The 55,653-nt window shown below is 63.7% G+C and carries 54 protein-coding genes, 1 pseudogene and 1 riboswitch (1 of these 56 only partly in view); of the genes and pseudogenes, 40 read left to right on the forward strand and 15 right to left on the reverse strand.

Annotated elements, in window-relative coordinates; translation table 11 throughout:
* Window positions 1-77: 77 nt before the first annotated feature.
* Window positions 78-362: pseudogene (locus AWB67_RS23700) on the reverse strand (H-NS histone family protein); the annotation flags it as partial.
* 275 nt (window positions 363-637) lie between these two features.
* On the opposite strand from AWB67_RS23700, the gene aqpZ reads away from it, so the two are divergent.
* Window positions 638-1,339, forward strand: coding sequence for an aquaporin Z (gene aqpZ / locus AWB67_RS23705; protein ID WP_087658663.1), 702 nt, complete (start codon window positions 638-640; stop codon window positions 1,337-1,339).
* 73 nt (window positions 1,340-1,412) lie between these two features.
* Here the strand turns inward: aqpZ and AWB67_RS23710 are convergent, their stop codons facing one another.
* Both AWB67_RS23710 and AWB67_RS23715 read right to left on the reverse strand, forming a co-directional pair.
* Entirely contained in the window at window positions 1,413-2,360 is a 948-nt protein-coding gene (locus AWB67_RS23710; RefSeq protein ID WP_087658664.1) for a glycosyltransferase family 2 protein, read from the reverse strand.
* A 25-nt stretch (window positions 2,361-2,385) separates the two neighbouring features.
* Entirely contained in the window at window positions 2,386-3,354 is a 969-nt protein-coding gene (locus tag AWB67_RS23715) for a glycosyltransferase family 2 protein (RefSeq protein ID WP_087658665.1), read from the reverse strand.
* Between the two features lie 384 nt (window positions 3,355-3,738).
* Here AWB67_RS23715 and AWB67_RS23720 point away from each other — a divergent pair, with 384 nt between their 5' ends.
* On the forward strand, window positions 3,739-4,062 hold the full coding sequence (locus AWB67_RS23720; RefSeq protein ID WP_087658666.1) for a PXPV repeat protein: 324 nt from the start codon (window positions 3,739-3,741) through the stop codon (window positions 4,060-4,062).
* Between the two features lie 58 nt (window positions 4,063-4,120).
* Here AWB67_RS23720 and AWB67_RS23725 read toward each other — a convergent pair whose 3' ends face one another.
* Window positions 4,121-4,960 (reverse strand): Cof-type HAD-IIB family hydrolase, encoded by an 840-nt coding sequence (locus tag AWB67_RS23725; protein ID WP_087658667.1) that lies wholly within the window; start codon window positions 4,958-4,960, stop codon window positions 4,121-4,123.
* Window positions 4,961-5,019: 59 nt separating this feature from the next.
* Window positions 5,020-5,904: a glucosamine kinase nucleotide-binding domain-containing protein gene (locus AWB67_RS23730; RefSeq protein ID WP_087658708.1), complete on the reverse strand. Its 885-nt coding sequence runs from the start codon at window positions 5,902-5,904 to the stop codon at window positions 5,020-5,022.
* A gap of 115 nt (window positions 5,905-6,019) precedes the next feature.
* On the opposite strand from AWB67_RS23730, the gene AWB67_RS23735 reads away from it, so the two are divergent.
* From AWB67_RS23735 to AWB67_RS23745, 3 genes are all read left to right on the forward strand, one after another.
* On the forward strand, window positions 6,020-6,655 hold the full coding sequence (locus tag AWB67_RS23735; RefSeq protein ID WP_235025280.1) for a DNA-3-methyladenine glycosylase I: 636 nt from the start codon (window positions 6,020-6,022) through the stop codon (window positions 6,653-6,655).
* Between the two features lie 468 nt (window positions 6,656-7,123).
* Window positions 7,124-7,549 carry a hypothetical protein gene (locus tag AWB67_RS23740; protein WP_087658668.1) on the forward strand — a complete coding sequence of 142 codons (426 nt, stop codon included), beginning with the start codon at window positions 7,124-7,126 and terminating at the stop codon, window positions 7,547-7,549.
* Between the two features lie 17 nt (window positions 7,550-7,566).
* Window positions 7,567-7,926 (forward strand): hypothetical protein, encoded by a 360-nt coding sequence (locus AWB67_RS23745; protein WP_087658669.1) that lies wholly within the window; start codon window positions 7,567-7,569, stop codon window positions 7,924-7,926.
* Window positions 7,927-8,034: 108 nt separating this feature from the next.
* Here the strand turns inward: AWB67_RS23745 and rpsU are convergent, their stop codons facing one another.
* The gene (rpsU, locus tag AWB67_RS23750; RefSeq protein WP_035942296.1) at window positions 8,035-8,247 is read right to left on the reverse strand and encodes a 30S ribosomal protein S21; all 213 of its coding nucleotides are present in this window, start codon (window positions 8,245-8,247) and stop codon (window positions 8,035-8,037) included.
* 315 nt (window positions 8,248-8,562) lie between these two features.
* Window positions 8,563-9,513, reverse strand: coding sequence for an aldo/keto reductase (locus AWB67_RS23755; RefSeq protein ID WP_087658670.1), 951 nt, complete (start codon window positions 9,511-9,513; stop codon window positions 8,563-8,565).
* 274 nt (window positions 9,514-9,787) lie between these two features.
* On the opposite strand from AWB67_RS23755, the gene AWB67_RS23760 reads away from it, so the two are divergent.
* The 4 genes from AWB67_RS23760 (at window position 9,788) to fliT (ending at window position 15,205) form a co-directional block, all read left to right on the forward strand.
* The gene (locus tag AWB67_RS23760; protein ID WP_087658671.1) at window positions 9,788-12,202 is read left to right on the forward strand and encodes an HAD family hydrolase; all 2,415 of its coding nucleotides are present in this window, start codon (window positions 9,788-9,790) and stop codon (window positions 12,200-12,202) included.
* A 221-nt stretch (window positions 12,203-12,423) separates the two neighbouring features.
* Complete coding sequence (locus AWB67_RS23765; RefSeq protein ID WP_087658672.1) at window positions 12,424-13,248, forward strand: flagellin domain-containing protein; 825 nt, start codon at window positions 12,424-12,426, stop codon at window positions 13,246-13,248.
* Between the two features lie 175 nt (window positions 13,249-13,423).
* The gene (gene fliD / locus AWB67_RS23770; protein WP_087658673.1) at window positions 13,424-14,872 is read left to right on the forward strand and encodes a flagellar filament capping protein FliD; all 1,449 of its coding nucleotides are present in this window, start codon (window positions 13,424-13,426) and stop codon (window positions 14,870-14,872) included.
* A gap of 30 nt (window positions 14,873-14,902) precedes the next feature.
* Window positions 14,903-15,205, forward strand: a complete 303-nt coding sequence (gene fliT, locus AWB67_RS23775) for a flagellar protein FliT (protein WP_087658674.1) — start codon at window positions 14,903-14,905, stop codon at window positions 15,203-15,205.
* Window positions 15,206-15,339: 134 nt separating this feature from the next.
* Here the strand turns inward: fliT and AWB67_RS23780 are convergent, their stop codons facing one another.
* Entirely contained in the window at window positions 15,340-16,350 is a 1,011-nt protein-coding gene (locus tag AWB67_RS23780) for a sodium:calcium antiporter (RefSeq protein WP_087658675.1), read from the reverse strand.
* An 89-nt stretch (window positions 16,351-16,439) separates the two neighbouring features.
* A riboswitch (yybP-ykoY riboswitch) is annotated at window positions 16,440-16,620 on the reverse strand.
* Window positions 16,621-16,836: 216 nt separating this feature from the next.
* Here AWB67_RS23780 and AWB67_RS23785 point away from each other — a divergent pair.
* A complete protein-coding gene (locus AWB67_RS23785) occupies window positions 16,837-18,423 on the forward strand; it encodes an ABC transporter substrate-binding protein (RefSeq protein ID WP_087658676.1) in 1,587 nt (528 codons plus the stop codon).
* A gap of 18 nt (window positions 18,424-18,441) precedes the next feature.
* On the opposite strand, the gene AWB67_RS23790 is transcribed toward AWB67_RS23785, so the two are convergent.
* On the reverse strand, window positions 18,442-19,515 hold the full coding sequence (locus tag AWB67_RS23790; RefSeq protein WP_087658677.1) for an MBL fold metallo-hydrolase: 1,074 nt from the start codon (window positions 19,513-19,515) through the stop codon (window positions 18,442-18,444).
* 114 nt (window positions 19,516-19,629) lie between these two features.
* Between AWB67_RS23790 and AWB67_RS23795 the strand changes: the two genes are divergently transcribed.
* The 13 genes from AWB67_RS23795 (at window position 19,630) to bioB (ending at window position 32,579) form a co-directional block, all read left to right on the forward strand.
* A complete protein-coding gene (locus AWB67_RS23795; RefSeq protein WP_087658710.1) occupies window positions 19,630-20,052 on the forward strand; it encodes a MerR family transcriptional regulator in 423 nt (140 codons plus the stop codon).
* A 25-nt stretch (window positions 20,053-20,077) separates the two neighbouring features.
* Window positions 20,078-21,886 carry a bifunctional isocitrate dehydrogenase kinase/phosphatase gene (gene aceK, locus AWB67_RS23800; protein WP_087658678.1) on the forward strand — a complete coding sequence of 603 codons (1,809 nt, stop codon included), beginning with the start codon at window positions 20,078-20,080 and terminating at the stop codon, window positions 21,884-21,886.
* A gap of 26 nt (window positions 21,887-21,912) precedes the next feature.
* Window positions 21,913-22,683 carry a carbonate dehydratase gene (gene can, locus AWB67_RS23805; protein ID WP_087658679.1) on the forward strand — a complete coding sequence of 257 codons (771 nt, stop codon included), beginning with the start codon at window positions 21,913-21,915 and terminating at the stop codon, window positions 22,681-22,683.
* Entirely contained in the window at window positions 22,676-23,869 is a 1,194-nt protein-coding gene (locus tag AWB67_RS23810) for an acetyl-CoA C-acetyltransferase (RefSeq protein ID WP_087658680.1), read from the forward strand. The genes can and AWB67_RS23810 overlap by 8 nt, the downstream gene beginning before the upstream one ends.
* Window positions 23,870-23,890: 21 nt before the next feature.
* Window positions 23,891-24,568: an SDR family oxidoreductase gene (locus AWB67_RS23815; protein ID WP_087658681.1), complete on the forward strand. Its 678-nt coding sequence runs from the start codon at window positions 23,891-23,893 to the stop codon at window positions 24,566-24,568.
* A gap of 14 nt (window positions 24,569-24,582) precedes the next feature.
* Window positions 24,583-25,191: a glutathione S-transferase family protein gene (locus AWB67_RS23820; protein ID WP_087658682.1), complete on the forward strand. Its 609-nt coding sequence runs from the start codon at window positions 24,583-24,585 to the stop codon at window positions 25,189-25,191.
* On the forward strand, window positions 25,188-25,607 hold the full coding sequence (locus AWB67_RS23825; protein ID WP_087658683.1) for a YchJ family protein: 420 nt from the start codon (window positions 25,188-25,190) through the stop codon (window positions 25,605-25,607). Before AWB67_RS23820 ends, AWB67_RS23825 begins: the two co-directional genes overlap by 4 nt.
* 335 nt (window positions 25,608-25,942) lie before the next feature.
* Window positions 25,943-27,181: a dienelactone hydrolase family protein gene (locus AWB67_RS23830; protein WP_087658684.1), complete on the forward strand. Its 1,239-nt coding sequence runs from the start codon at window positions 25,943-25,945 to the stop codon at window positions 27,179-27,181.
* Between the two features lie 229 nt (window positions 27,182-27,410).
* A complete protein-coding gene (locus tag AWB67_RS23835; RefSeq protein ID WP_087658711.1) occupies window positions 27,411-28,208 on the forward strand; it encodes an enoyl-CoA hydratase/isomerase family protein in 798 nt (265 codons plus the stop codon).
* 42 nt (window positions 28,209-28,250) lie between these two features.
* On the forward strand, window positions 28,251-29,579 hold the full coding sequence (gene bioA, locus AWB67_RS23840) for an adenosylmethionine--8-amino-7-oxononanoate transaminase (RefSeq protein WP_087658685.1): 1,329 nt from the start codon (window positions 28,251-28,253) through the stop codon (window positions 29,577-29,579).
* Complete coding sequence (gene bioF, locus AWB67_RS23845; protein WP_087658686.1) at window positions 29,576-30,778, forward strand: 8-amino-7-oxononanoate synthase; 1,203 nt, start codon at window positions 29,576-29,578, stop codon at window positions 30,776-30,778. Before bioA ends, bioF begins: the two co-directional genes overlap by 4 nt.
* Window positions 30,775-31,500: a dethiobiotin synthase gene (gene bioD / locus AWB67_RS23850; protein ID WP_087658687.1), complete on the forward strand. Its 726-nt coding sequence runs from the start codon at window positions 30,775-30,777 to the stop codon at window positions 31,498-31,500. The genes bioF and bioD overlap by 4 nt, the downstream gene beginning before the upstream one ends.
* A gap of 29 nt (window positions 31,501-31,529) precedes the next feature.
* On the forward strand, window positions 31,530-32,579 hold the full coding sequence (bioB, locus tag AWB67_RS23855) for a biotin synthase BioB (protein WP_087658688.1): 1,050 nt from the start codon (window positions 31,530-31,532) through the stop codon (window positions 32,577-32,579).
* A 60-nt stretch (window positions 32,580-32,639) separates the two neighbouring features.
* Here the strand turns inward: bioB and AWB67_RS23860 are convergent, their stop codons facing one another.
* A complete protein-coding gene (locus AWB67_RS23860) occupies window positions 32,640-33,662 on the reverse strand; it encodes a sulfate ABC transporter substrate-binding protein (RefSeq protein WP_374729847.1) in 1,023 nt (340 codons plus the stop codon).
* A gap of 55 nt (window positions 33,663-33,717) precedes the next feature.
* Entirely contained in the window at window positions 33,718-34,329 is a 612-nt protein-coding gene (locus AWB67_RS23865) for an RBBP9/YdeN family alpha/beta hydrolase (protein WP_087658690.1), read from the reverse strand.
* A 169-nt stretch (window positions 34,330-34,498) separates the two neighbouring features.
* On the opposite strand from AWB67_RS23865, the gene AWB67_RS23870 reads away from it, so the two are divergent.
* The 6 genes from AWB67_RS23870 to AWB67_RS23895 are packed head-to-tail and all read left to right on the forward strand — an operon-like array spanning window position 34,499 to window position 38,907.
* Window positions 34,499-34,981, forward strand: a complete 483-nt coding sequence (locus AWB67_RS23870) for a VOC family protein (RefSeq protein ID WP_200822294.1) — start codon at window positions 34,499-34,501, stop codon at window positions 34,979-34,981.
* Between the two features lies 1 nt (window position 34,982).
* Window positions 34,983-35,924 carry a 2-hydroxyacid dehydrogenase gene (locus tag AWB67_RS23875; RefSeq protein ID WP_087658691.1) on the forward strand — a complete coding sequence of 314 codons (942 nt, stop codon included), beginning with the start codon at window positions 34,983-34,985 and terminating at the stop codon, window positions 35,922-35,924.
* Window positions 35,925-35,956: 32 nt separating this feature from the next.
* The gene (locus tag AWB67_RS23880) at window positions 35,957-36,880 is read left to right on the forward strand and encodes a hydroxymethylglutaryl-CoA lyase (protein WP_087658692.1); all 924 of its coding nucleotides are present in this window, start codon (window positions 35,957-35,959) and stop codon (window positions 36,878-36,880) included.
* A 19-nt stretch (window positions 36,881-36,899) separates the two neighbouring features.
* Complete coding sequence (locus tag AWB67_RS23885; protein WP_087658693.1) at window positions 36,900-37,406, forward strand: YbaK/EbsC family protein; 507 nt, start codon at window positions 36,900-36,902, stop codon at window positions 37,404-37,406.
* A 35-nt stretch (window positions 37,407-37,441) separates the two neighbouring features.
* Complete coding sequence (locus AWB67_RS23890) at window positions 37,442-37,999, forward strand: DUF1289 domain-containing protein (RefSeq protein WP_235025282.1); 558 nt, start codon at window positions 37,442-37,444, stop codon at window positions 37,997-37,999.
* Window positions 37,996-38,907 carry an MBL fold metallo-hydrolase gene (locus tag AWB67_RS23895; RefSeq protein WP_087658695.1) on the forward strand — a complete coding sequence of 304 codons (912 nt, stop codon included), beginning with the start codon at window positions 37,996-37,998 and terminating at the stop codon, window positions 38,905-38,907. The genes AWB67_RS23890 and AWB67_RS23895 overlap by 4 nt, the downstream gene beginning before the upstream one ends.
* 162 nt (window positions 38,908-39,069) lie before the next feature.
* Here AWB67_RS23895 and AWB67_RS23900 read toward each other — a convergent pair whose 3' ends face one another.
* Complete coding sequence (locus AWB67_RS23900; RefSeq protein ID WP_087658713.1) at window positions 39,070-39,960, reverse strand: alpha/beta fold hydrolase; 891 nt, start codon at window positions 39,958-39,960, stop codon at window positions 39,070-39,072.
* 285 nt (window positions 39,961-40,245) lie between these two features.
* Here AWB67_RS23900 and AWB67_RS23905 point away from each other — a divergent pair, with 285 nt between their 5' ends.
* Window positions 40,246-41,208: an NAD(P)H-dependent flavin oxidoreductase gene (locus AWB67_RS23905; protein WP_087658696.1), complete on the forward strand. Its 963-nt coding sequence runs from the start codon at window positions 40,246-40,248 to the stop codon at window positions 41,206-41,208.
* A 69-nt stretch (window positions 41,209-41,277) separates the two neighbouring features.
* Here AWB67_RS23905 and AWB67_RS23910 read toward each other — a convergent pair whose 3' ends face one another.
* Window positions 41,278-42,360, reverse strand: a complete 1,083-nt coding sequence (locus AWB67_RS23910) for a porin (protein ID WP_087658697.1) — start codon at window positions 42,358-42,360, stop codon at window positions 41,278-41,280.
* 472 nt (window positions 42,361-42,832) lie between these two features.
* Window positions 42,833-43,228, reverse strand: coding sequence for a hypothetical protein (locus AWB67_RS23915; RefSeq protein WP_087658698.1), 396 nt, complete (start codon window positions 43,226-43,228; stop codon window positions 42,833-42,835).
* 505 nt (window positions 43,229-43,733) lie between these two features.
* Between AWB67_RS23915 and AWB67_RS23920 the strand changes: the two genes are divergently transcribed.
* The 9 genes from AWB67_RS23920 (at window position 43,734) to AWB67_RS23960 (ending at window position 51,406) form a co-directional block, all read left to right on the forward strand.
* Window positions 43,734-44,753, forward strand: coding sequence for a bile acid:sodium symporter family protein (locus AWB67_RS23920; RefSeq protein ID WP_087658699.1), 1,020 nt, complete (start codon window positions 43,734-43,736; stop codon window positions 44,751-44,753).
* Between the two features lie 272 nt (window positions 44,754-45,025).
* A complete protein-coding gene (locus tag AWB67_RS23925; protein ID WP_087658700.1) occupies window positions 45,026-46,066 on the forward strand; it encodes an acyl-CoA dehydrogenase family protein in 1,041 nt (346 codons plus the stop codon).
* Window positions 46,067-46,068: 2 nt separating this feature from the next.
* Complete coding sequence (locus AWB67_RS23930) at window positions 46,069-46,830, forward strand: PIG-L deacetylase family protein (RefSeq protein ID WP_235025281.1); 762 nt, start codon at window positions 46,069-46,071, stop codon at window positions 46,828-46,830.
* A complete protein-coding gene (locus AWB67_RS23935; RefSeq protein WP_087658702.1) occupies window positions 46,827-47,432 on the forward strand; it encodes a class I SAM-dependent DNA methyltransferase in 606 nt (201 codons plus the stop codon). Before AWB67_RS23930 ends, AWB67_RS23935 begins: the two co-directional genes overlap by 4 nt.
* A gap of 161 nt (window positions 47,433-47,593) precedes the next feature.
* Window positions 47,594-48,601 carry a LacI family DNA-binding transcriptional regulator gene (locus tag AWB67_RS23940; protein WP_087658703.1) on the forward strand — a complete coding sequence of 336 codons (1,008 nt, stop codon included), beginning with the start codon at window positions 47,594-47,596 and terminating at the stop codon, window positions 48,599-48,601.
* Window positions 48,598-49,863, forward strand: coding sequence for an AGE family epimerase/isomerase (locus AWB67_RS23945; protein ID WP_087658704.1), 1,266 nt, complete (start codon window positions 48,598-48,600; stop codon window positions 49,861-49,863). Before AWB67_RS23940 ends, AWB67_RS23945 begins: the two co-directional genes overlap by 4 nt.
* Window positions 49,864-49,868: 5 nt before the next feature.
* Complete coding sequence (locus AWB67_RS23950) at window positions 49,869-50,795, forward strand: carbohydrate kinase family protein (protein ID WP_087658705.1); 927 nt, start codon at window positions 49,869-49,871, stop codon at window positions 50,793-50,795.
* A 76-nt stretch (window positions 50,796-50,871) separates the two neighbouring features.
* Window positions 50,872-51,102 (forward strand): hypothetical protein, encoded by a 231-nt coding sequence (locus AWB67_RS23955; RefSeq protein ID WP_200822295.1) that lies wholly within the window; start codon window positions 50,872-50,874, stop codon window positions 51,100-51,102.
* Window positions 51,103-51,160: 58 nt separating this feature from the next.
* Window positions 51,161-51,406 (forward strand): hypothetical protein, encoded by a 246-nt coding sequence (locus AWB67_RS23960; RefSeq protein ID WP_087658715.1) that lies wholly within the window; start codon window positions 51,161-51,163, stop codon window positions 51,404-51,406.
* A gap of 25 nt (window positions 51,407-51,431) precedes the next feature.
* On the opposite strand, the gene AWB67_RS23965 is transcribed toward AWB67_RS23960, so the two are convergent.
* Window positions 51,432-52,076, reverse strand: coding sequence for a glutathione S-transferase family protein (locus AWB67_RS23965; RefSeq protein WP_087658706.1), 645 nt, complete (start codon window positions 52,074-52,076; stop codon window positions 51,432-51,434).
* 246 nt (window positions 52,077-52,322) lie between these two features.
* On the opposite strand from AWB67_RS23965, the gene AWB67_RS23970 reads away from it, so the two are divergent.
* Window positions 52,323-55,653 carry the 5' portion of an indolepyruvate ferredoxin oxidoreductase family protein gene (locus AWB67_RS23970; RefSeq protein ID WP_087658707.1) on the forward strand. It continues 254 nt past the right edge of the window, so 3,331 of the gene's 3,585 nt are visible here — the first part of the coding sequence; it begins with the start codon at window positions 52,323-52,325; the stop codon falls past the right edge of the window.

The raw sequence follows: 55,653 nt of genomic DNA on the forward strand, positions 1-55,653 counted from the left end.
GAGTTCGAAAAGTACAAGGCCACCTGATGAACGCCCCGAGGCGTCCACGAACAAAACCCAATTTTGCAGGTCCGACTAAGAAATCTCTCGCGATTCTTACCCGCAATCCAATTCGGCGGTTTGCCGCGGCCACTCCAGGTCGCGCCGGATTTCGGGTCCTGATACATCGGCGGCAACGGTTCTTTCCTCGGCGGACGCCCGCGCTTGATGAGCGTGAGCCCGAGGTCCTGCGCGGTCAGCCCGTATTCGACGATCTGCTGGCGGATCTTGGCCACCACGGCCTGCACTTCGTCTTGCCGGACGCGATCCGCCTGCGCCTGCAATTTCGATATCTGCGCTTTCAATTCGAGGTATTGCGACATTGCTTCTCCACTTTGTAATCGGAAATGGAGCAAAGCCTAGTCGTATCGAATAAAACTTGCAATTGACATCATCTATATTTTCAAAACGACGCCTTTACCAGAAAATCCGCTTCCGCCCGCTATCCCAAAAAGATTCTGCTTCGTTAAAGCCGCTTAACCATTTTTGACAAACTCGCGGGACCGCCGACATTAAACTTCGCACCCGAATGGACGCAATTGAGTCCGTTATGTCGCATTCCCCGGCTTTAATCAATCTTTTTAGGATAAGCAGAATCATGCAATTGGCAAAGCGTCTTGGCGCTGAAATGTTCGGTACGTTCTGGCTCGTGCTCGGCGGCTGCGGAAGCGCTGTGCTGGCGGCCGCTTTCCCCCACGTCGGTATCGGCCTTGCGGGCGTGTCGCTCGCGTTCGGCCTCACCGTCCTCACAATGGCGTATGCAATCGGCCACATCTCCGGCTGTCACCTGAACCCGGCGGTCAGCATCGGCCTGACGGTCGCCGGCCGCTTCCCGGTGCGTGAACTCGTGCCGTATATCGTCGCCCAGGTGATCGGCGCGACGATCGGCGCGTTCGTTCTGTCGGTGATCGCCAACGGCGCGCCCGGCTTCGACCTCGTCGCGAGCGGCTTCGCGACGAACGGCTTTGGCGAGCACTCGCCGGGCCACTACACGCTCCTCGCCGCGTTCGTGTGCGAAGTCGTGATGACGTTCTTCTTCCTGTTCGTGATCCTCGGCGCGACGGACAGCCGCTCGCCGTCCGGCTTCGCTCCGATCGCGATCGGCCTGTGCCTGACGCTGATCCACCTGATTTCGATCCCGGTCACGAACACGTCGGTGAATCCGGCACGTTCGACAGGCCCGGCGCTCTTCGTCGGCGGCGCAGCGGTCGAGCAACTGTGGATGTTCTGGCTCGCTCCGATCATCGGCGCGATCATCGCGGGCGTGGTTTATCCGTGCCTCGCGCGCTCGAAGAAGTAAGCGCAACGCCTTTAGCCGGCGGAAACGCATTGGAAACGGGCGCCTCGGCGCCCGTTTTTGTTTTCGCTTTTTTCTAGTGGCCGACGCTCAGCCTTTCCTGCATCTGCATGACCGTCTTGGCGACGACGATCAAACCGTTCTTCACCATATCGATGCTCTGTGCCGTCGTATTCAGGAGCGCCGCGTCCTGATTCGCGAGCGTCACGAAATGCCTGCGCGCGTTCGCGTACTGGCCGTGGCCTCTCGTCTGAAGCGACTGGCGCAGCCAGCGGTTGAGCAGCATCTGACGATGCAGCAGCATGTCGGCCTGCTGGGCGACCACGCAGTTGCCGAGGTCACTATCGGTTTCGCTGAAGCGGAAGTGATAATTGGCGAGCCGTTCCTCGATGCCGGCGATGTCCCAGCGCACCATCAGTCGCAGATACAAATCCCAGTCTTCGAAGACGCTAAGGTCGCGCGCGAACAAGCCGCCCGCCGCGATGACCGCCTGACGATCCAGCACGACGCCGCATAGTCCGAGAAAATTCTCACGCAGCATTTCGTCGAGACTGAGAATATCGGGATGAGAAATCTCGGGCCTGAATTCGGAGACTTCCAATAGATCGATACGGCCGCCGACGATCTTTTCCGACACCATGTGCAGCCGCGCCGCGACGCCCTTGACCGTGTTCACCCGGCCGCGCACGTCGGCCAGCCTCTGCATGCAGGTTTCGAGGAAGGCAGGATGCCAGGTGTCGTCGTCGTCAAGAACGGCGATGTGGTCCGTATCCAGCGCGCGAAAACCCGCGTTACCCGCTTCCGAGCGCCCCACGGACTCCGCGTGATGCAGCAATTCGATACGCTGCCGCGTCGACTCCGGCATCGAAGCGACGATCGACTCGACGATGCCCGGCTCGCCGCCATCGTTCACGAGCACGATTTTCCAGCGTCCGAACGTCTGCTCCTGGACGCTTTTGAGCGCGCGGCGCAGGAAAACGGGCCGGTTCTTGGTCCGGATGATGATGCCGACTGTGTCGTTCATGGATTTTTTCTATGCTCAGTTTCTATTACCGACCCGCATGAGCGGCCGGCAGGCTGTGCGCCAGCTTGTCGTCGACGTCCGCGAGTTGCTCGATGATGGTCGCGAGCACGTCCGACACGAGCGCGAGTTCGTTCAGCGACCGTTCAGCAGTCGCCGTGCGAATCTGCCCAAGCGAATGGAAGTTCTGTCTCAAATTCGCGTACTCACCGATGCCGGTCTGCGCAACCGATCGCTTCAGCCAGTCGTTCAGCATCGCCTGCTGGGAAATCGCGGCCTGCTTGCCTTGCGTGTAGACGGAATTGGCGAGTTCGGGATCGGTTTCAAAGGGGCGGCGGTGGTAATTCGCGGCATGGTCCGGGATCGTCAAAATGTCCCAGCGCAGCATGAAGCGGACGTACAGGTCCCAATCCTCCTGAATCGCCAGCGACGCGTCGAATAGCCCGCCCGCCTCGGCCACGGCGCGCCGGTCGAGCAGAACGCCCGACGGCACCAGTTCGCTCCCCTGCAACATCGCGTCGAGGCTCACGACGTGCGGCGTCGCCGGCCAGGCGTTGTACGGGGTGACGCGCAGCGTGTGGATGTCATTGCCTTCGATCCGCTCTTCCACCGCGTTCACGGCGACCGTAACACCGCGCACGCTCGGCAGTTCGCGGCGCGCGTCGTCCAGGGCATCGACCGTGATCGACAGGAAGTCGGGTTGCCAGGAGTCGTCATCGTCGAGGGTGGCGACGTATTGGGTGTCGAGTAGTGCAAAGCCGACGTTCCCCGTCGCGCTTCGACCGACCGACGCGGCGAGGTGAATCACCTGAACGCGCTGCGACACGTGCCCGGGCAACGCGCCGACGATTGCGTCCACTGGGCTGCTCTCTCCGCCGCCATTCACGATGACGAGTTTCCAGTCGTCGAAGGACTGGGCGCAGACGCTCGCCAGCGCGCGCTGAAGAAGGCGCGGCCGATTTCTGGTGCGGATGATGATCCCGACTTTCGCTGTCATGTGTCGTGAAAGAAATTTGAGACTGGTTTAACGGAGGCTATGGGGAGAATGTTAGTGGAGCGAGACGCGGTGCAAGCCGCTGAACAAACGGCGTTTATCCCCTTACTTCGCGCCTTCCGACGCTCGCGGCGGCGCCGAATATGAATCGCTGGCGACAAATGTAATGGACGTTTACAAGCCGGTCGGCGCGCATTGAACATTCGTTCGATTCTGGCGCCGGGCCGCGGCGGCAAAGGCATGCTGGACAAGGATCGGCCTCAGGCGAGGCCCACCGACAAAGCCTTACGCCGTGCTTGCACACGGTAACAACTCATCGAAGCATGTAAGACGGCGGACGCTTAAATTGGATTCATGCGACAGACGTCGCTTTCCAGGAGAAACAACATGAAGCGCATCGTCACCCACCTTCTCGTAGCGACGGGTCTTGCCATCGGCGCGGTCGGCGCGGCTCAGGCCCACACCGATCTCAACATCGGCCTCTCGCTCGGCGCGCCGGCCTATGCACCCGCGTATGCGCCTGTGTACGCACGGCCCGCCCCGGTGTATGTCCGCCCGGCGCCGGTGTACAGCGCGCCGCAATGGCGCCATGACGAGCGCCGCTGGAACGACGATCGCCGCGACAACGGCCGCTGGAACCGCACCGGCTGGGATCACGGCCGCGGCTGGGACAATGGGCACAACAACGGCGGCTGGAACCATCGCGGATAACGCGCGATGAAAGCAAAAAGGGAGCGCCGCGGCGCTCCCTTTTGCATGTGTCACTCAGTCAGTGTGATATTTGCCCCGGCGACGCCAGTTCGTCAACGATGCCGAACAGCTTGCGCAACTGATGCGCGACGCCCGCCTCGAAGTTGTTGCCGATGCGCGGCACGTCCGGCAGACGCTTCATCAGGTGCGGATTCGCGTTGCCCATCATGAACGGGTGACCGGCAGTTTCGAGCAAATCGATGTCGTTCATGTTGTCGCCGAACGCAACGCAGTGCGCCGTATCGAGGTCGAGTTGATCGAGCACGACTTTCAGCGCCCGTCCCTTTGAAACATCGGCCGTCATCACTTCGAGGCAGTCGGGCAGCGAATAGGTGACGTAGAGTGCTCCGCCGAATTCGCGTTCCAGATTCGCCGCCGTTTCCTCGAGATCCTTCGGCTCGCCGATATAAAGCACCTTCGCGACGCCCTCACCGTCGTGCTCGCGCAGGTCCATTACCTCGTACTTGAAGCCCGAATCCTGGTGAAAGACGAGCAATTCGGGCGCGTGGCGGTCGATCAGCCAGGCATCGTCGGCGAAAAGGTTCACGATCACGCGGCCTTCGCCGCCTGCCAGATCCGGCTGGACGAGACGCCGCACGGCCGCCGGATCGAGGTCGCGGGCGTAGATGCGGGTGTCGTCGGGGGCGTGAACGCGCGCGCCGTTCGACGTGATCAGGTACGCGTCGATGCCGAGCACGTCGCGGATGCCCGCGACGTCGCGATAATGCCGCCCGGTCGCGATGACGAAGCGCACGCCGCTCGCTTCCAGCCGGCGGACCGTTTCGACGGTGAAGGGATCGACTTGGTGATCGCTGTTGAGAAGGGTACCGTCGAGATCGGTGGCGATGATTGGGTACATGACTGCCTTTAGTGTGATTTGGCGCGAAGCCCGTCATTTTATCGCGTAGGCCGCGCTCTTCACGAGCGCACCGCCCGCCGCGCAATCTGCAACGCTCCCGCCGCCGAATCAGCGATCGGCGCGCGCAGTCGCCCCCGCACCGCAGCCGGAACGAACGCCTCGAACGGCGCGGCCAGCCCGCCGCACAAGGCTACCGGCAGCGCGCCGGCCGGATCGAGCGCGGCCACCAGCTTGCCGATCTCGCGCCCCGCGTCCGCCAGCAACGCCGCCGCAGCCGGATGGTCGCGATTCTCGAAGACGGTCGGCGCGAGCGTCGCGTAAGTCGTCTGATTGGCGCCGCTCAGCCACACGACCAAACCGTCGCGATCCACGCCGCCGGTACACGCGAGCAGCGCGTCCGACCACGTATCTGCGGGAGCGCGGCCGTCGAGCACCTGCTGAAGATGCACGATTGCCCGCAAGCCGAGCCACGCGCCGCTCGCCTCGTCGCCGCTCGGAAAGCCGTAGCCGCCCGCGATGCGCCACGCGCCCCGCTCATCGAGCACCGCCGCGATGCTCCCCGTACCGAGCGCGACGATCACGCCCGGCGCGCCGCCGTGCGCGCCGAGGAGCGTCGTGTAGGCGTCGCTTTCGACGGCGAGCGCGCGCATGTCCGGCGCCGTCGCGTGGAATTGCGCGAGCCAGCCGGCGTGGTTCACGCCCGCGAGCCCGCAGCCGAGCGCGCAGGCGCGCCAGTCGAAGGGCAAGGCGGCTGCCTCGAAGGCGCGCGCGCAGGTGGCTTCGATTTCGCGCCACGCGCGCTCGACGCCCAGTCCCAGCCCGGACGGGCCGCCCGTCGCGCGCGCCAGTTCGCGGCCGTTCACATCGGCGAGGACGACGCGCGTACCGCTGCCGCCGCCATCGACGCCGATCAGGTATTCGTTTGAGTGCTGTGATTTAGTCATGCCCGCAAGCTTACCGGCGCAGCCGCGCGCCGCCAATTGGCCGAACGGCCGACTGGCGCCGCGCGCGCATTCCGCTAAGCTGGCGCCAAACGAAACGAATCTACGGGAACGTGACATGACGAACGAACCGCATCGCTGCAGTTGGGCCTCCACCGAGGCGATGATTCACTACCACGACACCGAATGGGGCGTGCCTTCCCGCGACGACCGTCATCTTTTCGAGATGCTCGTCCTCGAAGGCGCGCAAGCGGGCCTTTCCTGGTCGACCATCCTGAACAAGCGCGAGGGTTACCGCGCCCTCTTCGACGGCTTCGATCTCGACAAGGTCGCAGCCTTCACCGACGACGACGTCGCACGCCTGATGGCCGACGCCCGCATCGTGCGCAACCGCGCGAAGATCGAATCGGCGATATTGAACGCCCGCGCGGTCCAGCGCATCCAGTCCGAGCACGGCTCCTTTGCGGCGTTCGTGTGGTCGTTCGTCGGCGACGCGCCCATCGACACACCGCGCTCCTCCTACAAACACGCGCCGGCGTCCACCGAAGAATCGGACGCGCTGAGCCGCTCGCTCAAGACTTACGGCTGCAAGTTCGTCGGCACGACCATCTGCTACGCGTTCATGCAAGCAACCGGCATGGTCAACGATCACGAAGTGAGTTGCCTCTCCCGCGCGTCGACGAAAGCGCCCACGAAAACGACGCGCCGCCAATCGGCGGACAAGCCGAAAAAATCTGCCCGTGACGTAAATTGACATTTCTTCAGCGGAAATATTTGCTTTTTAGCAACATTTAAGCGAAATTCTTCTCATGTATAGGGTAAATACGGATACTAGGCGATTTTTTGCAGTGAAGCACGCGAAAAGCCGCCTCCAGCAATGTTCCACGCCAAATTTGCCGCACTGCACGATCGTTCGCACCGTGTCAGAATTGCGTGCTCGCGTTCGCTAGCGCACTTTTTTACCGGGCCAAGTTGCTATAACAGGCGATGAAACCGTTTTACATTCGAGTGCGAACGCGTCGCGAGCACACGACGGCGCGCAATCCACAAGGCGCCGCGGGGCCGGGAAAACCCAAGCTCAAGTAGATTCAGGACTCGAAACATCACGCTCTTTATGTTGCCGTCCGCTCTAAGACAAACGGCACCGACGTCCGATACTGCAAGTGCAGGTTGCTCGAAATTCAACGATTGGCCGCTGCGCAGGGGCGCAGGGGGAACAAACATGAAAAGCCTGAACTTCCTGACACATCAGGAGATATTCAACCGCGCAGTGCTGCATCTCTTTGGTCAGGGACAAGCAGCGCTATTGCCCCACGGGGGCGGCGCGTATCGCGGATATTGCGGCGGCTGCCCGGTCGGCAGCTTCATCAAACCGCGCGACTACATGACCGCGATGGAAGGCGTGCCCATTCGCTACATCGCGAAAGCGCCGGACGTCGTGCCGGCCTACATGGATGTCGGCGTCGCGGCGCTCAAGCGCGCGCTGCTGCGCTCGCGCATCAATGTGTTCGATCCGACCACCGTCGAGCTGCTCAGTTGTCTGCAAAACGTGCACGACGTGTTCGGCAAATGGGAATGGCGCGAGCGGCTGGCATCGATCGCTCGTCAATTCGGCTTGTCGGCCGAGCTTCTGAAAACCGCTGCATGAGTGTTGCAGGTGTTGTGATGTTGAGCGCAAGAGACATTTACGAGCGCGTATGCGCGCATCTGCTGAAGCAGCGAGCCGTGTCGGAAGACGAAAACGGCTCGTGCCGGTTGCGTAGCGCGCACGGTCGCAAGTGCGCAATCGGATCGCTCGTCAAGGACGACGTCTATGACCCCGCGATCGAAGGCACGGGCATTTCGTATTATCGGCACGCGCAGGACGGCAAGCTGCTGCGCGCGCTGTATGCATCGGACGTGAATGCCTACGATCCGGGCATCATCGAATTGCTGTGCGAGCTGGAGCAAGTTCACGACGACGCCAGCGTCGACCAGTGGCCGCATTTGCTGAGCGCGCTCGGCAGGCGTCACGCGTTCATCTAAAGCACACACCCGCTATCCAAGCAAAAAGGCGGTGCGACCTTTCGGTCGCACCGCCTTTTTGCTTTGCCGCAGCCGTATCGAAATACTGACCGCGGCGGAAAAAGACGCTCAGTGCATCTTCTTCGGCAGCATCTGGCTGCGCAGGCGCTTGCGCAGACGGCTCACGGCCGCTGCCTTCTTGCGCTTGCGAGCCGTCGTCGGCTTTTCGTACGATTGGCGCTCACGCAACTCGGCGATCAGGCCGTTCTTTTCGATCGTGCGACGGAAACGGCGAATCGCCACGTCGAACGGCTCGTTTTCTTTCAAAACAATAGTGGTCATGGAATTCCTAAATCGCTAAACGTATTTTCTGACTGCGGGAAACGGATCTTGCGGCCCGTACCACGCGCCGGCACTCCGATCGTCCGCCCAACACGGCGGACACGAGCAAAGCGGCCACGGAGGCCGGAAAAGAGAGAGTTGGGATTCACCGCCGAAAACGGCATGCGCACTCGAGACGAAAATCTGAAATGACGCACTTTGGGCCGCCGGGCGCAGCGCAAAACACCGCGCCGTCGGGCAAAAATCTCGATTCGGGCGCGATGTTACCAGATCACGGAGCGATCGCCAAGCACCCAACTCACTGATGCAACTCGATTATTTCGCCGGAGCGCTGGCTTCGTCGAGAGCATCGAGGTCGTCGGCGGAAAGGGTCAGGCGGGTCGCCGCAGCCAGGCTTTCCAGTTGCGCCACCGACGTCGCGCTCGCAATCGGCGCCGTCACGCTCGGCCGCGCGATGACCCACGCGAGCGCGATCGTCGCGGGCGTCGTGTCGTTGCGCTTCGCCACGTCGATGAGCGTATCGACGATCCACAAACCTCGTTCGTTCAGATATTTCTCGACGCGCGACCCGCGCTTGGCGCCTTTCGTGTCCTCGATCGAGCGGTATTTGCCGCTCAGAAAGCCGCTCGCCAAGCTGAAATACGTCACGACGGCCAGTTTGTGCGCGGCCGCGACCGGTTCGAGATCCGTCTCGTAGCCTTCGCGGTCGTACAGATTGTATTCAGGCTGAAGCACCTGATACGCCGGCAATCCCTCCTCCTTCGACACCTTCAGCGCCGCCTCCACCCGCTCGCCGGAGTAATTCGACGCGCCGATCACCCGCACCTTCCCCGCCTTGATCAGCTTCTGATAGGCGCCGAGCGTTTCTTCGAAGGGGGTTTTGTCGTCGTCGAGATGGGAGAAATAGACGTCGATGTAGTCAGTTTTCAGGCGCCGCAAGGAATCGTCGACGGCGGCCGCGATGTTCGCAGCCGTTAGCCCCGGCCGCGTGCTGAGCATGCCGACCTTCGTCGCGAGCACGATCTTGTCGCGCTTGCCGCTCTCCTTGAACCACTTGCCGATGATGGCTTCCGACTCGCCGCCTTTGTGGCCGTCGATCCAGGCGGAGTAGACGTCGGCGGTATCGATGAAATTCAGGCCGTGGTCGACGAACGCGTCGAGGATGGAGAACGACGTGCGCTCGTCCGCCGTCCAGCCGAAGACGTTGCCGCCGAAGACGAGCGGCGCGACTTGCAGATCCGATGTGCCGATGTTGCGCTTTTGCATGTGTGCTCCGTGGAAGAAAGGGGCGATTCGAGCCAAAAGCATACGCCGGGCCGCCAGGCGCTGCAGCGCGTGCCGTCCCGCGGGCTGCGCGCCCAAGCCCCGAACTAAGGGCGAAACCGCCTCTTTTTCGGCAATTCCATTCGCGGGCGTTCCCCTACCATCAGTTCATCCCGAAAACCGCCGAAGAACCGTCTCGCGAGCGCGCTCGCAGTCGCCGCGGCACGAGTCAATCCCTTACGGCGCCGCAAGCGCCGGCCCAGGAGCACCCAGAGAAATGAACGACCGCAACGTCCCGGCCAGTGACCTGATGGCGGCATGGACCGCCAAACTCGAAGGCCGCAAGATGGCCACCTTCGACTGCTTCGACACCGTCTTCTGGCGCGGCGTGCTCGAACCTCGCGACGTGTACTACGGGCTCGCGGAAGATCCGCTCTTCGTCGAGCACCGCGTGAGCGCGCGCGTGCGCATGATGGCCGAATCCGAAGCCCGCACGAAGCACGTTTTCGCCAAGAGCATGAGCGAGGCCACGCTCGAAGAGATCTACGCCGTCTGCGCGCCACTTGCCGACGAGGCCACCGTGCGCGCCCTCGCCGCGCGCGAAGTGCAGAAGGAAATCGAGATCGGCTTCGTCTTCGAGCCGGTGCTGGCGCTGCTTCGCGAAGCGAAGGCGCGCGGCATCGCGGTCGCCATCGTCAGCGATACCTATTACAGCGAAGCGCAACTGCGACGGATCCTGTTCGCCACCGCGCCCGAACTCGAAACGCTCATCGACCATGTGTTCTGCTCGTCGGAACATGGCTTCGGAAAGTCGAGCGGTTTGTGGCCGAAGGTCATCAAGAAGCTGGGCGTCAGGGCGACGGAGATCCTGCACGTCGGCGACAACCACGTCGCGGACTATGCCGTTCCGACCTCGCTCGGCATCGAGGCCGTGCACTTCATGCAGCGCAACGACGAAATGGCGAAAAGCGATCGCCAGCGCCTGATCGCCGCGCGCCTGCTGTTCCCGTCGATCCGCGCGACGCAAGCCGCGCCGAGCCTCTACCACGGCATGCAGTCGCAGCAAATCAAGCGCGAGTGGGCGCCGCACGAGCGCGTCGGCTACTGGTCGATGGGTCCGATCATCTATGCGTTCGCGCAGTTCGTCCTCGACGCGCACCGCACGCTCACCGCGACCGGCAAGCCGCACAAGTTCGCCTGCCTGATGCGCGACGGCCATCTCGTCAAGCTCGCCTGCGATGCGCTGTCGAGCGAGATGAACGCCGGCGCGGTCTATCTGAGCCGCTACACGGCGGTCGCCGTCTCGTTCGACAGCGTCGAGAGCATTCAGCGCTACGCGGCACGGCACACCTTTGCGGCCAGACTTCCGATCGTGTGCGACCAGATGCTGATGCCGCTCGATCTCAAGCGGAAAATTCTCGCGCGGGCGAATAAAGCCGCAAATCCGGCGCAGGAATTCCGCCGCCTTCTGAACGAACCTGCGACGACCAAGGTCATTCTCAAGCAATCGAAGACGTTGCGCGAACGCCTGTTCCGCCATCTGCAGAACACCGTCGGCCTGGAACGCGGCGACACGCTCGTGCTGGTCGATCTCGGCTACTACGGCACGATCCAGAGCGCAATTGGCGATGTCTTCAAACGCAACTTCAATGTCGATGTGATCGGCCGCTACTTCGCCGCGCTCGATACGCCGGGCGGGCACCTCGACCGCGAAGCGCTCGTCGATACGAAATGGACCGACGAAAACGTCATCGAGACGCTGATCGCCCATATCGGCGATTTCGAGCAGATGTGCGCGATCAGCTCCGGCAGCGTGATCTCGTACGACGAGGCCGGCGACCCCGTGCTCGCCGACGTCAAGAAAGGCAGCATGCAGCTCGACACCACCGCCACGATCCAGCAGGCGTGTCTCGAATTCGTGCGCGACGTCGCCGCGACGGCGCCGATCCACCTGCCGAAGCTCACGCCCGAGGCACTGCGCGTCTCGGCGTCGATCGAACTGGCCCGGCTCGTCTATTTGCCGGAGCATGAAGAAATCGCACGCGGCGCCGACTCGCGGTTCGAGCTGAATGTTGGCACCGACATCGCCTTCGACGTGGTCGACGTCGAAGCGGGCATCCAGGGACTGCGCCAGCGCGGGCCGTTCTATATGCGCAGCATCGGCAAGGGATTCCGCACCGGGTATCCGTCGGAGATGCGCTACGCCGGCATCGATCAGGCGATTTTCCTGATGGCGATCCGCCGCCACCGGCTCGATTTCACCGTCGACGACACGTCGTACCGAAAACTCGAGATTCCGACGCTGTTCGTGCGCGGCAACGAGAGCGCGACGCAGAACGTCGCGGCGCGCTCCACGTTCGACGGTTACTACTCGGTCGTCCTTCCGCGCACGGAATTCGATACCGCGCTGATGGTCGGGCGGGAGTTGAGCTGGCTGCAATTGGAGTCGGCATCGACTTTCCCGGCGGAACTGCTCGATTCGAATATGGAATTCGATCGCCAGCGGCCGTTGAATCCCGGCAGCGAGATCATTTACGACGGAATGGCGGAGCGTGAACCGGGGATTTTCGAAATCAAGCCGAATGGCCTGATTTATTTGCCGGCCTCGCAGGACAAAACCCCGCAGGTGATGCGCCTGATATTCCGTCCGCTTGCAAAAGCGGCCCCGGAAGCCATTGCCAGCGCGGTCTGAGGCCTGAATACCCCAGCGGCCGCGGGCGGGCACTCCCCGCCCGCGGCCTTTTGCGCCGCCGTAAAGCGGCTTTCGCACAAAGAGTTGCAAGGGCCTAAAGTTTTTTTCGGGCGGCCCGATAACCTAGGTAAGGCGGTCAGCGCAACTCGTTAAAACAGCGCGACGCCGTAATCGATGTAAGCCTGAATGGCCTCCATACCTTAACGAGGGATCACAAAGTCATGTTGAATATCAATACCAACACGCTGTCGCAAACCACGCAAAAGAACCTCGCCGGTTCGCAAAGCGCCCTGTCGTCCGCGATCAACCGTCTTTCGTCGGGCAAGCGCATCAACAGCGCCGCTGACGACGCAGCAGGTCTCGCGATTTCGACGAACATGACGTCCTACGTCAACGCGCTGAACCAAGGCGTGTCGAACGCAAACAACGCAATTTCGATGATCCAGACCGCTTCCGGCGGCCTGTCAAGCACGACGGACAACCTGCAACGTATCCGCCAGCTGGCCGTGCAAGCTTCGGACGGCTCGCTCTCCGACACGCAACGCGGCTACCTGCAAACGGAAGTGACGCAGCGCCTCGGCGAACTGGACCGCGTGTCGAGCCAAACGACGTTCAACGGCCAAGCCATGCTGAGCGGCTCGATCTCGACGGTTTCGTTCCAGATCGGCGCAACGGCCAACCAGACGCTGTCGGTTGACTTCGGCTCGGTGTCGATGGGTGCGAGCGGCGTCTTCGGCTCGAACACGGTCGACGTCTCGACGGCAAGCGGCGCGCAAGACGTGATCGGCTATGTCGACTCGGCGCTGGACAAGGTCAACACGCTGCAAGCAACGCTCGGCGCTGAACAAAACCGCTTCACGTCGGCCATCAGCAGCCTGCAATCGCAATCGACCAACCTGAGCGCAGCGCAATCGGCCATCACCGATGCGGACTTCGCACAGGAAACCGCGAACCTGAGCAAGGCGCAGGTTCTGCAGCAAGCAGGCATCTCGGTTCTTGCGCAAGCGAACTCGATGCCCCAGCAGGTCCTGAAGCTCCTCGGTTGATTTCCCGGGAACATGAGGCTGGCGGCAAGGTTTCACCGTCGCCGGCTTCGCAGTAATCGACCTGGGAGGCTTGCCTCCCAGTCGGCGTTCCTGGACACCACGCGCCCTGGCATGATGTCCAGGAACGACCGATTAAAAGCCCACGTTTTTTCAAGAGACCAGCCCGGAACGCCCGATGACAACGACCTCGACCTCGTCTTCAACCGACGTCAGCAGCACGCTCGCCGCCGCGGCGCAATCCATCATCAGCGGATCGACGAAATCGGCGCTCGACGTGTCCACGCTCGTTTCGTCGCTCGTGGTCGCGAAGACCACCGGTCAGGCCACGATGATCGCGAACAAGCAGGCAAGCGACAACACGCTGCTGTCGGCCGTCTCGCAGATCAAGTCCGCGCTGTCGTCGCTGCAAAGCACGCTGACGGGGTTGTCCAACGGCACGTCGCTCGCCGCGTTCAGCGCGACCGCGAGCGGCAACGGCTTGTCGGCGACTGCCGGCACGGGCGCGGTGGCGGGCAGCTATCAGATCGCGGTCACGAGCGTCGCGAGCGCGCAGAAGATCACCTCGGGCACGATCGATCCGACGGCGAACCTCGGCACCGGCACGCTGACGCTCAATCTGGGCAGCAAGCAGATGAACGTCTCGCTCTCCGGTTCGAGCAACAAGCTTGCGGACATCGCGTCGGCGATCAACTCGGCGTCGGACAATCCGGGCATCAGCGCGACCGTCGTCACGGGCGATTCGGGCGCGCACCTCGTGCTCGCATCGACCTCGACCGGCGCGAGCAACACGATTACCGTCGGCACGAGCGGCACGCTCAGTTCCGCGCTCGGCTACACCGGCGCGTCGGACACGAACTACACGGTCTCGACGCCCGCCGCCGACGCCAAGTTCAGCATCGACGGCACGAACGTCACGAGCTCGACGAACACCGTGACCAACGCGATCGCGGGCGTCACGCTGAACCTTTCGTCGGCGTCCGCGGGCACGACGCAGACCCTCGCCGTCGCGCAGGACAACACGGCGCAGGCGAAGGCGATCACCTCGTTCGTCAACGCGTACAACTCGTTCGTGAGCCAGGCGGCCGCGCTCTCCAGCTTCGATTCGACCAAGGACGCCGGCTCGCAGGGCGGCGCGCTGCTCGGCGACTCCATGCTCCAGACGATTCGCGGCTCGCTCGCGACGATCGTGAGCGGCGGCGTCGCGTCGGGATCGGCGGGATCGATGGTCAACCTTGCGTCGATCGGCATCGATTTGCAGCCGGACGGCACGCTGCTCGCGGACAACACGAAACTGACGACGGCGCTCCAATCGTCGTCGAGCACGGTCCAGCAAATCTTCAATCCGACCAACGGCGTCGCCGCGCAACTCAACACGAAGGTGAACGCGTTCCTGACGACGGGCGGCATCATCGATTCGCGCACGACCGCGCTCAACGCCGACCTGACGAGCCTGACGAAACAGACGGCGACGCTGCAAACCTACGCCGACACGCTGACCTCGCAATACAACGCGCAATTCACCGCGCTGAACACGCTGATGGCGACGATGGCGAGCAACACGTCGTATTTGACGCAATTGTTCGGCGGTACGAGCAGCGCGGGCGCGCTCGCGACCAACAAGTAACGCACGGCACGAGTCGAGAAGGAGAATGAAATGAACCAGCAGCAGCTTCTTAAGAACGCACTGGAATTGACGCACGGGATCGCCGCGGCCGCACGCGCGGGCGACTGGATCGAGGCTGCGCGTCTCGCCGATGAACGTTCGCCGCTCCTGCTGCAAGTGCAGAACGATCAAGCCGACGCGACGCTCGCGCTCGTGCGTGAGATTCAGACGCTCGACGCAAGCCTCATGAGCGACGCGGACGATGCACGCATGTCGCTCGGCAACAACTATCGCGAGGCGATGGCGCGCACCACCGCCGCGAATCGCTATCAACAGGCTGCACGCCTGTTCTAAAGTTTTGCCGGCCGCTGCCGTTAATAAGAAATAAGAACAACAAGAACAACGCGCCGATGGATGGTGCGCTGCTTCGCTCTTCGATGCCCGCTTCGGCGGGCATTTCTTATTTGTGCAAGCGTTTCAGCACTCTTTCAGCGCCCGAGCGTCAGGCCGAGATACGCGCCGTACAGCACGCCATTTCCCAGCAACGCCCACAACACGACGCCATTGCGCCGCGCATTGAAGCGCAGCCAAGCCGCGGCCGCGAGCGTGATCAGCACGCCCGTCAGCACTTCGACGCGCGGTTCCCACGGTGTCAGCATGATGCCGATCGCGGGCAGAAGCGTGCCCTGAAAAACCATCGCGCCCGTGATGTTGCCGAACGCAAGCGTGTCCTTGCCGCGCCGCGCCCACAGAATGCTGTTGACCTTCTCGGGCAATTCGGTCGCGATCGGAATGATGATCAGCGACAGCAGCAGCGCCGACACCCCGAGCGCCTCCGACACCCCTTCCACGCCGTGGATGAACCCTTTCGCGCCGCCGACCAGAAGCGCGATCCCGATGGCGAACTGCAACGTGATGGTAGCGAGCGACGTCGGCAGGCCGAGCTTCGAGACGAAGAGACGCTCGGGCGCCTCGGTGCCGTGCCCGCTATCGACGAGCGCCGCCGATGCCCTGAATGTCGCGATCACGTAGACCACGTACACGCACACGAGCCCGGCCGCGAAGAGCGCGCGCACTTGCCATGCGTGATGCGGCACGAACATCGCGCCCGCCGCGATCAGGAACGCGCACAGAAAGAAGTTGAGGTCGCGCGTGAAGCCGGTGCGCTCGGGCGCGATCACGCCGCGCATGCCGCGCGACTTCAGGATCGCGAGGGTCATGAGGCATGTGGAAAGAGTCGCGAGCATCAGCGGCGCGCCGAGGATCGCGCCGACGCCGATTTCTTCGTTGACCGCCCGGCTCGCCGTGCCGCCGAGCAGCGCGATGATCGGCACGGTCGTCTCGGGAAGCGCCGTGCCGACCGCCGCGAAGAGCGACCCAGTGACGCCTTCCGATATGCCCATTCGCTCGCCGAGATGTTCGAGCGCGTTCGTGAACAGCTCGGACGCGACGAGGATGATCGCGAGCATGGCCGCGAGTTCGAGGAAAAGCAGTGTCATGCGGCACCTCGCGTCGAGGCGTGCGTGAACGAAACTGCGCTTAGGGGACGATGTTTTTTGAGTTCTGGGGACACGATGATTCCACGGTCGGACGTCAGCGAACCATGATGCATCGCGCGCCGTCCGACCAGGAACGACGCGATGCATCAATGGTCTCGCCAAACCGGACGCGTAAAACCCGCGGTCGAACGCGCCACGGCAGACAAGCCGAGGATGTTGACGCGTTCTCCTTCCAGGGCGGAAGGAAGGCTACTCCCCAAAGACGGGGTGAAGTGTAGCCCGGTCAAAACGATTCGGCAAGGCGCGCGGCTTGAGCCACGGCAAGAAGCGCATATGGATATGGCGATCGGATCGTTGTCGCTGCGGCCTTCGTTCGATACGCTACCGGCGCGGGCGCGCGCCTTGCATCGTCATCGCGCGTCGTCGAATCGAATAAGCGAAAAACGAACGTAAAGACTAATCGACCCAAGGGTCACGGGAGAACTCATGCGCCTCAAATTGCTCGCGGCCGCCGCGCTCGTCGCCACGCCGATGCTCGCAATGTCCAAGCCGCTCACCGTCTGCACCGAATCGAGCCCGGACGGCTTCGACGTCGTCCAGTTCAACTCGCTCGTCACGACCAATGCGTCGGCCGACGTGCTCTTCAACACGCTCGTCTCCTACGACGAAGCCGCGAAGAAAATCGCGCCGTCGCTGGCGGAGAAGTGGGACGTGAGCGCCGATGGCCTCACCTACACGTTCCACCTGCGCCCGAACGTGCAGTTCCAGTCCACCGATTACTTCAAGCCGACGCGCAAGCTCAGCGCTGACGACGTCGTGTTCACCTTCGACCGCATGCTCTCCGAGAGCAATCCGTGGCACAAGGTCGCCGGGGCAAGCGGCTTTCCGCATGCGCAATCGATGGGGCTCGTGAAGCTGATCAAGTCGGTAAGCAAGGTCGATGACAACACCGTGAAGTTCGAACTCAACGAGCCGAACGCGACCTTCGTGCCGATCCTGACGATGGGTTTCGCATCGATCTATTCGGCCGAATACGCCGATCAGTTGCAAAAAGCGAACAAGCAGACCGATCTGAACGCCAAGCCGATCGGCACCGGTCCGTTCGTGCTGAAGAGCTACACGAAGGACGCCGTGATCCGCTACGACGTCAACCCGACGTACTGGGGCCCGAAGCCGAAGATTGATCGCCTGATCTACGCGATCACGCCGGATGCATCGGTGCGCGCGCAGAAGATCAAGGCGGGCGAATGCCAGATCGCGTTGTCGCCGAAACCGCAGGACGTGATCGACGCGAAGAACGACAAGGCGCTCAAAGTGAGCGAGACGCCCGCGTTCATGACGGCGTTCGTCGCGCTGAACACGCAGAAGAAGCCGCTTGATAACCCGAAGGTCCGTCAGGCACTCAACGAAGCCTTCGATCGCACGACCTACATCAAGACCGTGTTCGACAACACCGCGACGCCCGCCGTAAATCCGTTCCCGCCGAATACTTGGAGCTACGACAAGGCGGTGAGCCCGTACGCCTATTCCGCCGACAAGGCGAAGAAGCTGCTCGCCGACGCGGGCTTTCCGGACGGCTTCGAGACGACGATCTGGGTGCGTCCGAACGGCAGCGTGCTCAATCCGAATCCGAAGGCCGGCGCCGAACTGCTGCAGGCCGATCTCGCGAAGATCGGCGTGAAGGCGCAGGTGAAGGTGATCGAATGGGGCGAGCTGATCAAGGAAGCGAAGCAGGGTCAGCATGACATGCTGTTCATGGGCTGGGCCGGCGACAATGGCGACCCGGATAACTATCTGTCACCGCTCTTTAGCTGCAATGCGGTGAAGTCGGGCATCAACTTTGCGCGCTACTGCGATCCGCAACTCGACAAGCTGATCGCCGACGGCAAGGCGACCGCCGATGTTTCGAAGCGCACGAAAGCGTACGGCGATGCGCAGAAGATCATCCACGATCAGGCGCTGTGGATTCCGCTCGCGTATCCGACAGCCGCCGCGCTGACGCGCGGCAACGTCAGCGGTTATCACGTGAGTCCGTTCGGGCGGCAGAACTTCACGGGCGTCGTAGTGCAGTAGCCCTCTTCGATGGCGTGGTTACGCGGGAGCAAAGCGGATCACGCCATCGTCATCGATTTGGCACTTCAGCTCGCCTTCGAGCCACAGCAGATGCAAGTGCGCGAGCGCTTCGCCTAGCGCGAATGTCATCTGATGAATATCGAGCTTGCGTTTGAACATCATCGGGACGATTTCAGCGGCGCTTTGCGGCTTGATCGAACACGCTTCGCGCACTTCGGCGAGGCGCGCCTTGTGATGATCGCGTAACTGCGCGATACGCGTGTGCATGCCGCGAAACGGCTTGCCGTGCGACGGCAAAACGAGCGTGTCGGCGGCCATCGTTTCGTAGCGTCCGAGCGATTCCAGATAAAGCGCAAGCGGATTGCCTTCGGGCTCGATATCGAAGACAGAGACGTTCGTCGAGATGCGCGGCAGCACCATGTCGCCGGAAATCAGCACGCCTGCCTCCGCGCAGAAGAGCGCGCTGTGCTCCGGCGAATGGCCATAGCCCGCCACCACTTGCCATGCGCGGCCGCCTATCGTCAGCGTATCGCCGTCACGCAAGCGGCGGAATTGCGGCGGGATCGAAGGCACGAGCGTCGGGTAATAAGTGTCGCGTTTGCGCAGCGCATCGAGCGATGTCTCGTCGTTCAGGCCGTGTCGCGCGAAGTGGCGCGCGGCACGCTCGCCGCCCGCATTCGAGCCGTCGCCGGCGGCCATCACGCGACCCATCGCATATTCGCCTAGCGATATCCACAGGCGCACGTTCCAGCGCTTTTTGTCGCCGCCGTTGCAGATCCAGTCGGCAAGGCCCAGGTGGTCCGGATGGCAATGCGTGACGATCACGCGCAGCACCGGCAGGCCTTCGAGCAGCGTGTCGAACACGCGCTCCCAGTTCGCGCGGATCGTCTCGCTTGCAATGCCGCAATCGACCACCGTCCAGCCGCGCACGCCGTCGATTTCGTCGCGCATCAGCCAGAGATTGATGTGATCGAGCGCGAACGGCAGCGGCATACGCACCCAGAACACGCCGGGCGCGGCTTCCATGACGCCGCCGGCTTCCGGCAAGGCATCGGCAAAAACGTAGTCGAGTTGATGTTCGAGGGCGTTCATTCGCGCATGGGTCTCCGGGTTGCGGCGCCGTTGCAATTTGCCGAGGTTGACGATAACGTAAACGTACATATTAACGTCCACGGACTGATCGCGCTCGAACTTCGGCGCCCGGCGATGAATCAACAGACGCAATACACGATCACCGAACTCGCGCGCGAATTCGAAGTCACACCGCGCGCCATTCGCTTCTACGAAGACCAGGGCCTGCTTGCGCCGACGCGCGAAGGGTCGGGCGGATTGCGCCGCGTGTACTCGCCGCGCGACCGCACGCGGCTCAAGCTCACGCTGCGCGGCAAGCGCCTCGGCTTCACGCTCTCGGAGATTCGCGTGCTGCTCGATCTCTACGATTCGCCGACGGGCACCGTCTCGCAACTGCACGCGTTCCTCGATACGATCGCCGCGCATCGCAAGGTTTTGGAGCAGCAACTGGAGGACCTGAACGCGACGCTCGCCGAACTCGACCAATACGAGCAGCAAGGCCGTGCGCTCCTTTCAGCGAGTGCTGAAAAGCGCGCGCGCAAATCGAAGGCGGCATGACCCTCCCACGACGCGCTGAGTCGATATGAACCACTTCCCCAAACTGCTCTCGTCGCAAATCGGTTTCGATCTCGCGCAGACGATGCTCGAAGGATTCGATCGTCACTACTGCGTGTTTCGCGATGCCGCGATCAAGGCGAAGACGCTGTTCGAAGAAGGCGACTGGAACTCGCTGCAGCAGCTTGCACGCGAGCGGATTGCGTCGTATGACAATCGCGTCGACGAATGCGTGATGCTGCTTGAGGACGAATACGACGCGGAAAACATAGACGACGAAATCTGGCAACAGATCAAGCTGCACTACATCGGCTTGCTCACGTCGCATCGTCAGCCGGAGTGCGCGGAGACGTTCTTCAACTCGGTGTGCTGCAAGATCCTGCATCGCTCGTACTTCAACAACGATTTCATCTTCGTGCGGCCCGCGATTTCCACGGAGTACATCGAGAACGACGAACCCGCCGCGAAGCCTACATATCGCGCGTATTACCCGGCGCGGGATGGCCTTGCCGCGACGCTCGAACGCATCGTCACGAATTTTCAGTTGAACCCGCCGTTCGAGGATTTGCAGCGCGACGTGCAGTGCGTGATGCAATCGATGAGCGAAGTCCTCGGCGACTTCAAGGCGGCGCCGAATTTTCAGATTCACGTCTTGTCGTCGCTGTTCTTTCGCAACAAGGCCGCTTATATCGTCGGGCGCATCATCAACAGCGACAGCGTCGTGCCGTTTGCCGTGCCCGTGCGCCACACGCAGCCGGGCCTGCTCGCGCTCGATACCGTGCTGCTGAGCCGCGAGCAACTGCTCATCATCTTCAGCTTCGCGCATTCGTATTTTCTCGTCGACATGGAAGTGCCGTCTGCTTACGTGCAATTCCTGCGCACAATCATGCCGGTGAAACCGAAGGCGGAACTCTATACGTCGGTGGGCTTGCAGAAGCAGGGCAAGAACCTCTTCTATCGCGACCTGCTGCATCATCTCTCGCATTCGAGCGACCAGTTCATCATCGCGCCCGGCATCAAGGGTCTCGTGATGATCGTGTTCACGCTACCGTCGTTTCCGTACGTGTTCAAGATGATCAAGGATTACTTCCCGCCGCCGAAGGACACGACGCGCAAGAAGATCAAGGACAAGTATCAGCTCGTCAAACGTCACGACCGGCTGGGACGCATGGCCGATACGCTCGAATATTCGAGCGTCGCGCTACCCGTCACGAGGCTCGACGACGCGCTGATCCGCGAGCTGGCGAAAGAAGCGCCGTCGATGATCGAATACGAAGGCGACAATCTCGTGATCAAGCACGTGTACATCGAGCGTCGCATGGTGCCGCTCAACCTCTTCCTGCAAAACGGCAGCGATGCGGATATCGAGCACGGCATCAAGGAATACGGCGATGCGATCAAGCAACTGATGCAGGCCAACATCTTTCCGGGCGACATGCTGTACAAGAATTTCGGCGTGACGCGGCACGGCCGCGTAGTCTTCTACGACTACGACGAGATCGAGTACCTCACCGATTGCAACGTGCGCAAGGTTCCGCCGCCGCGTTACGAGGAAGACGAGATGTCGGGCGAGCCGTGGTACACCGTGGGCCCGCACGACATCTTTCCGGAAACCTACGACACGTTCCTGCTCGGCGATCCGCGCGTGCGAGAAGCCTTTATGCGCCTGCACGCCGACTTCTTCGATCCCGAGCTCTGGCAACGAAACAAGGAACAACTGCTGCGCGGCGAACTCGCCGACTTTTTTCCCTACGAGCGTTCCGCCCGTTTCTGCATCCGCTATCCGGAGCGCTTCGGGCAGGATTCGAACTCAACCACCTCCGCACGCGCCGCGTGACGGCAGCCGCTTTCAAACGACACATCATGAACACGTATAACGATCAAAACCCGCTCTCGCACCTGTTCGACAACAACGCAGCGTGGGTCGAGCGCATGCTCGCGGAAGATCCCGAGTACTTTTCGCGCCTGGCTCACCAGCAGGCGCCGGAGTATCTGTGGATCGGCTGCTCCGACTCGCGCGTACCCGCGAACCAGATCATCGGCTTGCCGCCGGGCGAAGTGTTCGTGCACAGAAACATCGCGAACGTGGTCGTGCACTCGGATCTGAACGCTTTGTCCGTGATCCAGTTCGCCGTCGATCTGCTGAAGGTGAAGCACATCATGGTGGTCGGGCACTATGGCTGCTCGGGCGTCGGCGCGGCGCTCGTCAGCCGGCGCGTCGGTCTCGCGGACAACTGGCTGCGCCACGTCGAGGACGTGCGCGAAAAGCACGCGGCGCTGCTCGACGGCTGGCCGATGGGCGACGCGCGGCATCGCAGGCTCGTCGAGCTGAACACGATCGAGCAGACGGTGAACGTGTGCCGCACGACCATCGTCAACGATGCGTGGGCGCGCGGCCAGGAACTGACCGTGCACGGCTGGACGTATGGCGTGCACGACGGCCGCGTGCGCAACATGGGCATGATGATCAGCGCGCACGACCAGATCGAATCGACGTATCAATCCTGCCTCGCGGAACTGGCACGCGGCGGCGCGCACTCGAGCGAAAACGACGTCATCGCCTCGGATGCAGCACGCCTCGGCGACATTCCCGCTCTCGTCCAAGGTGTTATCAAGGAGTTGAAACATGAGTGAGACAAATCGTGATCCGGTCGTCATCGTGTCCGCAGCGCGCACGCCGATGGCGGCTTTTCAGGGCGACTTCGCATCGATGACGGCGCCCGAGTTGGGCGCCGTCGCGATCGCGGCGGCGCGCGAGCGCGCGGGTATCGCGCCCGAGCAGATCGACGAAGTCGTGTTCGGCTGCGTGCTTCCAGCGGGCCAGGGCCAGGCGCCCGCGCGACAGGCCGCGCTCGGCGCAGGCCTGCCGCTCGCGGCCGGTTGCACGACGGTCAACAAGATGTGCGGCTCCGGCATGCGCGCCGCGATGTTCGCGCACGACATGCTGCTCGCGGGCTCGGCCGACGTGATCGTCGCGGGCGGCATGGAGAGCATGTCGAACGCGCCGTACCTGCTTCCGAAGGCGCGCGGCGGCATGCGCATGGGACACGGTCAAGTGCTCGACCACATGTTCCTCGACGGCCTCGAAGACGCCTACGAAAAGGGGCGCCTGATGGGCACATTCGCGGAACAGTGCGCGTCGTCGTATTCGTTTTCGCGCGAATCGCAGGATGCGTTCGCGATCGAATCGCTGCGCCGCTCGAAGCTCGCGAACGAGGACGGTTCGTTCGCGTGGGAGATCGCGCCGGTCACGGTGAAGGGCCGCAAGGGCGATACGATCATCGATCGCGACGAGCAGCCCTTCAAGGCCGACATCGACAAGATCGCGACGCTCAAGCCCGCGTTCGCGAAGGACGGCACGGTGACGGCGGCGAATTCGTCTTCGATCTCCGATGGCGCCGCCGCGCTCGTATTGATGCGCGAATCGACGGCGAAGCGTCTCGGCGTCACGCCGCTCGCGCGTGTCGCGGGGCACAGCACCTTTGCGCAGCAGCCTGCGCTGTTCACGACGGCGCCGGTGGGCGCGATCCGCAAGCTCTTCGAGAAGAACGGCTGGCGCGCGAACGACGTCGATTTGTACGAGATCAACGAGGCGTTTGCTGTCGTCACGATGGCGGCCATGCGCGAGCATGATCTGCCGCATGACAAGGTGAACGTGCACGGCGGCGCGTGCGCGCTCGGGCATCCGATCGGCGCATCGGGCGCGCGGATTCTAGTCACGCTGATCGGCGCGTTGAGGCACCGCGGGTTGAAGCGCGGCGTCGCGAGTTTGTGCATCGGCGGCGGGGAAGCGACGGCGATGGGGGTAGAGCTGGTTTAAGCCTTTGACCCAAGGATCGACATGAAAACCGTACTGATCGTCGGCGCGTCGCGTGGCCTGGGTCACGAGTTCGCGCGCGAATATTCCCGCGACGGCTGGCGCGTGCTGGCCACCGCGCGCGACAAGGCGTCGCTTCACTCGCTCGACGCGATGGGCGCGCAGACCTTCTCGCTCGATGTCACGCAGCCCGAGCAGGTCGCGGCGCTCGCGTGGCAACTGGACGGCGAGCAGCTCGATGTCGCGATCATCGTGTCGGGCGTGTACGGGCCGCGCACGGAAGGCGTCGAGCCGGTCAATGCCGACGATTTCGACGACGTCATGCGCACCAACGTGCACGGCCCGATGCAACTGATCCCCGTGCTGCTGCCCCTCACCGACGCCGCACACGGCGTGCTCGCGGTTCTGTCGAGCCGGATGGGCAGCATCGGCACGGCGAGCGGCACGACGGGCTGGCTTTATCGCGCGAGCAAGGCGGCGTTGAACTCGGTGCTCAAGGTGGCGTCGCTCGAGACGCGGCATTCCGCGTGCATCGCGCTGCATCCGGGCTGGGTACGCACGGACATGGGCGGATCGTCGGCGGCGATCGATGTTGCGCATAGCGTCGGCGGCATGCGCTCGGTGATCGCCGAGGCGGGGGCGATGCGGGATCAATTCAACGGCAGCTTCGTGCAGTACGACGGCACGAAGATCGACTGGTAAACGAGGGACATTGAGTGACTTATCAAGTGCATGGTGTTTCGGCTTCGGGCAATTGCTACAAGGTCAGGCTCGCGCTCGAGCAACTGAACTTGCCCTACGTTTGGCATGAGGTCGACATGATGAGCGGCGCCACGCGCACCGACGCATTTCGTCGACTCAATCCAAACGGCAAGGTGCCGGTGCTGCAGATCGACGACACGACGTGCCTCTCCGAATCCGACGCGATCCTCTGCTATCTTGCCGAAGGCACGCCGCTGATGCCAGCCGACCGCCTCGCGCGTGCGCAGGTACTGCAATGGATGTTCTTCGAGCAATACAGCCACGAACCAAACGTCGCGGTGGCGCGCTTTATTCTGCAGTTCCTGAAAAAGGCCGACGATCCGCGCTTGCCGGAGAAGATTGCGGGGTCGCATCGCGCCCTGGACGTGATGGAGTCGCATCTCGCGACGCGCATGTTTTTCGTCGGCGAAAGCTATTCCGTCGCTGATATCGCGCTGTACGCGTACACCCACGTCGCCGCCGAGGCGAATCTCGACCTGTCGCGCTATCCTGCGATTCGCGCGTGGATCGAGCGCGTGCGCACGCAGCCGCGTCATATCGACATGCCGGGCGTCGATCAGTGAAGCCGGTCGAGTGTCCGTGCGGCGGGGCGTCGCCGGCGCGCCGCCCGAACGATCGCGCGCCGCGCTACGCCGACTGCTGCGGCCGCTTCATCGAAGGGGGCGCGTTACCAGCGAACGCGATGGAACTGATGCGTTCGCGCTACACCGCCTATGTGCTCGGCGACACGCCGTATCTCCGCGCGACCTGGTCCGACGCAACGCGTCCACCCGATCTCGACGCTTCAGCAGATACCCAAACACGCTGGCTCGGCTTACAAATCAAACGTCATATCGAAATCGATCCGGATCACGGCGAAGTGGAATTCGTCGCGAGATACAAGACTGGCGGGCGTGCGCACCGACTTCACGAAACGAGCCGCTTTGTGCGTAGGGAAGGCCGCTGGCTATATATCGATGGCAATGTAAGCGACAAATAATAATTCGGTAAGAAATCTGGTTCAACCTGTTAAGCGTTTCCTACAATAATTCAGTATTAATTCCCTTTCGTCTGATTAAGCGAGTAGTTACAGGGGTAATGCTGATTGTTCACACTGTTTTTGTCCGGTTACTCTTTGACTACGCCAAAGCGCTCGCATCTGCGCTTAGACGCCCGTATTGAAGCCAATTGTCCTGTCTGTTCAAGACATGACTCCCGGAAACCCGCCGTCATACTGCTTTCAAGGTAAGCAGGGAGATCGGTTTGTGACTTCGGCTTGTCTTCTCAATCTGGGCCACACCGTATCAACGTCGTTTTAGCGGCTGGAGTGAAGGGATGGGAATCAGAGCCTTATTGGTCGGATGGAGCTTGTTGTGCGCCGCCGGGACGCTGCAGTCCCTCGCGCACGCCGAACCGATCGGGGGCACACGCCAATCCGAAGGACTCCAGGCACCCGCCTTCGGCCAGATTCCCAATGCTACCGATACCGCCCTCCCCGCCGTCGACAATGGTCTGAACGAAACCGTCATCCGCATCCCGGAAGGCGACGTCACGCTCCAGACGACCGTGTTCAAGCCGGACGGCGCCGGTCCCTTCCCGATGATCGTGTTCAATCACGGCAAGCTCCCCGGCGACGCGCACAACCAGCCGCGCAATCGTCCGCTCGCGCTCGCACGCGAATTCGTGCGGCACGGTTATGTCGTCGTGGTGCCGAATCGCCGCGGTTTCGCCGAATCCGGCGGCGAGTACGCCGGCCACGGCTGTGATGTCGAAGCGAACGGCTACGAGCAGGCGCACGATGTCGCGGCCGCCGTCGCGTACATGAGCGAGCAGCCGTACGTGGACAAGACGCATATCGTCGTCGGCGGCACGTCGCACGGCGGGATGACCGCCATCGCCTACGGGGCGCGCGACGCCGTCTCCGCACCCGGTGTGCGGGGCCTGATCAACTTCTCCGGCGGCCTGCGTCAGGACGAATGCGCCGGCTGGCAGAAAAACCTCACCGCCGCGTTTGGCTCGTACGGCGAGAAAGTGCGCTTGCCATCGCTCTGGCTCTACGGCGCGAACGATTCCGTCTGGCAAGGCGAGCTCGCCGGCCAGATGTACACCGCGTTCACCGAACACGGCGCGAAGGCGCAGATGTTCGACTTCGGCGCGTACAAGAACGACGCGCACCGTCTCGTCGGCGATCGCGACGGCGTGCAGGTCTGGTGGCCGCGCGTCAAGGCCTTCCTTGCGCAGATCGGCATGCCGACCTCGGTGCTGTATCAGGTCTCCGAGCCGCGCGCACCGAAAGCGAGCGGCTACGCGAGCCTCGACGCCGTGACCGCCGTCCCGTTCCTCGACGAAGGCGGACGCGTCGGCTACCGCAACTTCCTGCACCAGTATTCGAGCCGCGCGTTCGCGGTGTCGGATTCGGGCGCATGGTCGTGGGCCGAAGGCGGCGACGACCCGATGTCGGTTGCCATCGCGAGCTGCCAGAAGCAGAGCAGCGATCCGTGCCGGCTCTACGCGGTCGATGATGCCGTCGTCTGGCGCGATTCCAGCGCCGACACGCAGACGGCCTCGCGCTGAACGCGTCTCCCGCATCCGATTTCCAGCGCCGGCCCCGAGCCGGCGCTTTCGCATCGCCTCCCGCAAAAAGCCAAAACAAGCGCTCTCGTTGAGCGAAGTTACGCGTGTTATCGAGATTGGCGGCACTCACCGCGATCGGCGCAAACCGCTGCAATCCGTGCCGGAATCGAATTACGTCGCGAATTTGGAGATAATCGGTTTCTCGTCGTCCACCTTGCAAAGACTTCCCATGACCGATGCACTGAACCTGCAGCGCCTCAAGTTCACCGTTGTCGGGCACATCGCCCGCGTGACGCTCGATCGCCCCGACGTGCGCAACGCCTTCGACGACGCGACGATCGTCGAGCTCACCGCCGCCTTCCGCGCGCTCGACGACGACGCGAGCGTGCGCGCGGTGATCCTCGCGGCGAACGGCCCGGCGTTCTGCGCGGGCGCGGACCTGAACTGGATGAAGCGCATGGCGGGTTACTCGGACACCGAGAACCGCTCTGACGCGCTCAGCCTCGCGACGATGCTCAACACGATCCACACGTGCAGCAAGCCGGTGATCGCGCGCGTGCAGGGCGACGCATACGCGGGCGGCATGGGGCTCGTCGCCGCGTGCGACATCGCCATCAGCGCGGATACGGCGAACTACTGCCTGTCCGAAGCGAAGCTCGGCCTGATGCCCGCGACGATCGCGCCCTATGTAATTCGCGCGATGGGCGCGCGCGCCGCGCACCGCTATTTCGTGACCGCCGAACGTTTCGATGCCGCCGAAGCGTTGCGCATCGGCTTCGTGCATCAGGTGGTCGCCTCGGATCAGCTCGATGCGAGCGTCGACGCCGTGGCCGCATCGATCGTCGCGAACAGTCCGAACGCCGTGCGCGAGTGCAAGCAACTGGTGGCCGACATGGCGGGCAAGACGATCGACGACACCCTGATCGCCGATACGGCCGATCGCATCGCACGCATCCGTTCTTCCGATGAAGGGCGCGAAGGCGTGCGCAGTTTTCTGGAGAAGCGCAAGCCTTCCTGGCTCGCGTGACAGCAAGAGACATGCGCGAGTCGCGCATGTCGTGGAGTCGCTTTGAACACAGAAGCTAATGAAGACTGGGTCGCGCGTTCGCTCGCTGCCGTGTGGCATCCGTGCACCCAGATGAAGCATCACGAGCGCCTGCCGCTCATTCCGGTCGCGCGCGGTAAAGGCGCGTGGCTCTACGGCCACGACGGCCGCCGCTATCTCGATGGCATCAGTTCGTGGTGGGTCAATCTGTTCGGCCACGCGAACCCGCACATCAACGCGGCGCTCAAGGATCAGCTCGATACGCTCGAACACGCGATGCTCGCGGGCTGCACGCACGAGCCTGCGGTGCTGCTCGCCGAGCGGCTTTCCGCGCTGACGCAGCACACGCTCGGCCATGCGTTCTTCGCGTCCGATGGCGCATCAGCGGTCGAGATCGCGCTGAAGATGAGCTTTCACTACTGGCGCAACAAAGGACAAACGCAGAAGAGCGAGTTCGTGTGTCTCGCGAACAGCTATCACGGCGAGACGATCGGCGCGCTCGGCGTCACCGACGTCGCGCTCTTCAAGGACGCTTACGATCCGCTGATTCGGCACGCGCATGTAGTCACGTCGCCCGATGCGCGCAAGGGCGCGGATGCGGTGCGCATCGCACTCGCCGACATGCGCAAGCTCTTCGAAGCGCGCGCGCAGCATCTGGCGGCGGTGATCGTCGAGCCGCTCGTGCAGTGTGCCGCCGGCATGGCGATGTACGATCCCTCGTATCTGACGGCACTGCGCGTGCTTTGCGACGAATTCGGCGTGCATCTGATCGCCGATGAAATCGCCGTCGGCTGCGGACGGTCGGGCACTTTCTTCGCGTGCGAGCAGGCATCGATCTGGCCGGACTTCGTGTGTTTGTCGAAGGGGATCAGCGGCGGTTATCTGCCGCTCTCGATCGTGCTCACGCGCGATGAAATCTACGCCGCCTTCTACGACGACGACATGACACGCGGCTTCCTCCACTCGCATTCGTACACGGGCAATCCGCTCGCGTGCCGGGCGGCGCTCGCAACACTCGATCTCTTCGAAACCGCCGACGTGTTCAACGAAAACCGCCGCAAGTCGTCGATATTGAGTGCTGGGTTGAAGCCGCTGGCCGATCATCCGAACGTTCGCAATCTGCGCGAGCGCGGGACGATCTTCGCGTTCGATGCGGTCATCAAAGACGCTTCTCGAGCCCGCACGTTCTCACGGCGTTTCTTCGAAAACGCCCTGAAAGAAGAGCTTTTGTTGCGCCCGATCGGTACGACCGTGTATCTCATGCCGCCCTACATTCTCGACGATGACGAGCTCGCGCTGCTTGCCGATCGCACCCGCGCGACCTTCGAAGCGACGCTCGCGGAGGCCGCATGAGCAACACATCAGACGCACTCTTCGACACACTGAAACAGGGCCTCGCCGATATCGACGCGCGCGGCCTGCGCCGCCGACGTCGCATCGCCGACAGCGCGTGCGCCGCGCACATGACGGTGGACGGCCGCGCGATCATCGGCTTCGCGAGCAACGACTATCTCGGGCTCGCCGCGCATGACAAGCTGCGCGCGGCGCTCACTGAAGGCGCGACGCTTTACGGCGCGGGCAGCGGCGGCTCGCATCTGCTCGGCGGCCACTCGCGCGCCCACGCGCAACTCGAAGACGACCTCGCCGAATTCAGCGGCGGCTTCGTCGACAATCCGCGCGCGCTCTATTTCAGCACCGGCTACATGGCGAACCTTGCGGTGCTCTCGACGCTCGCGGGGCGCGGCACGCTCGTCTTCTCCGATGCGCTGAACCACGCGTCGCTGATAGATGGCGTGCGGCTCTCGCGCGCCGACGTGCATATCTATCCGCACGCGGACGTGGAAGCGCTCGACGCGATGCTCGATGCATCGTCGGGCGACGCGGCCACGAAGGTGATCGTCACCGATAGCGTCTTCAGCATGGACGGCGATATCGCGCCGCTCACGCGCCTCGTTGAACTCGCCGAGCGCTACGGCGCGTGGCTCGTCGTCGACGATGCGCATGGATTCGGCGTTCTCGGCCCGCTTGGACGCGGCGCGCTTGCAGCGGCCGCGCTGCGCTCGCCGCATCTCGTCTATGTCGGCACGCTCGGCAAGGCGGCGGGCGTCGCGGGCGCGTTCGTCGTCGCGCATGAGACGGTCATCGAATGGCTCGTGCAGCGCGCGCGGCCGTACATCTTCACGACGGCGTCGCCGCCTGCGGTGGCGCATGCGGTGTCGGCGAGCATCGCGATCATCGGCAGCGACGAAGGCGACGCGCGCCGCCAGCATCTCGCCGCGCTAATCGAGACGACGCGCGCGATGTTGAAGCGCACGCGCTGGCTTCCCGTCGATTCGCACACGGCCGTGCAGCCGCTCGTGATCGGCGGCAACGACGAGACGCTCGCGCTCGCCGCCGCGCTCGATGCAAAGGGCCTGTGGGTTCCCGCGATTCGGCCGCCGACCGTGCCCGCTGGCACGTCGCGTCTGCGGATCTCGCTGTCGGCCGGACATAGCGACGACGACCTTGCGCGTTTGAACGACGCGCTATCGACCTTGAGCGAGCAATCATGAACGCGCCCGTCTCCTTTTTCGTTGCCGGCACCGATACCGAGATCGGCAAGACGCTCGTATCGGCGGCGCTGCTGCACGGCTTCGCGCAGCAAGGCCTGCGCGCCGCCGCGATGAAGCCGATCGCGGCCGGCGCGTTCGAGCGCGACGGCGTCTGGCACAACGAAGACGCCGATCAGCTCGATGCCGCCGCAAACGTCGCGCTCCCGCCCGACGTTCGCACGCCGTACCTGCTGAAAGAACCGGTCGCGCCGCACATTGCTGCCGCGCGCGAGAACGTGGCGCTCGATATCTCGCGCATCGTCGATGCACACAAGCTCGCGATGGCTCAAGCCGACGTGGTCGTGGTGGAAGGCGTCGGCGGTTTTCGCGTGCCGCTCACCGACGTGCACGACACCGCCGATCTCGCGTTCGCGCTCGATCTGCCGGTAGTGCTGGTGGTCGGCATGCGGCTCGGGTGCATCAGCCATGCGTTGCTGAGCGCCGAGGCGATCGCGTCGCGCGGCCTGCGGCTCGCGGGCTGGGTCGCGAACCACGTCGATCCGAATATGCTCTACCCTGCCGAGAACATCGAAGCGATCCGGCTTCGGCTCGACATCCAGTACAACGCGCCGCTGATCGGCACCGTTCCTCATCTCGCGCCGCCCGATGCCCGGGAGGCGGCAAGCCATATCGATTCGACCCTGCTATTGCAGTCGCTTCGCGCGGACAACGCAGGTCAGTGATTCACGCTCCAAGCACAAGGATTGATCTCATGACACAAGCACACATCGCCCAGGCGCAATCGACGCAAGGACAAACACCGACGCAAGCGCGCTGGCGCGTCGCGGATGTCGTCGCGCTCTACGATCTGCCGTTCAACGACTTGCTGTATCGCGCGCAGACCGTGCATCGCGAGCATTTCGATCCGAACACGGTGCAGCTTTCGACGCTGCTGTCGATCAAGACGGGCGGTTGCGAAGAGGATTGCGCGTACTGTCCGCAATCGGTGCATCACGATACCGGGCTGAAGGCCGACAAGCTGATGGAAGTCGATGCCGTGCTGAAGGCCGCGGAGATTGCGAAGTCGAACGGCGCGACCCGTTTTTGCATGGGCGCGGCGTGGCGCAATCCGAAGGATCGTCATCTCGAACCGATCAAGGACATGATTCGCGGCGTGAAGGCTTTGGGGCTGGAAACGTGCGTGACGCTCGGCATGCTTGAGGCGCATCAGGCGGAAGGCCTGCGCGAAGCGGGCCTCGACTACTACAACCACAATCTCGATACGTCGCCGGAGTTCTACGGCCAGATCATCTCGACGCGCACGTATCAGGACCGCCTAGACACGCTCGAACGCGTGCGCGATGTCGGCATCAACGTGTGCTGCGGCGGGATAGTCGGGATGGGTGAGTCGCGGCGCGAGCGGGCGGGTCTCATTACGCAGCTCGCGAACATGGACCCGTACCCGGAATCGGTGCCGATCAACAATCTCGTGCAGGTCGAAGGCACGCCGCTCACCGGCACGGCGCCGCTCGATCCGTTCGAATTCGTGCGGACGATCGCAGTCGCGCGCATCACGATGCCGGGCGCGATGGTGCGTCTCTCAGCGGGACGCGAGCAGATGGACGAGGCGCTGCAGGCGCTGTGCTTCGCGGCCGGCGCGAATTCGATTTTTTACGGCGACCAGTTGCTCACCACGAGCAATCCGCAAGCGGAGGCCGATCGCAAGCTGCTCGAACGGCTCGGGATTCGTGCGGAGGCGTCGCAGAAGGAGGAGGAGCCGCACGCGTGCGATACGAAGTGTGGGCACGCGCAGATTAATTGAGGCGCCTTGCTCCGCGAAAAAGCCCGCATTTGCGGGCTTTTTCGCGTTTAAGGCCGTCGATCACTTCTTGTCGACGACGACCTGATCGAACGTCCCGCCATCGGAGAAGTGCGTTTTCTGCGCGTTCTGCCAGCTACCGAAAATCTGCTCGACGGTGAACGTCTTCAGCGGCTTGAACTCGCTCGCGTGCTTGGCCAGCACCTCCGCGTTACGCGGACGCAGATGATGCTGCGCGATGATCTCCTGCCCCGCCGGCGTGTACAGATACTCTAGGTAAGCCTGCGCAACCTTGCGCGTGCCGCGCTTGTCCACCACCTTGTCGACGATCGTCACTGGCGGCTCCGCGAGCAGGCTCATCGACGGATACACGGCGTCGAAATCCTTCGCGCCCACGCCGGTATCGATCAGCGCGACTTCGTTCTCGAACGTCACCAGCACGTCGCCGATGCCGCGCTGCGTGAAGGTCGTAGTCGCGCCGCGCCCGCCCGTGTCTAGCACCGGCACGTTCTTGAAGATCGCTTTCTCGAAGTCCTGCGCCTGGGCATCGGTTGCGCCCTGCTGCTTCTTGTAGCCCCACGCGGCGAGATAGGAATAGCGCCCGTTGCCCGACGTCTTCGGATTCGCGATCACGACCTGCACGCCGGGCCGCGCGAGATCGCTCCAGTCCTTGATGTTCTTCGGGTTGCCCTGGCGCACGAGGAACACCATCGTCGTCGTGTAGGGCGCGCTGTTGTCCGGCAGACGCGTGCGCCAGTTCGCGGGCACGAGCTGGCCGTTTTCGGCGAGCAGGTCGATGTCGTTCGGCTGGTTCATCGTGACGACGTCGGCCTGCAGGCCCTGCATTACCGACAGCGCCTGCGCGCTCGACGCGCCATGCGACTGGCGGACCGATATCGTTTCACCCGACTTTTTCTTGTAGTCCGCGACGAAGGCGGTGTTGATGTCCTTGTAGAGTTCGCGCGTGACGTCGTACGAAACGTTGAGCAGCGACGTGTCCGCGTGGGCGCATGCGGCGGCGAGGCTCAGCGCGGCCACGAGCGCGGTTTTGATTAACTGCATTTTGTCTCCCTTTATCGAACGCAAAAAAGGCCGCGTGAAAGCGGCCGTCTGGCTGGATTCTATCGAAACGCGTTTGAATCTAACCATACGCATACAACTCAGGCAATTTCGCGCGGTAATCCTCGGCGTCCCCAAACCGCAGCGGCGCCGCGAGATGAATCAGTGTATCGACGAAATACTTCGCGCGCGGCCACGGACCGAAGCCCGCCGCGGTATTGATATGCCCCGCATCGCCGAGATTCACAAACGCGCTGCCAAAGCGTGCGGCGAGTTCGCGCGCATGATCGAACGGCATCCACGGATCGGTTTCGCTGCCGACGAGAATCGACGGCACGCCCAGCCGCCCCGCATCGAACGCGCCGGCGAAGCGGAACTTCTCCGGGCTCGCCGGCGCGACGAACAGCACACCCGCCACGTCCGCACCGATGCCGCCGCGCGCGAGCGCATACGCCGTCGCGAGACAGCCGAAGCTGTGCGCCGCGATCACAACCGGCCCGCGCTCCTTCAAAAGCCGCTCGCGCACGGCGTTCGCCCAGGTATCGAGATGCGGCGCGTCCCAGTCTGCCTGCTCGACGCGCGCCGACCGCCGATACTGCCGCTCCAGCCACGTCTGCCAGTGCGCGCCCTCGCTGCCGTGCAAGCCGGGCACGGTCACGAGCCGCGGCGGCCAGCCTGACCTGCATCTGTTCATATCGACCTCGCTGCCGGCATTGGCCGGCTCCTCTCATGAAGCATTCTCCGGTGCGCCCGCACGCGGACGAACCAATATTTCGTCATTTGTTTATGGCGATGCGGTTCGCGCGTGGAGCGCACGCACGGGCAAGACCGTAAAATGAAGTCAAACCCAACTCGGAGGCCGTATGTCAGATTTGCCTGGTGTGTCCACCGATCAACCCGCCGCTGCGGACCGTTCGAGAACCCTCCGAACGCTGCAGCCGTTCCACCTCGCTTTCCCCGTGACGAGCCTCGCGAACGCCCGCGCGTTCTACGGCGATCTGCTCGGCTGCCCGGAAGGACGCAGCTCGCCCGAGTGGGTCGATTTCGATTTCTTCGGCCATCAACTCGTCGCGCATCTCGCGCCCGGTGAAGTGCGGCCGCCCGCGAAGAACGCCGTCGATGGCGACGACGTTCCGGTGCGCCACTTCGGCGTCGTACTGTCGATGGACGACTGGCATACGCTTTCGGAACGTCTGCAAGGCGTCGGCACGCAGTTCATCATCGAGCCGCATATCCGCTTCAAAGGCGAAGTCGGCGAGCAGGCGACGATGTTCTTCCTCGATCCCTGCGGCAACGCGCTCGAATTCAAGGCGTTCGCGGACATCGGCAGCCTCTTTGCGAAGTGACATGAAGATCCTCTTCTACGAACAGCACGCCGATGCCGCACTCTGGATGCACGATCTTGCGCGCGAATTGCCTGAGGCCGATTTGCGCGAGTGGCAACCCGGCGACACCGCGCCCGCCGATTACGCGATCGTCTGGCGCGCGCCGCGCGAACTGTTCGCGAACCGGCCGGACCTGAAAGCGGTGTTCAACCTGGGCGCGGGCGTCGATGCGATTCTCGACGTCGAGCGCAAGGAGCCCGGCACGCTGCCGCCGAACGCGAAGCTCGTGCGGCTCGAAGACACCGGCATGGCGCAGCAGATGGTCGAATACGCGACGCACGCGGTGCTGCGCTACATGCGCCGATTCGACGAATACGACACGCTGCAGCGCGAAGGAGGCTGGGAAAAGCTCAAGACGCATCCGCGCGCGAGTTTCACGGTAGGCGTGCTCGGGCTCGGCGTGCTGGGCACGGAAGTCGCGCGTTCGCTGACGGCGCTCGGCGTGCCGGTGCGCGGATACAGCCGCAGCGAGAAGCAAGTCGACGGCGTGGCGACCTACGCGGGCGATGCGCAATTCGACGCGTTCCTCGATGGCGTGAAGGTGCTGATCAACCTGCTGCCCCACACGCCCGACACCGAAGGCGTGCTGAATCGCCGGACGTTTGCGAATCTTGCGCACGGTGCGTATCTGGTGAATCTCGCGCGCGGCGCGCATCTCGTCGATGAGGACTTGCTGCACGCGTTGGAAAGCGGCCAGATCGCGGCGGCGACGCTCGATGTTTTCCACACGGAGCCACTTCCCGCCGATCATCCGTTCTGGCGGACGCCGCGCGTGACGATCACGCCGCATATCTCAGCCGAGACGCTGCGTGAGGAAAGCATCGTGCAGATCGCGCAGAAAGTGAAAGCGATGGAGCGCGGCGAGCCGATCGGCGGTATCGTCGATTTGAAGCGCGGGTATTAGTCGCAACAAGAGCTGCAAATAGGAGACAAAGCATGGCCCCCACCAAAGTAAAAATTGTCGAAGTCGGGCCGCGCGACGGCTTGCAGAACGAGAAGGAATTCGTCGCGACCGAGACCAAGATCGAACTCGTGAACCGGCTGTCGCAAGCCGGCTTGCAGAACGTCGAGTCGGCGTCGTTCGTGTCTCCAAAGTGGGTGCCGCAGATGGCCGACGGCGCCGCCGTCATGGCCGGCATAGCGCGCCGCCCCGGCACGATCTACTCCGTGCTCACGCCGAACATGCGCGGCTTCGAAGGCGCGCTCGAAGCAAAAGCCGACGAAGTCGTGATCTTCGGTGCGGCGAGCGAGGCGTTTTCGCAGAAGAACATCAACTGCAGCATCGCGGAGAGCATCGCGCGCTTCGAGCCGGTCGCGAAAGCCGCGAAGGAAGCGGGCGTGCGGCTGCGCGGCAGCATCTCGTGCTCGCTCGGCTGCCCGTATCAGGGCGAGGTGCCGGTGGCATCGGTGGTCGATGTCGTCGAGCGGATGAAGGCGCTCGGCTGCGACGAAATCGATATCGCCGATACGATCGGCGTCGGCACGGCGAAGCGCACGCGTGAAGTGGTCGCGGCGGTGTCGAAGGTGTTTCCGCGCGAGCGACTGTCGGGCCACTTCCACGATACCTACGGGCAAGCCGTCGCGAACATCTATGCGGCGTTGCAGGAAGGGATCGAGATTTATCACGCGTCGGTCGCGGGGCTCGGCGGCTGTCCGTATGCGAAGGGCGCGACCGGAAACGTCGCGACGGAGGACGTCGTCTACCTGATGAACGGCCTCGGCATCGAGACGGGCATCGACCTCGATCAGTTGATCGAAATCGGCGATTTCATCTCGCGCGCGATCGGCAAGCCGAGCGCATCGCGTGCGGGCCGTGCGCTGCTCGCGAAGAAACGCGACGGTGTGGCGCCCTGCGTTTAAACCATTCGGAAAGGACACAATGAACGACATGCAGAACCTCGACGCGTTGCCCGATTCGGCCCGGCGCGTCGCCTTGCTGTTGCAGGAGCGCGGCCACGCGAGCCCCGTCGTGATGCTGCCGGAAACCGGCAAGACGTCGGCGGAAGCGGCGGCGGGCCTCGGCTGCTCGGTGGCGCAGATCGCGAAGTCGATCCTCTTTCGCCGCCGCGACGACGACGCGCCGGTGCTCGTGATCGCAAGCGGCGTGAATCGAGTCGACGAAAAGAAGGTCGCGGCGCGCGTGGGCGCATTGGCGCGCGCGGACGCGAAGTTCGTGCGCGAGAAGACCGGTTATGCGATCGGCGGCGTCTGCCCGATCGGCCACGCGAGCCCGCCCGTCACGCTGATCGACGAAGACCTGCTCGCGCTCGACAGCCTGTGGGCCGCTGCCGGCCATCCGCACGCGGTGTTCAATCTCACGCCGCAGGATCTCGTAGCGCTGACAGGCGCGCCCGTCGTCGATGTCGCGTTGCGCGAGCCTGCATGAACGCGGTCGCGTCGCCGTGTATCGACGTCTGCCGGATGAACCCGGCGACCGGTTTCTGCGACGGCTGCTTTCGCACGATCGACGAAATCGCGCAGTGGTCGGCGCTCGATGACGCGGCGAAGCAGGCGGTGCTGCACAGGAGCCAGAGCCGTCGCAAGGGCGCGCGTGTCGTCGTGATCGGCGAGCGCTTTTCCGCGACACTTTCCTTGCCGCCCGATTCGATCAAATCGTTCGCGACGCTCGTGAACGACCAGAACCCCCTGCATCACGACGACACCTACGCCGCAGCGAGCCGTTTCGGTTCACTGATCGCATCGGGCACACAGCCGACCGCGCACATGATGGCGATGCTCGCCACGCACTTCTCGCAATACGCGCAGCCGCTCGGCCTCGAATTCGGCGTGAAGCTGACGCGCGCGGTGAAAGCGCACGACGTGCTCACGATGACGTGGCACGTCACCGATGCCAAGTGGAAGCCGGGCCTCAAAGGCGACCTCGTCACGCTCGAAGGCGAGGCGTGCAATCAGCACGGCGAGACGGTGATGAAAACGACTGCGACGATCGTCGTCATGCCCAAGGAGCGGCGCGAATGATCGCCTTTCCCGCATCGATGCGCGTGTTCGAGCGCGGCTGGCTGTCGTCGAACAACGTGCTTTTCATCGACGACGAATGCACCGCGCTCGTCGATACCGGCTACGCGACGCACGCCCCGCAAACGCTCGCGCTCGTGCAGCAGGCACTCGGCGCACGCAAGCTCGACCTGATCGTGAACACGCATTTGCACTCGGACCACTGCGGCGGCAACGCGCTGCTGCAAGCCGCCTACGCTTGCGAGACGCTGATCCCATCGACCGAAGCCGACGTAGTTCGCGACTGGGACGAGGACGCCCTCACCTTCCGCGCGACCGGCCAGCGTTGCGATCGTTTCGCATTCAGCGGCACGCTTAACGCCGGATCGCGCTTGAGACTCGGCGGCCTCGACTGGTCCGCGCTCGGCGCGCCCGGGCACGATCCACATTCGCTGATGCTCTATTGCGCCGACGAACGCATCCTCATCAGCGCCGACGCGTTGTGGGAAAACGGCTTCGGCGTGATCTTCCCGGAACTCGAAGGCGAAAGCGGTTTCGCCGAGCAGCGCGCGGTGCTCGACCTGATCGCGACACTCGATGTCCGCGCCGTCGTGCCGGGCCACGGCGCGCCGTTCACCGACGTATCGCGCGCGCTCGACACCGCATCGTCGCGGCTCGACTATCTGCGCGCTGATCCCGCGCGCAACGCGAAGAACGCGCTGAAGGTGCTGATCGTGTTCAAGCTGATGGAAATGCGCGCCATGCCGTTCGATGCGTTGCTGAACCTGACCGCATCCGCGCGTGTGATGCGCGCCGCCGCGGGGCTGCTCGCTCTGCCCGAAGCACGGCCTGCGTTGCTGAAACAGTGCGTGGAAGAACTGGCGCGCGGCGGCGCCGTGCGGATCGATGGCGAGACGATTCTCGCTGCTTGAACAACAAGAAGCGGGCAAAAAGAAAGCCGCTTGTCAGCTACGGCAAGCGGCGTAATTTATAGACGTGATCAGCGTCGATTGCATCGTAACGCGAGCCAGAATGACGTGCATCGGTGCTTTCCCTACAAAATTTTAACGCGCACATTTACGGCAGATAACCGCTCAACGCTCGCTCGCTTCAAAGAACGACAGCACCTCTTCAAGTAACGCCTGAGGTTCTTCTTCGGGAATGTAGTGGCCGCAAGGCAGCGCGCGGCCGCTGACATCGCGCGCGACGCGGCGCCATTCGTCGAGCGGTTCGAAGCAGCGTTCGATCACACCCTCCTTGCCCCACAGCACGCGCAGCGGACACGCGATCTTGTGTCCCCGTTCAAGATCCGCGCGATCGTGTTCGAGATCGATCGATGCCGACGCGCGGTAGTCCTCGCACATCGCGAACACCGCCCCCGGCGACGCAAGCGCATCGCGATAAGCCTGCAACGCGTGCGGCGCGAACGGTTTGAGCCCCGCGTGGCGGCTGCCCATCACGCGCTCGATATACGCATTCGTATTCCCGCCGACCAGCAGTTCCGGCAGCGGCGACGGCTGGATCAGAAAGAACCAGTGAAAGTACGCCGTCGCGAATTCGCGATTGGTCGCTTCGTACATCGCGAGCGTCGGGGCGATGTCGAGCAGCATCAGACGATCGACGGCTTCGGGGAAATCCAGCGCCATCCGGTGCGCGACGCGCGCGCCGCGATCGTGCGCGCATACGAGGAAGCGTTCGAAGCCGAAGTGGCGCATGACCGCGACCTGATCGGCGGCCATCGCGCGCTTCGAATACGGCTTGTGCTCGGCGTCGCTCTTGGGCTTGCCCGACGCGCCGTAGCCGCGCAAGTCGGTCGCGATCACCGTGAAATGCTGCGCGAGAACCGGCGCGCACTTGTGCCAGATTTCATGCGTCTGCGGATGGCCATGCATCAACAGCAACGGCGGCCCGCTGCCGCCCTTCATCCCGAAAATGTCGGGGCCGGCGGCATCGACACGAAACGGCTGATAGTCCTCGAAGGGCATGGTGGCGTTCTCGTCGTGACGGGTGCGGATCATTGTATGCGCGCCACACGCCGCGTAACGATTGACCAGCATGACTTTCGACGAAACCGAAGACTTCCTCGGGAATCCTCCCAGCATCGCCTCGCCGCCGAATCGCCTATAATCGAACGATCGTTCTATAGTGGCGCGTGACGTTCCGTTCAACGCCCCGATTTCTCAAAATAATCCTGGCGTGCGATTTTTTCGGGCGACGGTCGTAGAATTCACCGACCCACGCATCGCACGCCAAAACAGGAGACACACGTCATGGCATTACCCGCCGTCCTGCAACATCTCGCGCTGCCGGTCGTGGCTTCGCCGATGTTCATCGTCAGCTATCCCGAACTCGTGCTCGCACAGTGCAAGGCGGGCATCGTCGGGTCGTTTCCGGCGTTGAACGCGCGCCCTTCCGAATTGCTCGACGAATGGCTCACGCAGATCCAGGCATCGCTAGCCGAGCACAAGGCGGCTCATCCGGACGCGAACATCGGGCCGATCGCGGTAAACCAGATTGTCCATCAGTCCAATGCGCGGCTCGAACGGGACGTGCGCGTGTGCGTCGAGCACGAAGTGCCAATCTTCATCACGAGCCTGCGCGCACCGGTCAAGGAGATGATCGACGCCGTCCACAGCTACGGCGGCATCGTGCTGCACGACGTGATCAACATCCGCCACGCGCAGAAGGCGCTGGAAGCGGGCGTCGACGGACTGATCCTCGTCGCGGCGGGCGCGGGCGGACACGCGGGCACGACCTCGCCGTTCGCGCTCGTCGGCGAAGTGCGGCGTATTTTCGACGGCCCGATCGTGCTCTCCGGATCGATTGCGAACGGCGGCTCGATCCTCGCCGCCCAGGCGATGGGCGCGGACCTCGCGTACATGGGCACGCGCTTCATCGCGACGCGCGAGGCGCATGCGCACGAGAGCTACAAGAGCGCGATCGTCGATGCGAGCGCCGCCGACATCATCTACACGAACCTCTTCACCGGCGTGCACGGCAACTACATCCGCGAGAGCATCGTGAACGCGGGGCTCGATCCCGAGGCGCTGCCCGAATCGGACAAGACCGCGATGAATTTCGGCGACGGCTCGAGCAAGACGAAGGCGTGGAAGGACATCTGGGGCGCGGGACAGGGCGTCGGGCTGATGCACGACGTGCCGAGCGTCGGCGAGCTCGTTGCGCGGCTGAAGCAGGAGTATGACGAGGCGAAGGCGCGAATCGGCGTCGCCTGAACCCAGCCTTTGATAACAAACACCGCGTCCCAGGACGCGGTGTTGTCGTTTTGGCGTACCGCCTTGCGCTTAGAACTTTGCGCGCAGGCCCACGCCGTACGTGTTGCCCGACGAGATGCTCGTGTACTTGTCGTTCAGGTACGCGGCGTAGACGTCGGTGCGCTTCGAAAGCGGGTAGTCGTAGCCGACCGCCCAGCTCTTGTGCGTCTGGTCGAGGCCGCCGTTGCTGCGCGAGTATGCATACGACGCCATCACCGTGCCCGGCCCGACCGGCACCGTCACGCCGCCCTGCCCCGTGTTGACGTGGAAGCTGCCGGTTTCGATGTCGTTCTTCGTGTACATGTACTGCAGGAAGAATTTCACGTACTTCAGGTCATACGAGGCGCCCGCCTGCGCGACGCTTTGGCTCTTGTAACCCGCGACGAGCGTCGAGAGATCGCCCGGCGTGTTGTTGTAGTTGACGTACTGGTAGACGCCGGTCGCCGCGAACGGGCCGTGGAAGTACAGGAACTGCGCGCTGTACTTCTTCGAGCGGCCGTCGCCCGCCTGGTTGCCGAAGCTGTACATCGCGCTGCCGGACAAGCCGCTGAAGTCGGGCGTCGTGTACTGCACCGAGTTGTTCCACCCCGAATCACCGACCACGCCCTGGTCCGTCGTGTACGTCGGGAACGTGCCCTGACCGAGGAACACGTGGTAGACCATCGGCGAGAAGACGTACGAATCGATGAACGGGTTGAACAGGATCGTCGAGACGAAGAGTTGCGTCGTCAGGCGGCCGGCGGTGAACGTGCCGTACGGCGCCTGGATGCCGACGTAGGCGTTACGCGCAAAGAACGTGTCGCCGGTGAAGCGGCCGAACTGGCCGTTCTGGGCGCGGAAAAAGCTTTCGAGAGTGAAGATCGCCTTGTAGCCGTTGCCGAGGTCTTCGGCGCCCTTCAAGCCCCAGTAGGACGTCGACATGCCGCCGCCGCTCACGTTCCAGGCGCGATCGCTGCCGGGAAACTTGGTGGCGCCCACCCATTCGTCGACCTGGCCGTAAAGCGAAACACTCGATTGCGCCTGCGCCGAGCCGGCCGCAAGCATGCCGAACGTGGCGGCGATTACGGTGGCCTTGACCGTTGCCTTAAGCGCACGGTTGACGGTTGGCTTCATGAACTCTCCTGTCGTTTGTCAAAAGTTAAAGCGTTGGCGGGCAAGCCTCATGACTTGCCTCGTCAGACCGGCGTGATGGGTTGTACCGCTGGGCTTGCGGCCTTCTCTGGAGCGGGACCATCTTTACGGATCATTTTTCCGGTCAAAAATCTTTTTGGTTATTGCGGGTATAGCGCTTCCAGTACTAAGGGCTCGTCGCACTTCTTTCGCGACGCGAATTCACGATCGATACGCGATGCTTACAACGCGCCTGCGCCCCATGCCACGGGGCCGCGCGCGGTAAAACGAACGATCGATGAATATGAGATGGCGCGCGCAGGCCGCATTGTCGGTGTGCGCAAAAAAGAGGGGAATTGTTGCGAGGGTTCTTGTGCGCGAGTGTGGCGCGCTTACGTCACAGACGCGGGAAGTCTGGACGCGGCATTAATTTTTTGTTCTGGAGAAGGAGACGACGCGTGGGCTCGACCGCAGGTTAATTGCGGTAAGTCGCGTTGGAAGGTGCGCGGGAGTCGTCGGCCGGACGGCTCTGCGGACGAGGAATGCTGCGTTCCTCGTTGTAGCGCGCAATGTCGGCGCGGATCGATCCGGAGCCGCGCATCGGCACCGCTTGCTCGGCGCGCGGCACGCCGCGCACTTCCGCGCTGATCGGCGTCAGGCCATCCTTGGCGCCGACCTGCGTGAAGCGCAGCGTCTGGGGCGCCTTGTGCGCGAGGTCGCTGCTGGGCGCAGCGCGTTCGGCCGGGCCGCCAGCGGTCAGCCAGACGCCACCCGGCGTACCGGCGAGCGCAAGCGACGCCACCACCGTGACCGAACCGATCGCGGTGGCAACAAACCATCGAAACGTCTTGCGAAAGCCTCTGGGCGCCATGTCGATACTGCGTATTGTCCGACTTGATCCGGCTTCTCGGGCGGCGAAAAACTCGCGCGGACGACCAAGCGACCGGTCGTTGTCGGAGCTTTGCGGATGCCCCATTGCGGAGAATGGGCACACCCGGCAACCGGTGTATCGACAATTTATGGCCCCGCGAGGCCGTAGTCGAGCCAAAAAGTGTTAGACCTGCTCAATGGTTGTAACACCATGTTACTACACGGTTTTTTGGCGTTTCAGGCATGCGTGGAAACGCTGAATCGTGTGATGAGATGACCATTTTCGCGCGGGCTCGAACGTGGCGTGTTCGGCTTCTCCCGACCCGGAGTCCATACCGGAATTACATTAATCGACCACTTAAATGATATTTGCGCGTTAAATAACAAAGCAGCGAAAATACTGGTTTTCCTGACTTGACGTTTTGCACGACCGTGCTGGATCGACGGCGTGCAAGCAACGCCCGGTTTTTTCGCAACCCCTATGCACATTCGAGTGCGAGATTTTGATGGCGCGCCCAAAACTTCTCCCCGATAACTTCACGCTTGCCCTCGTGGGCACCGTCATCGTCGCGAGTCTTCTGCCGTGCCGGGGCACGGTCGCGGTCGCCTTCAACTGGCTGACGAATTTCGCCATTGGCCTGCTGTTTTTTCTGCACGGCGCGAAACTCTCGCGCGAGGCGATCGTCTCGGGCGCCACGCATTGGCGGCTGCATATTGTCGTGCTGCTCAGCACGTTCGCAATGTTCCCGCTCCTCGGCCTCGCGCTCAAGCCGATCCTGACGCCGCTCGTCACGCCCGAGCTCTACATGGGCATCCTGTTCCTCTGCACGCTGCCTTCCACGGTGCAATCGTCGATCGCGTTCACCTCGATGGCGAAGGGCAACGTGCCCGCCGCCGTGTGCAGCGCGTCGGCGTCGAGTCTGCTCGGCATCTTCATCACGCCGGCGCTCGTCGGGCTCGTGGTGCACAGCCACGGCGCGACGACCGGCTCGCCTTGGCACACGGTCGGCAATATCACGCTGCAACTGCTCGTGCCGTTCATCGCCGGCCAGGCGCTGCGGCCGGCGATCGGCAAATGGATCGACCGCAATCGCGCGATGCTGAAATTCGTCGACCAGGGATCGATTTTGCTCGTCGTCTACGTGGCGTTCAGCGAGGCCGTCAACGAAGGTATCTGGCATTCGATGTCGCTTGCCACGCTCGGCGGATTGCTCGTCGTCAATATCGTGCTGCTCGCGCTCGCCATTTTTGCGACGGCGTTCGCCGCCAAGCGCTTGGGCTTCAGCCGCGCCGATCAGATCACGATCATCTTCTGCGGCTCGAAGAAGAGCCTCGCGTCCGGCATTCCGATGGCGAAGGTCATCTTCGCCTCTCAAACGGTCGGCGCGGTAGTGTTGCCGCTGATGCTGTTCCACCAGATCCAGTTGATGGTGTGTGCCGTTCTGGCGCAACGTTGGGGCGCGCGGCGCACGGCCGCCGAGAAAGCGCGCAAGCCCGAGCGCGCGGCCGCACCGGTGCGTCGCTGAAGTTTGCAATTCCACTGCTGCCTCCCGCAAAAGCCCTGAAAGCCGCCTCGTGCGGCTTTTTTGCTATTTGAATCTGCGCGGCCGGGTCTGTCGATTCGTCCAACCGACATAGGCTCAAAGCAAGAAATCGTGCGTTCGGCGTATTCCATCCGGCCGACTGGCGCCCGGGCATGCGCATTGCCACACTTTGTCCAGCACAAAGTCACGGCAGGGCCGACAGGGAGAACCAATATGTTGAACACACGCACCGAACGCAGTCTTCGAGGGGCGCCATGCCAGCAGTCATGAACCGGCCAGCCGATTTGCAGGCGTTCCTGCGCGAATCGCGTTTTGCGCGCGGCTCGGCGGAAGAGACGGCTGGAGCGTTGCGCTCTCTCATCGACGCGGGTTTCGACCGCATTCCGCAGCCTGGAAGCGGCGCAACGCTCGAACGGTGGAAGATGCTCGGCGCGGTCGCGGCGTGCGATCTGGCGCTCGTGAAACTGTACGAAGGCCACACGGATGCGCTCGCGATTCTCGCTGAACTGAACGGCATCGAGCCCGGCGAAGGCAACGCCTGGGGCGTCTGGGCCGCCGAACCGCCGAACGCACGCCTCGGGGCAAAAAGCGCAGACGGCTCAAACGGTGAGAACCGCATCACGCTGCACGGCACGAAGGCGTGGTGCTCCGGCGCCGCGTTCATCACGCACGCGCTGGTCACGGCCTGGAACGAACGCGACGAGTCTATCCTCGCCGCCGTCGACCTGCGTCAGGCGGGCGTGCGCGTAACAAGCGAGGGCTGGGTCGCGGTCGGCATGAGCGCGAGCGCGAGCGTCGACGTGCACTTCGACAACGCTCGCGCCGTGCAGATCGGCGCCCCACGCGCCTATCTCGAGCGGCCCGGCTTCTGGCAAGGGGGCGGTGGCATTGCGGCATGCTGGCTCGGCGCGGCATCGGCGATCGGTGATTTCGTCAGACGCGACGCCGCCCGGCGCGCCGATCCGCACAAACTCGCGCATCTCGGCGCGATCGATACGGCGCTCGGCAGCGCCGCTAGCTTCCTGCGCGAGACCGCCGCGCGCTTCGATCGCGAACCTCGCGCCGACGCTGTCACACCGGCGCTGCGCGCGCGGCTCGTGGTGGAACGCGCCGCAACCGACGTCCTTGCCCACGCAGGGCGCGCGCTCGGCGCCGCGCCGCTCTGTCGCAACGAGCATTTCGCCCATTTGATGGCGGACCTTCCCGTGTTTATCCGGCAAAGCCACGCGGAGCGCGACGAAGCCGCGCTCGCTGAGCGCATCGTGAACGAGAAACACGGATCATGGGAGCTGTAATCGTGAACGACAACCAAGATCGCGTGATCGCCGGCGACGGCACGTCGGAGGCCACCTGGCAAAGCTGGGCGCGGCTTTCCACGCTGCCGGAAGTCGATCCCGCGACGCTCGTGCCCGCAGGCGCGCGCGCGGTCATCGTGGCACCGCATCCGGACGACGAAGTGCTCGGCACCGGCGGCCTGCTTGCGAAACTCTCGGCGCTGGGGCGCAAGGTGCTGATCGTCGCCGTAACCGACGGCACCGCGAGCCATCCGGGCTCGCCCGTCTGGCCGAAAGAGCGCTTGGCCGACGTCCGCCCGCAGGAAACGCGCGAAGCCTTGCAGCGCCTGCACATGCGCTACGTCCAGACGCTGCGGCTCGGTCTGCCCGACGGCAGCGTCGAGCGGTCCGAAGCGCAACTAGCGGCAACGCTCGGCGAACATCTGCGTCCCGGCGATGTGGTTTTCGGCACCTGGCGCCACGACGGTCATCCGGATCACGAGGCAGTCGGGCGGGCGGTATCGTCGGAGGCGGAGCGGCGCGACCTGCCGTTCGTCGAGATTCCGGTGTGGACGTGGCACTGGGCATCCCCCGACGATTCGCGCGTGCCGTGGAGCCGTGCGCGCCGCATCGTCCTCGACACCGATACCCACGCGCGCAAGCTCCACGCCGTCGAGGCGTTCCGCAGCCAGCTCGAACCCGATGCCGCCACCGGCCGCGCGCCGATCCTGCCGGATCACGTGCTCGCGCGACTAACGCGGCCTTACGAGGTGGTTTTGATATGAGTCGCGAGCCGAACGCCCAAGAATACTTTGACGGCCTCTATCAGCAAAGCGACGACCCCTGGCTCCTGCGCGAGCGCTGGTACGAACGCCGCAAGCGGGCGCTCACGCTCGCGATGCTCCCCGATGAGCGGTACGCGAACGCCTACGAGCCCGGCTGCGCGACCGGCGAGCTGACGGCCGAACTCGCCACACGCTGCGACACGCTGCTCGCCGCCGACATGAACGCCGACGCCGTCGAGCACGCGCGCCGACGCGTCGCGCACTTGAGCAACGTGCGGATCGAGCAGCGCTCGGTGCCTGACGACTGGCCGGACGGCCGCTTCGACTTGCTAGTGGTGAGCGAACTCGCCTATTACCTGGACGACGGCCAACTCACACGCCTCGCCGACCGGCTGACCGACTCGCTCGCGCCGGGCGGGACGGTGATCGCGTGCCACTGGCGGCAGCCGATCGAAGGCTGGCCGCACTCCGGCGACTTTGTCCACGACGAGCTGAGCGTGAAGCTGCCGCTCGCGCGCCTGTCGCACTATCAGGACGAGGACATGATCCTCGACGTGTGGTCGTCGGATTCATCGTCGGTGCATCGGCGGGAAGCTGTTTAAACCTTTTTACTAAACAACGTATAACCGACAAATCCCATACAGAACAAGCCTCTACTGGTTTTCTCTAGGTCCATGATTCGTTTTTGAGCGTATTTTTTACTATACAATCGCCGCAACGAAGCGAACCCGCCGTCGGACGATAAACAGGACACAGAGACCAGATGGGCACCACCATTCGCGATGTCGCGCGTGCGGCCAGCGTATCGATCGGCACCGTGTCGAGAGCGCTGAAAAACCAGCCAGGCTTGTCCGAAGCAACGCGCGTTCGTGTCGTCGAAGTCGCGCAGCAGCTCGGCTACGATTCCGCGCAACTGCGCACCCGCATCCGCCGCGTCACCTTTCTCCTGCACCGGCAGCACAACAATTTCTCCGTCAGCCCGTTTTTCTCGCACGTCCTGAACGGCTTCGAGGAAGCATGCCGCGAACGCAGACTCGTGCCGTCCGTGCTCACCGCCGGTCCGACACAGGATCTCGCCCAGCAAATGCGCCTGCACGCGCCGGACGCCATCGCTGTCGCGGGCTTCGTCGAGCCGGAATTGCTCGTCCACCTGCATTCGCTGAACCGGCCGACCATCCTCATCGACCTGCGCGCGCCCGGTTTCCGCTCCGTCAATATCGACAACATCAAGGGCGCGTCGCTCGCGATGCGGCATCTGTTCGCGCTCGGACGGCGGCGCGTCGCATTCATCGGCGGATCGCTCGCGCATCACAGCATCTCGCAGCGCGCGCTCGGCTACCGGCTCGCGTATTTCGAGGCGGGACTGCTCTTCGATCCGATGCTGGAAATCAACACGCAGCCCGGCCTCGCCGCTGACCTGGCCGCCGCCGACGCCATGGAACGCCTGATCGTGCAGGCGCGGGAGCAATCGAATCCGCTCCCCGACGCCGTTTTCGCCTATAACGATGCAGCAGCCCTCGCCGCGATGCGCGTCTGTGTCGCGCACGGCTTGCGGGTGCCGGAGGACATCGCGTTCGTCGGTTTCGACGATATTCCGGCTGCCGCGCAGAGCACACCGCCGCTGTCCACCGTGACGGTCGACAAGGAAGCGCTCGGCCGGCGCGGCGTGGAGCTGCTGCTCGAAGACAACCTGAACTCACTCGACCCGGCCGACACGCTGGTGCCGGTAAATTTCATCCCTCGCGCGAGCTCCGGCTCGACCACGACATGAACTCGACCGCTACAACCGTCGCACTGGACGCCGCCACCGCCACCACGGCCACCGCGCCCATCGACTTCCGCAGCCGCGACTTCCTGCTCTCGCACGTGCGCGACACGCTTGCGTTCTACGCACCCACCGCGCGCGACCCGTCCGGCGGCTTCTTCCACTATTTCAAGGACGACGGCCGCGTCTACGACCGCACGACGCGCCACCTCGTCAGCAGCACGCGCTTCGTCTTCAATTACGCGATGGCCTACCGCCATTTCGGCAACGCCGCGTACCAGGACGACGCCCGCCACGCGTTCGCGTTCCTGCGCAACGCCCACTGGGACGCCGCGCTCGAAGGCTATGATTGGGAAATCGAGTGGCGCGACGGCGCGAAACGCACGCTCGACGGCACGCGCCACTGCTACGGCCTCGCGTTCGTGCTGCTCGCGTGCGCGCATGCGTCGATGGCGGGCATCGACGAAGCCACGCCGATGATCAACGAGACGTTTCATCTGCTGGAGCGCCGCTTCTGGGACGCCGACGCCGGCCTCTACGCCGACGAAGCCACTCCCGACTGGCAGCTTTCGGACTATCGAGGGCAGAACGCCAACATGCACGCGACCGAGGCGCTCCTCGCCGCCTACGAGGCGACCGGTCACGTCATCTATCTGGATCGCGCGGAAAAGATCGCCGGGAACATCACGCTGCGGCAGGCGAAGCTGTCGAACGGGCTGATTTGGGAGCACTTCCGCCCCGACTGGTCGCTCGACTGGCATTACAACGAATCCGACAGCACGAACATTTTCCGTCCGTGGGGTTTCCAGCCCGGCCATCAGACGGAGTGGGCCAAGCTCCTATTGATTCTCGAACGCCATCGCGCGTTGCCGTGGCTTGCGCCGCGCGCCATCGAATTGTTCGACGCCGGCTTCAACCGCGCCTGGGACAGCCGTCACGGCGGCCTCTACTACGGCTTCGGCCCCGACGACACCATCTGCGACCACGACAAATACTTCTGGGTGCAGGCGGAAAGCTTCGCCGCCGCCGCGCTGCTAGGCGCGCGCACGGGACGCGAGCGGTTCTGGGACTGCTACGACGAGCTCTGGCGCTATAGCTGGGAGCACTTCATCGATCACGAATACGGCGCGTGGTTCCGCATCCTGACGTGCGACAACCGCAAGTACGGCGACGAAAAGAGCCCGGCCGGCAAGACCGATTACCACACGATGGGCGCGTGCTACGAGGTGCTGAACGCTCTCGGCGCGCCGGACACAAGCAAACGGTGAGACAAATGGCATCAGAAAAGGCATCAGAAACCCAGACTCTTCCGACCTTCGTCTCGGCCGGCGACATCCTCACCGACATGATCCGCACCGACACTTCGACGTGGCTCTCGCGTCCGGGCGGCGCGGGCTGGAACGTCGCGCGAGCGGTGGCGCGTCTCGGCCTGCCGACGGCCTGCGCCGGCTCGCTCGGCGTCGACAATTTCTCCGACGACTTGTGGAACGCGAGCGTCGCGGCCGGTCTCGACATGCGTTTCATGCAGCGCGTCGAGCGTCCGCCGCTGCTCGCGATCGTCCACAAAACGCAGCCGCCGACCTATTACTTCATGGGCGAAAACGGCGCCGATCTTGCCTTCGATCCGTCGAAGCTGCCGTCCGGCTGGATGGAACAGGTCAAGTGGGCGCATTTCGGCTGCATCAGTCTCGTGCGCCAGCCGCTCGGCGCGACGCTCGCCGCGCTCGCCGCGCAACTGCGCGAGCACGGCGTGAAAATCAGCTTCGATCCGAACTACCGCAATCTGATGGAAACCGGCTACGAGCCGATCCTGCGCAACATGGCGTCGCTCGCCGATCTGATCAAGGTGTCGGACGAGGACCTGCACATGCTGTTTCGCGGCATCCCCGAGGCGGACGCGCTCGCGCAGGTCCGCGCGATGAACCCGCAGGCGAGCGTGCTCGTCACGCGCGGGTCGAGCGAGGCGGCGCTCTATGTCGGCGACGAGGTGTTTCGCGCGAAGCCGCCGCAGGTGCAGGTGGCGGACACGGTCGGCGCGGGCGATGCCTCGATCGGCGGGCTGCTCTACAGCCTGATGGCGCGCGAAGGCGGCTGGGGCGAGCACCTGCGTTTCGCGCTTGCGTCGGGCGCGGCGGCGTGCCGGTTTCCGGGCGGTCACTCGCCGTCGCTGGAAGAAGTCGAGGCGTTGCTCAAACCATAGTTCGAAGTCCATCCGTCCATGTCACGCACGCTGCATATCAGCGTGCTAGCATGAATTTCCTCTGCGCGGAGCCATCATGGACATGGACGACACGATCTACACGAAGGGTCTCTACACCGCGACGCTCGGCGTGCGCGCCACCGACTCCGGCCAGTACCAGGGTCTCGTCTCGCTCGCGCGCGACGACGGCGGCGAGGAGACGGACGCGACGCTCTACGAAGTCGATGCGTCGTCGGAGAACGAAGCCGAGGCGCTCGAAGAAGCGCGCGCCCTTGCGCACCGGATTCTCGGGGAAATCGAACTATAAGCAGACAGCCGGCGGCGCTCGCGTCGCGCGGGCGCTCATGGCTGGATCGGAGGACATCATGCCGGAACAGCTCTTTCTCTATGGCGTCTATGCGATCCACGTGCGGCCGCTCGAACTGCAAGGCGCGCGCTGGGACGCCGAATACGAAATCCGCCATCACGAAAAAGCCGTCAAGACGTGGACGACGGTCGGCGGCGACGGCGGTCTGGAGAAGGCCGCCGACGCGATCGATCTCGCGCACAAGCAGGCCATCGCCGATATCGAAGCGGGCGCGGGTATTCCGAAGCCACGCGCGTTTCCCTGAAATTTCTTCGAACGCAGCGTGCCGCTCAAGGCCGCACGCTGGCCGTCCCCGTATGCGGCTTGAGTGAAAGTCGCTCCGCCTCGCGATGATCGATCGCCGCCGCGCGTTCGTGCCCGTCGCGGGCCACCGCTCGATCGACGTAATCCGATAGCGCCCCGCCCGGCTCGATCAGCTTCGCCATGTAGGCGATCTGCAGCGTGCTCGCGACGAGGATGTCGGCGGCGGTGAAACGCTCGCCGACGAGCCACGGCCCTTCCTTCAGCGCCCCTTCGATCGCGTGCTCGACGCGACCCAGATCGCCCCAGCCGAAGCTCACCGTGTTGCCCGGCGCGCCCGTCATGCGCTCGGCCATCGCGGGTTCGAGGCACGCGCCGGTGAAGAACATCCATTGCAGGAAGCGCCCGCGCAGCGAATCGCCGGGCGGTACCCCGAGCTGCGCGTCGGGGAATTTGTCGGAGAGATAGAGCAGCACGGCGCCCGATTCCGCGACGGTCACGCCGTCGTCGTCGAGCGCGGGCAGCTTCGACATTGGATTGACGCGGCAGAACGCCGGCTCGTTCTGATCGCCCGCGCGGATGTTCACGAACGCGAAGTCGTACGGCACGCGCAGTTCCTCCAGCATCCACAGCGCGCGGAAGGCTCGCGTTTTCGGCCAGTAGTAGAGCTTCATCGGCGGATCGTCCTTGGGCGTTTGGGTGCTGTTCAGGTTACCCCAACAAGCCCCGCTAAACGTGCGGGTTAACGCGTACACGACGCCCGCGCGGGTGAATCTCTCTCCTCGACTCCGAAAAGCGACGATTTCCTTTCCGATAACGAGATACCCGCGAGAAGTCCGCAAAAAAATTCCGGTTTTGTCGGCGAAGAATGGAGTCCTTGCGCACCCCACGCTACTTACATAACTCAAGCCGGAGACTTCATGAACGCGCGCGTTCCCTTCGAAGCCATTAACGACGGCCATACCCCGGCCCTGTCCGACTACAAGCTGACCGACAACCTGTCCGCCACGCGCGGCCGCATCTTCCTGACCGGCACCCAGGCGCTCGTGCGGCTCGTCCTGATGCAGCGCGTCGCCGACCGCGCCGCCAATCTCAACACGGCGGGTTTCGTCAGCGGCTATCGCGGCTCGCCGCTCGGCATGGTCGATCAGCAATTGTGGAAGGCGAAGAAACTGCTCGCATCGCACGACGTGCGCTTTTTGCCCGCGATCAACGAGGAACTCGGCGGCACCGCCGTGCTTGGCACGCAGCGCGTCGAATCGGATGCCGAGCGGACCGTCGAGGGCGTGTTCGCGATGTGGTACGGCAAGGGCCCGGGCGTCGATCGCGCGGGTGATGCGCTCAAGCACGGCAACGCGTACGGCTCGTCGCCGCACGGCGGCGTGCTGGTCGTGGCGGGCGATGATCACGGCTGCGTGTCGTCGTCGATGCCGCACCAGAGCGATCACGCGATGATCGGCTGGAGCATGCCGGTCGTGAATCCGTCGAATATCGCGGACATGCTCGAATTCGGCCTCTACGGCTGGGCGCTGTCGCGGTTTTCGGGCGCGTGGGTCGGCTACAAGGCCATTTCCGAGACGGTCGAATCCGGCTCGACCGTCGATCTCGACGCGATCCAGACCACCTGGAAAGCGCCGCACGACTTCGTCACGCCGGCGGGCGGCCTGCACAACCGCTGGCCCGACCTGCCGAGCCTCACGATCGAAGCGCGGCTCGCCGCCAAGCTCGACGCGGTGCGCCACTTCGCGCGCGTGAACAGCATCGACAAGTGGATTGCGCCGAGCGCGCAGGCGAACGTTGGCATCGTGACGTGTGGCAAAGCGCATCTCGATTTGATGGAAGCGCTGCGCCGGCTGGATCTTACCGTCGAGGATCTCGATCGGGCGGGCGTGCGCATTTACAAGGTCGGCCTCTCGTTTCCGCTCGAAACCACGCGGCTGGAGACGTTCGTCGAAGGGCTGTCGGAAGTGCTCGTGATCGAAGAGAAGGGTCCGATCATCGAACAGCAGATCAAGGATCACCTCTACAACCGCACGAGCGGCGCAAGGCCGATCATCGTTGGCAAGCATGCGCAGGATGGCGCGATGCTGCTGTCGTCGCTCGGCGAGCTGCGCCCGTCGCGCGTGCTGCCCGTGTTCGCCGACTGGCTCGCGCGCCACAAGCCCGCGCTGGATCGCCGCGAGAAAGTGGTCGATCTCGTCGCGCCGCAGATTCTCTCGAACGTCGCCGATTCCGTGAAGCGCACGCCCTACTTCTGCTCGGGCTGTCCGCACAACACGTCGACGAAAGTGCCGGAAGGTTCGGTCGCGCAGGCGGGGATCGGCTGCCACTTCATGGCGTCGTGGATGGAACGCGACACGACCGGCCTGATCCAGATGGGCGGTGAAGGCGTCGATTGGGCCTCGCACTCGATGTTCACGAAGACGCCGCACGTCTTCCAGAATCTCGGTGACGGCACGTATTTCCACTCGGGCATTCTCGCGATCCGCCAGGCGGTCGCGGCGAAGGCGAACATCACCTACAAGATTCTCTATAACGACGCCGTGGCGATGACGGGCGGCCAGCCGGTCGACGGCAGCATTTCCGTGCCGCAGATCGCACGTCAGGTCGAGGCGGAAGGCATCGCCCTGCTGGTCGTGGTCAGCGACGAGCCGGAAAAGTACGAAGGTCACGAAGACCAGTTCCCGCGCGGCACGACGTTCCATCACCGCGGCGAAATGGACGCCGTGCAGCGCCGCCTGCGCGACACGGCGGGCGTCACCGTCCTGATCTACGACCAGACGTGTGCGGCGGAAAAGCGCCGTCGCCGGAAAAAAGGCGAGTTTCCCGACCCGGACAAGCGTCTTTTCATCAACGAGGCCGTCTGCGAAGGCTGCGGCGATTGCGGCGTGCAGTCGAATTGCCTGTCGGTCGAGCCGGTCGAAACGGAATTGGGGCGCAAGCGCCGCATCGACCAGTCTTCGTGCAACAAGGATTACTCGTGCGTGAACGGCTTCTGCCCGAGCTTCGTCACGCTCGGAGGCGCGAAGCTGAAGAAAGCGGCAGGCAATGCGTTCGATCCGGAAGAACTCGCGCGGCGTGTCGATGCGCTGCACATGCCGAAGCAGCATCTCGATAATGCGCCGTACGACATTCTGATCACCGGCGTCGGCGGCACGGGCGTCGTGACGGTCGGCGCGCTGATCAGCATGGCGGCGCATCTGGAAGGCAAGAGCGCGTCCGTGCTCGACTTCATGGGCTTCGCGCAAAAAGGCGGCTCGGTGCTGTCGTTCGTGCGCTTCGCCGCGACCGACGCGCTGCTGAATCAGGTCCGCATCGACACGCAACAGGCCGATATCCTGCTCGCCTGCGACATGGTGGTCGGCGCGAGCGCGGACGCGTTGCAGACGGTGCGCCACGGCCGCACGCGGATCGTCGTCAACACGCACGCGATTCCGAACGCGAGCTTCGTGCAAAACCCGGACGCGAACCTCCACGCCGACGCGCTCCTCGACAAGATGCGGCACGCGGCCGGCGCCGAGCGCATGCAGACCTGCGACGCCCAGGCGCTCGCGACGCGTTTTCTCGGCGACACGATCGGCGCGAACATCCTGATGCTCGGCTACGCGTGGCAACTCGGCCTCGTGCCGGTGTCGCACGCGGCGCTGATGCGCGCGATCGAGCTGAACAACGTCGCCGTGCCGATGAACAAGCTGGCGTTCGCGATCGGTCGCCTCGCCGCCGCCGACCTGAACGCGCTCGACACGTTGCGCAAGACGGCGCAGGTGCCGCGCGTCGAAATGAACGCGATGCCGCTGCCCGCGCTGATCTCCGATCGCGAGCGGCGTCTCGCGGAGTACGGCGGCGCGAAGTACGTCGAGCGGTATCGCAAGCTCGTGAATGCGGCGGCGGCGTCGAAGAACGACGCGATCACCCGCGCCGTCGCGACGACGTTTTACAAACTGCTCGCGGTGAAGGACGAATACGAAGTCGCGCGCCTGCACGCCGATCCGGCGTTCCGCGCGGCGCTCGAAGCGCAGTTTGAAGGTACGGCGGGGCAGGATTTCACGGTGAAATTCAACCTCGCGCCGCCGGCTTTGTCGAAGGCGGAGCATGGCGGCGTGCCGCGCAAGAAGGTGTTTGGCCAATGGCTGTGGCCGGTGCTCGGGACGATGTCGAAGTTCCGCGGCCTGCGTGGCGGTCTCTTCGATCCGTTCGGCAAGACGCTGGAGCGCCGCATGGAGCGCCAGCTCGCCGGCGATTACGAAACCA

It is taken from the genome of Caballeronia terrestris, assembly GCF_001544515.1.
Classification (GTDB): domain Bacteria; phylum Pseudomonadota; class Gammaproteobacteria; order Burkholderiales; family Burkholderiaceae; genus Caballeronia; species Caballeronia terrestris.

What these genes read in the sequence shown, in the direction of transcription:
- aqpZ (WP_087658663.1), top strand. Translation starts at nt 638, where the DNA reads ATGCAATTGGCAAAGCGTCTTGGCGCTGAAATGTTCGGTACGTTCTGG.
- AWB67_RS23710 (WP_087658664.1), bottom strand. Translation starts at nt 2,360, where the DNA reads ATGAACGACACAGTCGGCATCATCATCCGGACCAAGAACCGGCCCGTT.
- AWB67_RS23715 (WP_087658665.1), bottom strand. Translation starts at nt 3,354, where the DNA reads ATGACAGCGAAAGTCGGGATCATCATCCGCACCAGAAATCGGCCGCGC.
- AWB67_RS23720 (WP_087658666.1), top strand. Translation starts at nt 3,739, where the DNA reads ATGAAGCGCATCGTCACCCACCTTCTCGTAGCGACGGGTCTTGCCATC.
- AWB67_RS23725 (WP_087658667.1), bottom strand. Translation starts at nt 4,960, where the DNA reads ATGTACCCAATCATCGCCACCGATCTCGACGGTACCCTTCTCAACAGC.
- AWB67_RS23730 (WP_087658708.1), bottom strand. Translation starts at nt 5,904, where the DNA reads ATGACTAAATCACAGCACTCAAACGAATACCTGATCGGCGTCGATGGC.
- AWB67_RS23735 (WP_235025280.1), top strand. Translation starts at nt 6,020, where the DNA reads ATGACGAACGAACCGCATCGCTGCAGTTGGGCCTCCACCGAGGCGATG.
- AWB67_RS23740 (WP_087658668.1), top strand. Translation starts at nt 7,124, where the DNA reads ATGAAAAGCCTGAACTTCCTGACACATCAGGAGATATTCAACCGCGCA.
- AWB67_RS23745 (WP_087658669.1), top strand. Translation starts at nt 7,567, where the DNA reads ATGTTGAGCGCAAGAGACATTTACGAGCGCGTATGCGCGCATCTGCTG.
- rpsU (WP_035942296.1), bottom strand. Translation starts at nt 8,247, where the DNA reads ATGACCACTATTGTTTTGAAAGAAAACGAGCCGTTCGACGTGGCGATT.
- AWB67_RS23755 (WP_087658670.1), bottom strand. Translation starts at nt 9,513, where the DNA reads ATGCAAAAGCGCAACATCGGCACATCGGATCTGCAAGTCGCGCCGCTC.
- AWB67_RS23760 (WP_087658671.1), top strand. Translation starts at nt 9,788, where the DNA reads ATGAACGACCGCAACGTCCCGGCCAGTGACCTGATGGCGGCATGGACC.
- AWB67_RS23765 (WP_087658672.1), top strand. Translation starts at nt 12,424, where the DNA reads ATGTTGAATATCAATACCAACACGCTGTCGCAAACCACGCAAAAGAAC.
- fliD (WP_087658673.1), top strand. Translation starts at nt 13,424, where the DNA reads ATGACAACGACCTCGACCTCGTCTTCAACCGACGTCAGCAGCACGCTC.
- fliT (WP_087658674.1), top strand. Translation starts at nt 14,903, where the DNA reads ATGAACCAGCAGCAGCTTCTTAAGAACGCACTGGAATTGACGCACGGG.
- AWB67_RS23780 (WP_087658675.1), bottom strand. Translation starts at nt 16,350, where the DNA reads ATGACACTGCTTTTCCTCGAACTCGCGGCCATGCTCGCGATCATCCTC.
- AWB67_RS23785 (WP_087658676.1), top strand. Translation starts at nt 16,837, where the DNA reads ATGCGCCTCAAATTGCTCGCGGCCGCCGCGCTCGTCGCCACGCCGATG.
- AWB67_RS23790 (WP_087658677.1), bottom strand. Translation starts at nt 19,515, where the DNA reads ATGAACGCCCTCGAACATCAACTCGACTACGTTTTTGCCGATGCCTTG.
- AWB67_RS23795 (WP_087658710.1), top strand. Translation starts at nt 19,630, where the DNA reads ATGAATCAACAGACGCAATACACGATCACCGAACTCGCGCGCGAATTC.
- aceK (WP_087658678.1), top strand. Translation starts at nt 20,078, where the DNA reads ATGAACCACTTCCCCAAACTGCTCTCGTCGCAAATCGGTTTCGATCTC.
- can (WP_087658679.1), top strand. Translation starts at nt 21,913, where the DNA reads ATGAACACGTATAACGATCAAAACCCGCTCTCGCACCTGTTCGACAAC.
- AWB67_RS23810 (WP_087658680.1), top strand. Translation starts at nt 22,676, where the DNA reads ATGAGTGAGACAAATCGTGATCCGGTCGTCATCGTGTCCGCAGCGCGC.
- AWB67_RS23815 (WP_087658681.1), top strand. Translation starts at nt 23,891, where the DNA reads ATGAAAACCGTACTGATCGTCGGCGCGTCGCGTGGCCTGGGTCACGAG.
- AWB67_RS23830 (WP_087658684.1), top strand. Translation starts at nt 25,943, where the DNA reads ATGGGAATCAGAGCCTTATTGGTCGGATGGAGCTTGTTGTGCGCCGCC.
- AWB67_RS23835 (WP_087658711.1), top strand. Translation starts at nt 27,411, where the DNA reads ATGACCGATGCACTGAACCTGCAGCGCCTCAAGTTCACCGTTGTCGGG.
- bioF (WP_087658686.1), top strand. Translation starts at nt 29,576, where the DNA reads ATGAGCAACACATCAGACGCACTCTTCGACACACTGAAACAGGGCCTC.
- bioD (WP_087658687.1), top strand. Translation starts at nt 30,775, where the DNA reads ATGAACGCGCCCGTCTCCTTTTTCGTTGCCGGCACCGATACCGAGATC.
- bioB (WP_087658688.1), top strand. Translation starts at nt 31,530, where the DNA reads ATGACACAAGCACACATCGCCCAGGCGCAATCGACGCAAGGACAAACA.
- AWB67_RS23865 (WP_087658690.1), bottom strand. Translation starts at nt 34,329, where the DNA reads ATGAACAGATGCAGGTCAGGCTGGCCGCCGCGGCTCGTGACCGTGCCC.
- AWB67_RS23870 (WP_200822294.1), top strand. Translation starts at nt 34,499, where the DNA reads ATGTCAGATTTGCCTGGTGTGTCCACCGATCAACCCGCCGCTGCGGAC.
- AWB67_RS23875 (WP_087658691.1), top strand. Translation starts at nt 34,983, where the DNA reads ATGAAGATCCTCTTCTACGAACAGCACGCCGATGCCGCACTCTGGATG.
- AWB67_RS23880 (WP_087658692.1), top strand. Translation starts at nt 35,957, where the DNA reads ATGGCCCCCACCAAAGTAAAAATTGTCGAAGTCGGGCCGCGCGACGGC.
- AWB67_RS23885 (WP_087658693.1), top strand. Translation starts at nt 36,900, where the DNA reads ATGAACGACATGCAGAACCTCGACGCGTTGCCCGATTCGGCCCGGCGC.
- AWB67_RS23890 (WP_235025282.1), top strand. Translation starts at nt 37,442, where the DNA reads ATGAACCCGGCGACCGGTTTCTGCGACGGCTGCTTTCGCACGATCGAC.
- AWB67_RS23895 (WP_087658695.1), top strand. Translation starts at nt 37,996, where the DNA reads ATGATCGCCTTTCCCGCATCGATGCGCGTGTTCGAGCGCGGCTGGCTG.
- AWB67_RS23900 (WP_087658713.1), bottom strand. Translation starts at nt 39,960, where the DNA reads ATGCCCTTCGAGGACTATCAGCCGTTTCGTGTCGATGCCGCCGGCCCC.
- AWB67_RS23905 (WP_087658696.1), top strand. Translation starts at nt 40,246, where the DNA reads ATGGCATTACCCGCCGTCCTGCAACATCTCGCGCTGCCGGTCGTGGCT.
- AWB67_RS23910 (WP_087658697.1), bottom strand. Translation starts at nt 42,360, where the DNA reads ATGAAGCCAACCGTCAACCGTGCGCTTAAGGCAACGGTCAAGGCCACC.
- AWB67_RS23915 (WP_087658698.1), bottom strand. Translation starts at nt 43,228, where the DNA reads ATGGCGCCCAGAGGCTTTCGCAAGACGTTTCGATGGTTTGTTGCCACC.
- AWB67_RS23920 (WP_087658699.1), top strand. Translation starts at nt 43,734, where the DNA reads ATGGCGCGCCCAAAACTTCTCCCCGATAACTTCACGCTTGCCCTCGTG.
- AWB67_RS23925 (WP_087658700.1), top strand. Translation starts at nt 45,026, where the DNA reads ATGCCAGCAGTCATGAACCGGCCAGCCGATTTGCAGGCGTTCCTGCGC.
- AWB67_RS23935 (WP_087658702.1), top strand. Translation starts at nt 46,827, where the DNA reads ATGAGTCGCGAGCCGAACGCCCAAGAATACTTTGACGGCCTCTATCAG.
- AWB67_RS23940 (WP_087658703.1), top strand. Translation starts at nt 47,594, where the DNA reads ATGGGCACCACCATTCGCGATGTCGCGCGTGCGGCCAGCGTATCGATC.
- AWB67_RS23945 (WP_087658704.1), top strand. Translation starts at nt 48,598, where the DNA reads ATGAACTCGACCGCTACAACCGTCGCACTGGACGCCGCCACCGCCACC.
- AWB67_RS23950 (WP_087658705.1), top strand. Translation starts at nt 49,869, where the DNA reads ATGGCATCAGAAAAGGCATCAGAAACCCAGACTCTTCCGACCTTCGTC.
- AWB67_RS23955 (WP_200822295.1), top strand. Translation starts at nt 50,872, where the DNA reads ATGGACATGGACGACACGATCTACACGAAGGGTCTCTACACCGCGACG.
- AWB67_RS23960 (WP_087658715.1), top strand. Translation starts at nt 51,161, where the DNA reads ATGCCGGAACAGCTCTTTCTCTATGGCGTCTATGCGATCCACGTGCGG.
- AWB67_RS23965 (WP_087658706.1), bottom strand. Translation starts at nt 52,076, where the DNA reads ATGAAGCTCTACTACTGGCCGAAAACGCGAGCCTTCCGCGCGCTGTGG.